This window comes from Pseudomonas sp. YuFO20 (assembly GCF_035064975.1).
Taxonomy (GTDB): Bacteria; Pseudomonadota; Gammaproteobacteria; order Pseudomonadales; family Pseudomonadaceae; genus Aquipseudomonas; species Aquipseudomonas putida_AE.
In genome coordinates this window covers 1-56,042 of the sequence record NZ_JAXDEO010000011.1, presented here as the reverse complement: position 1 = coordinate 56,042, position 56,042 = coordinate 1, and the positions used below count along the sequence as shown (strand labels likewise).

Here is a 56,042-nt window from a genome sequence, read left to right as displayed (position 1 = left end):
GTCGCAGCATAGCGCCCTTCGCCCGCGACGTGCCGTGGTTGAACCGCCCGAGCATGATAAAGTCGCCGCCCATCAGACCTTTTGCTTCGAGACGACCACCGCAATGACCGATTTCCAGGATGTCGATGCCCAACTTGAAGACTGGAACGCCTTGCGCACCAGCGCTGCGTTCGACGGTCTGCTGGTGGGTAATGGGGCCAGCCGGGCGGTGTGGGACGACTTCGGCTACGACTCGCTGTTCGAAAACGCCCGCACCGTCGAAGAAAAACCCCTCAGCCCGTCCGAGCTGAGCGTGTTCGAGGCGCTGCAGACGCGCAGTTTCGAGCAGGTGCTCAGCGCCTTGAAAACCACCAGCCGGGTCAACAAGGCCCTGGCCGTCAGCTCCGCCGCGCCGCGCAATCGTTACTACGCGATCAAGGAAGCGCTGATCAACACCGTGCACGCGGTGCACATTCCGTGGCGGTTGGTCGAGGCGTCGAGCCTGGCGACCATCAGCCAGGAACTGGGCCGCTATCGCACGGTGTTCACCACCAACTACGACTTGCTCAATTACTGGGCGATCCAGCAGCAACCCGAGGCGATCACCGATCTGTTCCAGGGGGCAGAACCGGCCTTCGACCTGAGCGTTACCGCCACCGACAAGACCCGCCTGCTGTACCTGCACGGCGGCCTGCACCTGGTGCGCAACCAGGACGGCACGGCGCGCAAACTGATGTCGACCGAGGGCACGTTGCTGGGCAACTTCGCCATCAACAACACGATCAAGACCCTCGATGACGTGCCCTTGTTCATCAACGAAGGGCCGAGCGCGGACAAGCTCAAGACCATCCGCAGCTCCGATTACCTGTCGTTCTGCTATGACCAGTTGCTCGGCCATGGCGATGGCTTGTGCATCTTTGGGCATGCACTGGGTGAGCAGGACAGCCACATCGTGCACGCCTTGCGCCTGGCGAAACCGAAGGTGGTGGCGATCTCGATCTACCCGCGCAGCAAGGCGTTCATCCAGCATCAGAAGCGGCATTACGCGAAGGTGTTCGAAGGGACCGGGGTGGAGTTGCGGTTTTTTGATTCGAAGACACATGGGCTGGGTAGCCCGAAGCTATCGGTACCAGTCGAAGTTTAGTGTTGCCCGATCTGACGCTTTCGCGAGCAAGCCCGCTCCCACAGTTGATCTGCGGCGTTCACAAATTCCCTGTGGGAGCGGGCTTGCTCGCGAAGCTCTTAAAGCTGACTCATTCCTCGCTGCTATGCACCACCACCAGCAACTGCGCCTGCACCTCGCCCACCGAGCGTATCCGGTGCGGTTTCTGTGAGTTGAAGTGCAGCGCATCGCCCCGGCTGAGCAGCACCCGCTCGTTGACGAAATCCACTTCCACCTGCCCCTCGTGGACGAATAGAAATTCTTCGCCCAGGTGTTCCTTGAAGGCTTTGTCGGTAAATTCTGTCGGCGGGTAAATGATGAACGGCAGCAGGCTGCGTTCGCTGACCTGATGGGCCAGCACAGCGTAGCCCGGATTGTCGCCGCTGGCACCCAGTGGCTGGCGCTCATGGCTGCGCACCAGGCTGTAGCTGTCGAGGCTGACCTTGTCTTCGGAAAACAGCTCCTCGACCTTCACGTTCAGTGCCTTGGCCAGTTTCAACGCGGTCGCAATCGACGGCGTGTTCAGGCCGCGTTCGACTTTCGACAGATAACTCTTGGTCATGCCGGATTTTTCCGCCAATGCCTCAAGGGTTACGCCAAGTTTTTTTCTCAATAATTTCAAACGGATAGACATGTAGAACGATTAATCCATCAAGGAGGTGACGAATTGTCCTTGCTCATGACACAAGGTGTCATATAGCATCTTTCGTGTCATCTGCATGACCCAGCCAAAGAGGACATCGATATGGCCACGACATTAGCACTGCCCAAAGATCAACTGGTCAAGCAAGCGCTGAACCAGATGCAAAACACCCTTGCGGATAATACGTGGACCGACCGGCAAAAGCTGGCCCTGACCTGCCGCATTCTGTTCGAGAATGGCCATGACTCCGGCCTCGCCGGGCAAATCACCGCCCGTGGCCCGCAGCCTGGCACCTATTACACTCAACAACTGGGCCTGGGTTTCGACGAAATCACCGCGGGTAACCTGCTGCTGGTCAACGAAGACCTGGAAGTGCTCGAAGGCCACGGCATGCCCAACCCGGCCAACCGCTTCCACAGCTGGGTGTACCGCGCCCGCCCGGATGTGAATTGCATCATCCACACCCACCCGACCCACGTCGCGGCGTTGTCGATGCTGGAAGTGCCGCTGCAGATTTCCCACATGGACCTCTGCCCGCTCTATGACGACTGCGCGTTTCTCGAAGGCTGGCCCGGCGTACCGGTGGGTAATGAAGAAGGCGAATTGATTGCCGGTGCCCTGGGCGACAAGCGGGCGATCCTGCTTTCCCACCACGGCCAGTTGTCCACCGGCACCACCATCGAGGAGGCCTGCGTGATTGCCCAACTGATCGAACGTGCCGCCAGGTTGCAGTTGCTGGCGATGAGCGCCGGAACCATCAAGCCGATCATTCCCGAGCTGGGCCGAGAAGCCCATGACTGGATCGCCCGGCCCAAGCGCCACGCCGCCGCCTTCAATTACTACGCCCGGCAGAACCTGCGTCGACACGCCGATTGCCTGAACTGAACCCCAGACCTTTTTTGTACGGAGAGACCCCATGTCCACTGCAAACATTCACGGCATCATCGGCTACACCATCACCCCTTTTACCACTGATGGCGAAGGCGTTGACCTGGACGCGCTCGGGCGCTCGATCGACTGCTTGATCGACGGCGGCGTGCATTCCATCGCGCCCCTGGGCAGCACGGGCGAAGGCGCTTACCTGAGCGACGCGGAGTGGGACCAGGTCGCCGAATTCAGTATCAAGCACGTGGCCAGGCGAGTGCCGACCATCGTCAGCGTGTCCGACCTGACCACCGCCAAAGCGGTGCGTCGCGCCCGTTTCGCCGAAGCCCATGGCGCCGACGTGGTGATGGTGCTGCCGACGTCGTACTGGAAACTCAGCGAAGCGCAGATCCTCGCGCACTACCGCGCCATAGGCGACAGCGTCGGCGTGCCGATCATGCTCTACAACAACCCGGCCACCAGCGGCACCGACATGTCGGTGGACCTGATTCTGCGCATCGTCAAAAGCGTGGAGAATGTGACCATGGTCAAGGAGAGCACCGGCGACATCCAGCGCATGCATCAACTGCAACGCCTGGGCGAAGGTCAGGTGCCCTTCTACAACGGTTGCAACCCGCTGGCGCTGGAAGCCTTCGCGGCCGGGGCAAAAGGCTGGTGCACCGCGGCGCCGAACCTGATCCCGCAGCTCAATCTCGACCTGTACGACGCCGTGCTGGCCAACGACCTGAACAAGGCACGTGAACTGTTCTATCGCCAGTTGCCATTGCTGGACTTCATTCTCAAGGGGGGGTTGCCGGCGACGATCAAGGCGGGATTGCGCGAAACCGGGCTGGAGGTGGGTGATCCGCGGTTGCCGGTGTTTCCGTTGGATGAGGCCGGTGTCAGTCAGCTGCAAGGGCTGCTGAAAGCCCTGCGCTGATCTCCAAATCACACCCTCCTGTAGGAGCCGGCTTGCTGGCGATGGTGGGTCAGCGACGCAAGTGTCGACTGACACACCATCGCCAGCAAGCCGGCTCCTAAAGGGGCGTCGCGTGGTGTTTTCAGAGTACCGGCAGGGTTTTGTCCTTGATCACCTTGCTCGGCCCATTGGCCTTCACACTGGCGATGCCTTTCTCCATGGCGGTATCGGAGGAATAGGACTCACTGCTGCCGATAATCTCGTGGTTACCCGCCTTGAGGTTGAAATAAGGATGGCCATCCTTGGTGGTTTTTTTCTCGTAGCGCTCATCGAGCGGGCTGTTGGCCTGGACTGAGGTTATGCCTTTGTCGGCCGCGGCGCGGGTGGTGTACAACTCGCTGGTCAGAATGGTTTCGGCATTCGCCGCCTTCAGCACAAACCTGAACTGACCGCTGCTGCTCTTGCTCACTTCGTACCATCCGGACATGCTCTTTCTCCTTGGCGATTGGAAGGTTGCGCGCTTCAGAGTAAAGACCAGCCTGCTGTTTCTGTCGCCTGTGTGGGCCCTATCGCCAGCAGGCTGGCTCCCACATTGGACTGATGCACACCAATCCACTGTGGGAGCCAGCCTGCTGGCGATGGGGCCCGTAAGCAAGCTGCAAACCTAATTGACTGAACGCTTCACCACCGACAACTCCGGAGCAGCTACCCGCCGCTGACTCAGATACCGCGTACAACTCACCCGCAGGAACGAAGCGAAATTGACCACTTCGCCGCGGTAGTCCATGACCTCTTCATACAGCTTGGCAATCAGCTGGTTGGTAGTCATGCCGTCGGTCTCGGCGATTTCGCTGAGGATGTCCCAGAACTGATTCTCCAGCCGCAGGGTGGTAACCACCCCGCAGATGCGCAGCGAGCGCGAGCGCGATTCGTAGAGGATCGGATCGGCTTTGACGTACAGCTCGCACATGGACGGGTCCCCCGTTACAGCGTGATTTTGGTGCCCAGCAAACCGAGGAATCCGGCCAGCCAGCTAGGGTGGGCAGGCCAGGCCGGCGCCGTCGCCAGATTGCCTTGAACATGGCCGTCCGTCACCGGGATATCGATAAACGTACCGCCCGCCAGGCGCACTTCTGGCGCACAGGCCGGGTAGGCGCTGCATTCACGCCCTTCGAGAATTCCCGCGGCGGCGAGCAATTGTGCACCGTGGCACACGGCGGCGATCGGCTTGCCGGCCTTGTCGAAGTCGCGCACCAGTTCCAGGACCTTTTCGTTGAGCCGCAAGTACTCCGGCGCACGACCGCCCGGGATCAGCACCGCGTCGTAATCCGCCGCCTGGACCTTGGCAAAATCGAAGTTCAGGGCAAACAGGTGACCGGGCTTTTCGCTGTAGGTCTGGTCGCCTTCGAAGTCATGGATGGCTGTGCGCACGGTCTGGCCGGCGGTTTTGTCCGGGCAAACGGCATGCACCGTGTGACCGACCATCAGCAGGGCCTGGAAGGGCACCATCACTTCGTAGTCTTCGACGTAATCGCCGACCAGCATCAGAATTTTTTTCGCCGCCATGGGGAGGACTCCTCTGGGAAATGCGTAGGAGTGTTCAAGGTAGTCCTTATCGGCTGGGGTGGGTAATAACCTGCTACTACGCGATTTCCTTGTGTAGGAGCTGCCGGAGGCTGCGATCTTTTGATCTTGATCTTGATCTTGATCTTGATCTTGATCTTGAAAGCAAGATCAAAAGATCGCAGCCTGCGGCAGCTCCTACGTTGGGAGCTTCGCTCCCAACTGTACGGATAACTCTGCACTTAGCTGTAACAGCGCAGACGCCACGGTTTATGGCTAGATGAAGGCACTTCCCATCACCCACGATTCTGGTTGCCATCATGACCTCGCGCGAAAACACCGGCATGGCCCTGGGCCTGCTCGGCGTTGTGATCTTCAGCCTCACCCTGCCCTTCACACGCATCGTCGTGCAGGAACTGCATCCACTGCTCAATGGCCTGGGCCGGGCCCTGTTCGCGGCGATTCCCGCGGCGTTGCTGTTGCTGTGGCGGCGTGAGAAATGGCCAACCTGGCAGCAGGTCAAGGGCCTGACGCTGGTCATTGCCGGGGTGATCCTCGGGTTCCCGGTGCTGTCGGCCTGGGCCATGCAAACCTTGCCGGCGTCCCATGGCGCCCTGGTCAATGGCTTGCAGCCACTGTGCGTGGCACTGTACGCCGCGTGGCTGTCCCACGAACGCCCATCGAAAGCCTTCTGGGCCTGCGCCGCGCTGGGCAGTGCCCTGGTGCTCGGTTATGCGCTGATCAGCGGGGCCGGCAGCATCCAGGCCGGTGACTTGTTGATGCTGGGCGCGATTGCGGTGGGCGGCCTGGGGTACGCCGAGGGTGGCCGGTTGGCCAAGGAAATGGGCGGCTGGCAAGTGATCTGCTGGGCGCTGGTACTGTCGACGCCGCTGTTGATCGGGCCGGTGCTGTACCTTGCGTTGCAACATCAGGGCGAGATTTCCGCCAAAACCTGGTGGGCCTTCGGCTACGTCTCGCTGTTTTCGCAATTCATCGGCTTCTTTGCCTGGTATGCCGGGCTGGCCATCGGTGGCATTGCCCGGGTCAGCCAGATCCAGCTGTTGCAGATTTTCTTCACCATCGGCTTTTCCGCACTGTTCTTTGGCGAACAGGTCGAGCCGATCACCTGGCTGTTCGCCGGCGGGGTGATCGTGACCGTCGTGTTGGGCCGCAAGACGGCGGTCAAGCCCGCACGCATTGCCACCGCGTAATACCTACGGGATCAGAGGTAACCGTCAGCCCGCAACAGGGTTTCCAGGCAATGCTCGGTGATGTGGTAGAACGCCTTGAGTTCCTCGATCTTCGCCAGCAGCTGGGCCGGATCACCCGACTCGGCGCGCTTGACCGCCAGGATCATCTTGTTCTTGTTGGTGTGGTCCAGCGAGATGAACTCGAACACCTTGGTCTCGTAGCCGCAGGCTTCGAGGAACAGTGCACGCAAGCTGTCGGTGACCATTTCCGCCTGCTGTCCCAGGTGCAAGCCGTATTGCAGCATCGGCTTGAGCAATGCCGGGCTCTGGATTTGCAGGCGAATCTGTTTGTGACAGCACGGCGAGCACATGATGATCGAGGCGCCGGAACGAATGCCGGTATGGATCGCATAGTCCGTGGCGATGTCGCAGGCATGCAGCGCGATCATCACATCCAGCTCGCTCGGTGCCACGCTGCGCACATCCCCGCACTTGAAGACCAGCCCTGGATGCTCAAGCTTGGCCGCGGCGGTGTTGCACAGGGTGACCATGTCTTCGCGCAGCTCGACGCCGGTTACCTGCGCTTCGGCCTTCAAGGTATTGCGCAGATAGTCATGGATCGCGAAGGTCAGGTAACCCTTGCCGGATCCGAAGTCCGCCACCCGCACCGGGCTGTCCAGCGCCAGGGGCGACGAGGTCAGCGCATGGCTGAAGACCTCGATGAACTTGTTGATCTGTTTCCACTTGCGCGACATCGCCGGGATCAGTTCATGCTGCTTGTTGGTGACGCCCAGGTCGGCGAGAAACGGCCGCTCCAGATCGAGAAAGCGGTTTTTCTCGCGGTTGTGCCCGGCGGACGGCACTTCGCGCAATTGCTGGGGTTTGCTCTTGAACAGCGAAGACTTGCCCTTTTTGCTGTATTCGAGCTGGGCTTCGTCGGTCAATGACAACAAATGCGCATTCTTGAACGACGCCGGCAACAAACCGGCGATGACTGCCACACCTTCGGTCAATGGCAGGTTCTTGGTGATGTCGCGGGTCTTGTACCGATAGACGAAGGACAGGCAAGCCTGCGCCTTGACCGTCACCGGCTTGATGATGATCCGCTGCAGGTCCGCTTCCTCGCCGGCGTACTTGGCCAGCACCAGCTTGATGAAGGCATTCTGGTCGAGGCTCGATTGCAGCAGGCCGATGAACTGGGCGTGATGGTCCGGCGCGAGGCTGGCGGGAGTAGCGGTGACGGACATGGAAAAACGGCCTCGGGCAATGCAAATCGGAGAATGGCCGATATTTTAGGGGGGATGCGGGTTTTGGGCACGGGGTTATTTTTCGCAGGCCCGCAAATGCCCCTCGGACCTGCGAGTATCCGGCGTGCCGTCAGGGCTCCACCAGCCTAAGTTTGCGATTGATCGGTGAATTGATCACATACCTGACGATCAATCCCACCGGTACGGCCCACGTCAGGCCATTGGCGGGGTCCGTAATGACAGCGACGGTTTCGGAGCTGGCGCCGATGTCCAGGCGTCGTCGATCGTTGCAGGACTTGAGCTCCCCGTAGGCGTGGCTGACCAGTCGCTCCGCCAGGTGCATCGGCACATCAATCCCTTGCAGGTGCTTCACGGCACGACAGAACAGCACCTGGTCATCAATTACCGCATCACTTTCGTGACGGGCCAGAAATGCCTGGGCGATGGCCAACAATTGCTCGTTCAAATCCTCGTTTTCAACAATGGCGGACATGTTCATGACTCCGTCGACTCAGGCGCCGTCGGTGCAAGCGGACGCGCGGCGTGCCGCAAATCGGGCCCGGCGCAAGGCAAACGCACGGCGGGGTTGGGCATGCCACTGGGTGAAAGTTCGTGGGTCATTTCGAACTCGGCCCGCACCGACCAGCCGCAGGCTTCCGACGTGCATTGCAAGTACGCCACCCGCAGGAAAATATGACGACCCTCGCTGGTGCGGATGCGCATCCGGCTCAAGCAGTGCGGGCACACCATTTTGTAAGTACTCATACCTGGATCCCGCTGTTCGTCGGGTGGTAATCAACATAATCAAACGCAATACTGCTTGATGCGATGATCGCTGCAACCCGGCATTGCAAGTAACGCCCACCCGAAAGAAGAAAGTGCAAGGAATAACGGCGTAATGGGCAGGAACCAAACATGTAGGAAATCACCCTGCTACCATTAGGAAGTTTCGACATCATATTCATCTGATTCATAGTTGAAGATTGATTCCTCACAATAAAAAAGTTACTCATTGCGCATACATTAAGCACTCAAAAAGCGTGTATCAAAAGGAAGAGGCTCAAATTGCGTAGCAAAAAATCTCAGGCTGTTTTAGCGCGACTGAAGCAAATTACCGGCACAAAAAGCGATGCCTCTTTGTCTTCGGCGTTACAAGTCAGCCCGCAGACCCTTAGTAGCTGGAAGGGTCGCGACAGTACGCCATACTCATTATGCGTAGAAATTGCACAGTCGCGCGGCATTTCACTCGACTGGTTGTTGCTGGGCGAAGGTCCAATCCTGCGTCACAGCGCTGCAGCCAATGAACTCGAACACCACCAGGAAACAGCCAATCGGGAAAATACAATTCTCGCGATGTGGCGATTGCTCGGTGAAGAAGATCGCTGCGCCATACAAAATGCCCTGGAGGAAAAACGCCGCCTGCGTGAAATGGAACTCAAACTTTCAGAGATGGCGTCTATTCTGTCGACACTTCAACAGGCGAACGAAACATGAGTACATATGTAGTTCGCAATCGGTTTACTTGATCAGGAGTTGATACCCGTCAGCGTCGCCCTTTGAGGCGCTCAATGATTTCCCCAAGGCCAGCGCCGTCGACCCACTGCATGATCTTGACGCTGATGGGAATAATGATCAGCGCGCAAAGAAATGCCGTTACCCCTGCAGTCAGGAAAGGCGCCAACGGCAGTGCGACAGGGGTAAAAAGATAGCCGACGCCCGCCGACAGCAACCACGAGCCGATCCGCTGCCAGGCTTTGAATTCAACGCGCGTCGTGATAACCAGCCACGCCCCCAGCGATGCACCGAACAGCGCTTCGCCATCTATCGCGGGCAATGTCGCGATGCCCAATCCCAGCAGTAGCCCACTGATACTGTTATAGGCCGAGTCAGTCAGATTCATGCACACCTCGCTCATCGACCTCGTCGATGACAATGGCGCCCGACTCGATGGCTTTGAGCAAGGCGGCATGCCGGGACCTGACAGCAAACTTGCGGCGAATACTGGCAAAGTGGAAGTTGATCGTGGTGGGCGAGCAATTCTGAATCCTGGCGATTTCCCAGGAAGTCTTGCCTTTGTAGCACCAGATCAAGGCTTGTGTTTCTTTAGTTGTCAGATGGATCGGCGTTTCATTTCTCCCGCCGTCAGGCGCTGCACCGGCAAAAGAGTCGAGCGGTAGATGCGTTGACATAAGTACTCCCTCTACGTCAGGACGCCCGTCACAGGGCGTTCGCTATTGGAGGGAGATGTTGAAGACCGGGCAGGAGCCAGACAACCGGCCGCAGTTGTACCGCCAAGCGTTACAAAAGTGTGCGACGGCCAGCCTAGCCGAGCACGACCAGGCGGTTTGGCAGCTCGTTGCGCACATGGGTCACTGGAACGTGCACCTTGAGCAACTCACCGCAGGCCTCGACGCAGGCGATAAAGCCCTGCAACGTCTGGCCCTGGCGTACCTGCTGGGTGAACTGCGCGACAATCGCGTCCCAATGGCTGTTGTCCAGCCGACTGGAGATACCCTCGTCCACCAGGATTTCCACATAGCGCTCGGCTTCAGAGACGAAAACCAGGATGCCGGTGCTGCCGACCGTATGGTGCAGGTTCTGTTCGAGGAACTGCCGCCGCGCCAGGTTCGAGGCACGCCAATGGCGCACCGACCGCGGAATCAGGTGCGTGGTGATTTTCGGAATTCGCAATACCAGGCACAGCACGATGAAGGTGCTCCATTGCACCATCAGCAGGCTGTGCAAGGTCAGCCAGCCCGTCAGGTAATGCACGATCCCCGGCAGCACCAGTGCCAGCAGACTGGCCCAGAGCAGCGGGATGTACACATAGTCGTCGGCGCGGGCCGCGAGCACGGTGACCAGCTCCGCGTCGGTGTCGCGCTCGACCCGGGCAATCGCCTCGGCGACCTTGCGTTGTTCGTGTTCAGTCAGTAATGCCATCTGTTGAATGCCTGCTCGCTAATGTATTTATTTCCGTGTCATCACCAGCCGCCCGACGAACCGCCGCCACCAAAACTGCCCCCTCCGCCGCTGAATCCACCGCCACCGCCACCGCCGAATCCGCCGCCACCAAAACCGCCACCGGAACCGCCGGAGCCGCCACGACCGGCAGGAAGGATACCGAGCATCTGGCAAACGAATACTGTCAGGATGAACAACAACACCAGAAACACGAACAACCCCGGATGCCGCGAGACGAAATCGTCACCCGGATCGCCGCTGGACTCATAGACCGTCGAGGGCTCGTCCAGGGGATTGCCACCCAGCACCACCAGCATCGCCGCCACCCCGTCGCTGATGCCCTTGCTGAAATTGCCCGCCTTGAACGCCGGGGTGATGACCTGGTTGATGATCACCGAGCTCTGGGCGTCGGTCAGGCGATCTTCCAGGCCGTAGCCGACTTCGATGCGCAGTTTGCGCTCATCACGGGCAACAATCAGCAGCGCGCCGTTGTTCTTGTCTTTCTGGCCAATGCCCCAGTAGCGGCCCAGTTGATAGCCGAAATCGGCGATATCGGTGCCCTGCAAGTTTGCCAGCGTGACCACCACCAACTGCTCGCCGGTGGTCTTTTCATGGGCCTGCAACTGTTGAACCAGCTGCTCGCGCACCGCTGGCTCGATCATCTGGGCGTTATCCACCACCCGCCCGGTCAGCTCCGGGAACTTCAATTGGGCCTGGACGGCCAGGGCAAACAGCCACAGCAACAACACCAGACCGATCTTCAACGCTCGCATTGGCAACCTCGCACGTCCTTGCAGGAGCTGCCGAAGGCTGCGATCTTTTGATCTTGATCTTTTCGAAACCGCTGAAAAACAAAGTCAAAAGATCGCAGCCTTCGGCAGCTCCTACAGGGTATCTACCCGCCATCAGGATTCAGAATTTGACCTCGGGTGGTTTCTCCGACCCCGGCGTGGCCTCGAAGGTCGCGCGTTCCGGCAGATTGCTGTACATCACGCTGTGCCACAGGCGACCGGGGAAGGTGCGGATCTCGGTGTTGTATTTCTGCACCGCCAGGATGAAGTCGCGTCGGGCCACGCTGATCCGATTCTCGGTGCCTTCAAGCTGCGATTGCAGGGCCAGGAAGTTCTGGTTGGCCTTGAGGTCCGGATAACGCTCGGACACCACCATCAGGCGGCTCAAGGCACCGCTGAGCTGATCCTGGGCCTGCTGGTACTGCTTGAGCTTTTCCGGGTTGTCGAGCGTGGAGGCGTCGACCTGGATCGAGGTGGCCTTGGCCCTGGCTTCGATCACGGCCGTCAGGGTGTCCTTTTCATGCGCGGCATAGCCCTTGACGGTTTCCACCAGGTTGGGAATCAGGTCGGCACGGCGCTGATACTGGTTCTGCACCTGGCCCCAGGCAGCCTTGGCCTGTTCATCGAGGGTCGGGATGTTGTTGATGCCGCAGGCCGTCAGCAACGTGGCCAACACGAGCAACGTGGCCACTTGCAGGCTCGACCGGTAGGACTGTCGTACATTCATCGCGGTGATGCTCCGTTCACATTTCATGGAAAAAACAACCGGCGACCCTCTCGGCCGGCTCTTCGGGCATAATCGGCGCGGCACTGGATTGCGTCGGGGCAAATGGGCTAAAAGATGCCCTGCAGAAAAACCGCTTCCGGTGTTCGACTGCCGTTTTCGGCCGTCGCTTTTTGAGTCAGCACCCGAACAACAATAGTCGCTCCCTAAATTTTGGCTGGCCGGCGTGTACATCGCCGCTTGGGCCCTTGAGAAAACTATTCATGAAGAAGCTGTGTTTGCTGGGCCTGTTCGTCAGCCTGGCCAGTCAAAACGTACTGGCCGCCACGACGCCCGCACCCCTGGAGAACAAGGACGCCTTCGTCAGCAACCTGATGAAGCAAATGACCCTCGATGAAAAAATCGGCCAGTTGCGCCTGATCAGCATCGGCCCGGAAATGCCGCGCGAAATGATCCGCAAGGAAATCGCGGCGGGCAACATCGGCGGTACGTTCAACTCGATCACCCGCCCGGAAAACCGTCCGATGCAGGACGCGGCCATGCGCAGCCGCCTGAAGATCCCGATGTTCTTCGCCTACGACGTGATCCACGGCCACCGCACCATTTTCCCGATCCCGCTGGCCCTGGCGTCGAGCTGGGACATGGACGCCATCGGCCTGTCCGGGCGCATTGCCGCCAAGGAAGCCGCGGCTGACAGCCTCGATATCACCTTCGCGCCAATGGTCGACATCTCCCGCGATCCGCGCTGGGGCCGTACGTCCGAAGGCTTTGGCGAAGACACCTACCTGGTGTCACGCATTGCCGGCGTAATGGTCAAGGCGTTCCAGGGTACTGGCGCCAACGCCGCCGACAGCATCATGGCCAGCGTCAAGCATTTCGCCCTGTATGGCGCGGTCGAGGGCGGTCGCGACTACAACGTGGTCGACATGAGCCCGGTCAAGATGTACCAGGACTACCTGCCGCCGTACCGCGCCGCGATTGATGCCGGCGCGGGCGGGGTGATGGTCGCGCTGAACTCGATCAACGGCGTGCCGGCCACGGCCAACACCTGGCTGATGAACGACCTGTTGCGCAAGGAATGGGGCTTCAAGGGCCTGGCGGTCAGCGACCACGGAGCGATTTTCGAGCTGATCAAGCACGGTGTCGCCCGCGATGGCCGTGAAGCGGCGAAGCTGGCGATCAAGGCCGGCATCCACATGAGCATGAACGACACCCTGTACGGCAAGGAACTGCCAGGGCTGCTCAAAGCCGGCGAGATCCAGCAGAGCGACATCGACAACGCCGTGCGTGCGGTACTGGACGCCAAGTACGACATGGGCCTGTTCAAGGACCCGTACCTGCGCATCGGCAAGGCCGAGGATGACCCGGTCGACACCTACGCCGACAGCCGCCTGCACCGTGCCGAGGCCCGCGATGTGGCGCGCCGCAGCCTGGTGTTGCTGAAAAACCAGGGCGAAACCCTGCCGCTGAAGAAAACCGCGAAAATCGCCCTGGTTGGCCCGCTGGCCAAAGCGCCAATCGACATGATGGGCAGCTGGGCCGCCGCCGGTCGCCCGGCGCAATCGGTGACCCTGTTCGATGGCATGACCAACGCTCTGGGCGCACAGTCGACGCTGATCTACGCCCGTGGCGCCAACATCACCAGCGACCCGAAGATCCTCGGTTACCTGAACTTCCTCAACTTCGACGCCCCGGAAGTGGTGGATGACCCGCGTCCGGCGAACGTGCTGATCGACGAAGCGGTGAAAGCTGCCAAGGATGCCGACGTGGTGGTGGCCGCCGTGGGCGAGTCCCGCGGCATGTCCCACGAATCGTCCAGCCGTACCGACCTGAACATCCCGGAAAACCAGCGCGAGCTGATCCGTGCCCTTAAAGCCACCGGCAAACCGTTGGTACTGGTGCTGATGAACGGCCGTCCGTTGTCGATTCTCGAGGAGAAGGAACAGGCCGACGCGATCCTGGAAACCTGGTTCAGCGGCACCGAAGGTGGCAACGCCATTGCCGACGTGCTGTTCGGCGACTACAACCCGTCGGGCAAACTGCCGATCACCATCCCGCGCTCGGTGGGCCAGATTCCGACCTACTACAACCACCTGACCATCGGCCGGCCGTTCACCCCGGGCAAACCGGGCAACTACACCTCGCAGTACTTCGATGACACCACAGGCCCGCTGTACCCGTTTGGTTATGGCCTGAGCTACACCGATTTCAGCCTGGGCGACATGGCGCTGTCGTCGACCACACTGAACAAGACCGGCAAGCTCGACGCCAGCATCACGGTGAAAAACACCGGCAAGCGCGACGGCGAGACCGTGGTGCAGTTGTACATCCAGGACGAGACCGGCTCGATGATCCGCCCGATCAAGGAGCTGAAGAACTTCCAGAAAATCATGCTCAAGGCCGGCGAACAGAAAGTCGTGCACTTCACCATCACCGAAGACGACCTGAAGTTCTACAACACACAGCTCAAGTACGTGGCGGAGCCGGGCAAGTTCAATGTGCAGATCGGCCTGGATTCCCAGGATGTGACGCAGCAGAGCTTTGAACTGCTGTAACTCCGCGATCCTCTGTAGGAGCTGGCTTGCCAGCGAAGAGGCCATAACATTCAACATCTTGGTTGGATGTTATACCGCCTTCGCTGGCAAGCCAGCTCCTACAGGGGTCTTTGGTGTAGCGACTAGCCCCGTCGATCCAGCAGATTGACCACCAACCGATCCACCCACCCCCACACTCGCTGCTTGACCCGCTTCCACAGCGGGCGGCGCTGCCATGCCTCCAGGCTGACTTCCTGGCTCAGAGAGAAGTCCTTTTCGAAACTCGCCACCACGTCACGGGTCAATCCAGCGTCCAATGCTTCAAGGTTGGCCTCCAGATTGAATCGCAAATTCCAGTGGTCGAAATTGCACGAACCAATGCTCACCCAGTCATCGATCAGGACCATTTTCAGGTGCAGGAAACACGGCTGGTATTCGAAAATCTTCACCTCTGACTTGAGCAGTCGCGGGTAGTAGCGATGCCCGGCGTAACGCACCGACGGGTGATCGGTGCGCGGGCCGGTCAACAGCAGCCGCACATCGACGCCGCGGGAGGCTGCGCGGCGCAGTGAGCGACGGACTTTCCAGGTCGGCAGGAAATACGGCGTGGCCAGCCAGATGCGTTTCTGGCCGCTGTTCAATGCACGAATCAGCGATTGCAGGATGTCCCGGTGCTGGCGGGCGTCGGCATAGGCGACGCGGCCCATGCCCTCACCCGTGGACGGCACGCGAGGCAGGCGCGGCAGGCCGAAATGCGAAGCCGGGCGCCAGGCGCGGCGATGGCGGTTGGCGATCCATTGGCGGTCGAACAGCAATTGCCAGTCGAGCACCAGCGGGCCGGTGATTTCCACCATTACTTCGTGCCACTCGCTGACGTCTTCGTTTGGTGTCCAGAATTCATCGGTCACGCCGGTGCCACCGACAACGGCCAGGCTCTGGTCCACCAGCAGCAACTTGCGGTGATCGCGGTAGAAATTGCCGACCCAGCGTCGCCAACTCAGGCGATTGTAGAAGCGCAACTCGACGCCGGCGGCCGTGAGTCGCTGGCGCAGGGTCAGGGTAAAGGCGAGGCTGCCGTAATCATCGAACAGGCAACGCACCCGCACACCGCGCTCGGCGGCCTGGACCAGCGCCTGGACCATGGCCTCGGCGCAGGCGCCCGCCTCCACCAGATACAGTTCCAGCTCGACCTGTTCTTCGGCGCGGGCGATCGCCACCAGCATGCGCGGGAAGAATTGCGGGCCGTCGACCAGCAACTGGAAACTATTGCCTTCACGCCAGGGAAAGATCGGGCCGGCCATGTCAACGCGCCGTGAAGATCAGCACCGCACCCACCGGCACCGACAGGCTGATGGCCGACAGGCCGGCGACCTTGCGCAACGCGTCCAAGCCAGGCGCCAAGTCGAAATCTTCGGCATTGACCACCACCGGCTCCAGAGTCACCACCTGGAAACGCCGGTCATCGAGACGGGTGGCCAGCAGTTCGGCGTTGTAGGTGTGTTGCTTGCCGTGCAGGTCGACGGTCAGCGGCAGGCGCAATTCCAGTTGTGCGCCTGGCGCGAGGTCGTTGATCGGGCGCAGGTCGATTTGCGTGGTGATCAGGGCTTCGGGAAATTTCTCGATCTCGAACAGCTCCTTGCGCATGCGTTCATCGCGCAAGGGAATGCCGCTGTTGACCGATTCCAGCTCGACCTCCACTTCGGCTTTTCCGCCGGGATCGACTTTGCCGTGCAACACCAGGAGGCGCTGCACTTCGGACACATTGGCGTTTTTGGTGCTGACGAACGACAGCCGCGAGGATTCGCCGTCCAGGTACCAATTGGCCTGGGCCGACAACGAAGCGCCGGCCAACAACAGGCAGGCGAGGGTTTTGCAGACAGACCGCTGGAACATAAACACTCGGGGGCAGATAAACCTGTGCTGAACCTTAACTGGCCCCGCCGCTATTGCAAACCCACGATCAAAAGATCGCAGCCTGCGGCAGCTTCCTACAGGATCGCATTCGCACCCGGATCCTGTAGGAGCTGCCGCAGGCTGCGATCTTTTTGGGCCTTACGCCATCGCCTGCTGCACATTGCCAATGGTCGCGGCGAGGCTGTTCAGGTGCAGGCTCAGCACCCGTTCCACCGGCGCCTGATCCATCGGCCAGTGCAACGCCATGCTGCCGACCAGCCGGCCATCGGTGTGAATCGGCAAGGCCACCGCCCGGATCAGGAAGGGCAGCCGCACCCGGTATTCCCAGTAGCCTTCGGTGCGCTGGCCGAAACCTTGATGCAACGCCTGTTCGGTGGCGCTGAACAGCGATTCGTCGCAGAGGCGCTCACGCTCGGCCAGGCGTTCCACTTCATGGCTTTGCAGCTCACCCAGGCAGGCCCGGCCCATGGCCGAATGGAACAGACTGGCGTGCTGGCCGACGATCTGGCAATTGTTCGGATAACGCTTGCGCAACACCTGCGGGATCGCACTTTCCATCACCTCCACCCGTTCGCCATCGAAGCACGACAGGTCCGCCACCAGCCCGGTGCGTTCGCTCAACTCCAGCAGCAGCGGCGCGGCGTTTTCCACCAGGCGCCGCTTGAAGCGCTGCCGGCTGTCACCGAACAGGCGCTTGGCGCACAGGCGGTAACGCCGGTCGCTCAAGCCGCGATAGATCCAGCCTTGCTCCTGCAAGGTCAGCAACATGCGCGACACCGTGGCCTTGGGCAGACAGGTGAGGTAGTGCAACTCCTCCAGGCCCAACGCCTGATGCTCACCCAGCAACTCGACGATCGCCAGGGCGCGCTCGACCGAACGTACGCTGCCGGTTTCAGCCTTGCTGTCCATGTGTTCGATCTCCTTGGGCGCTAATGGATGATCGATTCTTGCAGCAAGATGTGGGCCTGCCCACAAGTTTTACGCACTTTGCAGACAGCCGGGCGGCCGGCGCTTGACCCACTGGGTCAGTTGCTCGTGGGCATAAGCCAGTTGCAGCACCGCACGATCGGCCTGGGCCGGGCCAATGATTTGCAGGCCCATCGGCAGCCCGGCCGGATTGAAACCCACCGGCACGTTCATGCTCGGCAAACCGGCCAGGGTCGGTCCGATCACCACTTCCATCCAGCGGTGATAAGTGTCCATGCTTTGCCCGCCAACGACACGCGGCCAAGGGGTTTGTGCATCAAAAGGGAACACTTGGGCAGTGGGCAGCAGCAGGAAATCGTAACGTTCGAACAAATCGTTCAAGGCGCGATACCACTCGCTGCGACTGACCGAGGCCTGATAGACATCCGCCGCCGTCAGGCGCAGGCCACCCTCGATTTCCCATTGGGCTTCGGGTTTGAGCTGCTCGCGTGTGTGCGGATCGGCATACAGGCTACCGAGGCCGCCTTGCACCAGCCAGTGACGGTGCACCAGCCAGGTCTGCCACAGGCGCTCCATGGAAAAATCCGGCTGGCAGGCCTCGACCTTGCAACCCAGGGCCGTAAAGTCCTGCAGCGCCGACTCGCACAGGCTCATCACGCCAGGGTCCATCGGCAGGTAGCCGTTGTAGTCGCCCAGCCAGCCCACGCGTACCTCGCGAAAATCCTGGGCCAGCGACTGATGGAAAATCTCCGGATCCTGAGTCAGCGACAACGGCGCGCGCGAGTCGTACCCGGCCTGGGTGCCAAGTAACCGCGCAACATCGGTGACGGTGCGGCCCATCGGCCCTTCGGTGGCCAGTTGCTGGACAAACACCTCGGGTTGCGGGCCATGGGGCACGCGGCCCTGGGACGGGCGAAAGCCGAACACGTTGTTGAACGCCGCCGGGTTGCGCAGCGAGCCCATCATGTCACTGCCGTCGGCCACCGGCAGCATGCGTAACGCCAGCGCCACCGCCGCCCCGCCGCTGCTACCGCCGGCGACCAGTGCCGGATCGTAGGCATTGGTGGTGGTGCCGAACACGCTGTTGTAGGTCTGCGAGCCGAGGCCGAATTCCGGCACGTTGCTCTTGCCGATGATGATCGCGCCGCAGTCACGCACCCGCGCCACGCTGATGGCGTCGTGCTGCGGCACTTGCTCGGCGAACAGCGGCGAGCCCATGGTCGTGCGCAAGCCGGCGGTGGCCGCCAGGTCCTTGACCGCTTGCGGCATGCCGTGCATCCAGCCCCGGGACTGGCCCTGGTCCAGTTGCCGGTCGCAGGCGTCGGCCTCTGCCAGTAGCTCCTCGGCGGGTCGCAGCGACACCAGCGCATTGACCTGCGGATTGAAGCGCTCGATCTGCGCCAGATACGCCTGCATCACTTCACGGCAGGACACCTGCCGCCCGTGAATCGCCCGGGACAATGCATCGGCGTCCATTTCAACAATCGGATTCATGCTCAAGGTTTCACCCCAAGGTTAAGTGCTACGGATTTCTTTGCCCGTGGTGCTTCCTGCATGCAGTAAGTGCCCAATAGCGTCAGCACGCAAGCGAACAACACGTAGAAGGATGGCGCCACCGGCGTGGCCAGGACCTTGCTCAGCCAGGTCACGATCAGCGGGGCAAAACCGCCGAACACCATGACCGCGACGTTATAGGCCACCGACACCCCGGTGGAGCGCACTTCAATCGGAAACTGTTCGGCAAGTGCCGTCGGTGCCGGGCCGAAAAACCCGCCGATCGCCGTGCACAGCAACAGTTGCATCACCAGCAAGCGCTCCACCGAGGGCGCCGCCGCGACCCACACGTACAGCGGATAGACCATCAGGAAAAACGCCAGGGTGAAGGCCATCAGCACCGGGCGACGGCCGAGGCGATCCGACAAGGCGCCGGACAGCGGGATCACCACGGTCATCACCGCCACCGCGAGCATCTGCACCAGCAGCACCTGGTCCAGCGGCAGGCCGAGGTTCTTGTGGGCGAAAGTCGGCATGTTCACCAGCACCACGTAGAACGACACCGTCGCACCACAGGCCAGGCCCATCGACACCAGAATGGCGCGGCGATGTTCGCGGATCACTTGCAGCAAACCCGGGCTTTCGCCCTTGGCCTGCTTGCGCACTTCGAGGAATTCTTCCGGTTCCTCCATGTGCTTGCGAATCCACAGGCCGACCGGGCCGATCAACAGGCCGATCATGAAGGGAATCCGCCATCCCCAGCTGTCCAGGGCCTCGGGAGTCAACAGATGGGTGAACAGCGCCACCATGCCCGCCCCGGAAAACACCGCCAGGCATTGCCCGACCAATTGCCACGAGCCGTACAGACCCTTACGGTGCGCCGGCGCGCTTTCCACCAGGAACGCCGTGGCGCTGGCGTATTCACCACCGGTGGCGAAGCCCTGGAGCATCCGCGCGACCACGATCAACAGCGGCGCACCCATGCCGATGGCGGCGTAGTTCGGCGCGAAGGCGATCAGTGCGATCGAAACGGTCATCAGGCGGATGATCATCTGCATCGCCGCCTTACGGCCTTTGCGGTCCGAATACATGCCCAGCAGGATGCCGCCCACCGGGCGCATGAAGAAACCGACGCCGAAGGTCGCCAGGGCCATCAGCAGTGAGGCGTACTCGTCCTCGGAAGGGAAAAATTGCCGGGCGATGATGCTCGCCAGAAAGCCGTAGACAATGAAGTCATACCATTCCAGCGCATTGCCGACAACGGCCGCGACCACTTGCCGGGTGCGCGAAACACCGGTGCTCGAAGTGTGCATGGGGAACTCTCCAGAAACCTGTTGGGTGATGCCGGGCGCGACATGACGCGCCCGGTCCAGCGGCAGTAGAAAGTGAAAGGCTCAGGCCGGCTTGAGCCAGCTCTCGGCCAGCGCGCCCCAATACGCCGCGCCGGTCAGCAGGATGTCGTCGTTGAAGTCGTAGGCGGGGTTGTGCACCATCGGCCGCGACACACCGTTGCCGATGAACAGGTAGGCGCCGGGGCAGCGTTGCAGCATCCAGGCGAAGTCTTCGCTGCCCATCAGCTTGGGCGTGTTGCCGTCCACCGCGTCGGCACCGATCAGCTCGACGCCGACTTGCCGGGCGAACTCGGTTTCGACGGCGTGGTTGACCAGCACCGGGTAAGCCGGACGGTGTTCGATGGTCGAACTGCAACCAAAACTTTGGGCCTGGGATTCGATGATCGCGCGCACCCGCTCGAGGGTCTGCTCACGCACCTGGGCATTCAATGCACGCAGGCTCAGGCGCAGGATCGCCTGCTGAGGGATGACGTTGGCGGCCTCCCCGGCCTGCAATGCACCGACCGTCACCACCGCTGCCTGCTGCGCATCGATGTTGCGCGCGACTACGGTTTGCAGGGCCAACACCACGCTGGCAGCCGCCACCAGCGGATCGACCGCCAAGTGCGGCATCGAGCCGTGACCGCCGACACCTTCAATCGTGACGTTGAGCAAATCCTGGGAAGCCATCATCGACCCTTCGCGAAAGCCCAGGTGCCCCGCCGGCAGGCCCGGCATGTTGTGCATGCCGAACAGTGCGTCGCAGGGAAAACGTTCGAGCAAGCCATCGGCGAGCATCGCTTCGGCGCCGCCCTGGCCTTCTTCGGCCGGCTGGAAAATCAGGGTCAGGGTGCCGTCGAACTGGCGAGTCGCCGCCAGGTAACGGGCCGCGCCCAACAACATTGTGGTGTGGCCATCGTGCCCGCAGGCGTGCATGCAGCCCTGATGCCGGCTGCTGTAAGCGGCGCCGGTATTCTCGATGATCGGCAGCGCGTCCATGTCCGCGCGCAAGCCGAGTTTGCGCGGGCTGTTGCCGTTGCGCAGCACACCGACCACACCGGTCTTGCCGATGCCCGTGTGCACCTCGTAGCCCCATTCCGAAAGGGATCTGGCCACCAGCGCCGAGGTGCGGTTTTCCTCGAAGCCGAGTTCCGGGTGGGCGTGGATGTCCTGGCGGGTGGCGTGCAGGTCGCTGGCGACGTCGTTGAGCCAGGCAAGAATGTGTTGATGTCGGGTCATGACGATTTCCTCGGGCCGGGTGTATTCCCGTTCTTTTTGTTCGTTATGATTTCGCGACGTTTAAAAAGGCAGGTCGCGCTCACCGCCAGATAACCGCGAGTCGCGCGCGAGGACAATCGAATGTGGTTCCACCAGATGGAACCTGCAGGTCAGGGGTTCAGGCGACAGCCCTGGTGCTCGCCGATCCACACGGCCATATTGCTGCGCCCCATCCCGCTGACCGTGATGCGCTTGCTGGCCGCGTCATCGGTAAAGCCGCTGAATGGCAGCCATTGTTTGACGTAGCCACGGCAATACCCGGCGTCGTTGTTCATCACGTAGCGGCACGAACAGTATTCCTTGGCGGTGTAGGCGCTGATGATGTCCGGGAAGGCCCATAGCGCCACCCGCTCCGGCCAGACCCAGCCAAGCAAGGCGAGCAGCAGGATCAACAACAATGAACTGATCGGTCGGCGCCTCATGAAACCGCTCATGGTTTCACCGTCCCGGCAAACGCCTTCAGCGCGAGCTTGAGCAATTCGTTGTGCTGGTAGAGGCCATCGCGGTCATCGCCATAACGCACGATCACCAGGTTTTCCCCGGGAATCACATACAGCGCCTGCCCCCAATGGCCTAGGGCGGCGAAGGTGTCGGCGGGCGCATCGGGCCAGGGTCGGGCAACCCCGGCCGCGGCACGATTGAGCCACCAGTGGCCGCCGGGTACTGCATCATCCTGGTTCGCGCGATAGTGAGCGAAGGGTTCGCGATTGAATGCCACCCAGTCTTTGGGCAGCAGTTGTTTATCGCCCCAGCGACCGTCCCGCGCCATCAACAGTCCGATGCGGGCCAGGTCCCGAGCGGTGAGGTAGGCATAGGACGAGGCGACGAAAGTGCCCGTAGCGTCGGTTTCCCAGATCGCTCGGCGAATGCCCAGCGGTTCGAACAGCGCGGTCCACGGATAGTCCGCGTAGCGCTGCGCACCGACGATGGCTTTCAGCGCGGCGGACAGCAGATTGGTGTCGCCACTGGAATAACGAAACGCCTGCCCCGGTGCGGCGTAGCTGCCGTGATCTGCGGTGAAGGCGGCCATATCGCGGTGACCTCGGGTGTAGAGCATGGCCACCACTGAGGAGTTGAGCGGTGCGTATTCGTAATCTTCCTGCCAGTCGAGACCCGAGGCCCAGTTCAGCAGGTCGGCCAGGGTCAGGTCCGGGTGTTTTTGCAGTGGCGGATAGAATTTGGCCACCTTGTCCTGCAGCTTGAACCGGCCTTCGCCATACGCCACGCCGAGGACGGTGGCCATCAGGCTTTTGCTGATGGACCAGGTGAGATGCGGTGTCTGGGCAGTGGTCGGGCCGGCGTAGCGCTCGTAGATCACCTGGCCGTCGCGGATGACGAGCAAGGCGTCGGTGCGGATGCCTTGATGGGTGGAGTCGTTGCGGGGTGGGAAGGCGTAGTTTTCCAGGGCCTGGAGTGCTGGGCCGGTGACAGTCGGGCCGGGCGACCATTGTTCGGCGGGCCAGTTTTCAGCGCGGGCCGTGAGGCTGAGCAGCAGCATGAAAAACAGGGACAGGCCTTTGGGCATGGCGGGGGCTCGTGGGGATGAACTGCTGAGCCTAGTAGAGGTTGATGACAGTTCCGGGATTGGTGTTGTTAATGCGGCCGCCTTCGCGAGCAAGCCCGCTCCCACAGGGGAACGCATTTCAAAATGTGGGAGCGGGCTTGCTCGCGAAGGGGCCGGTCAATTCACTGAAAATTCACGAGTGCCTTAGCCAATCGCTTGCCCCGCGCTTCAGCCGCCAGTTCCATCACCCCCTGATCCCGCTGCCACATGGCCGCCCACTCCGGCGGCCCCTCGGCCAGCGCTTCATTGATCTCACCCTTGAGCCCCTCGAACTGCGCAAACAACCCACCGAGCAATACATGCCCCGCCGGACTGACGGGGGGATGTCGACTGACCTCCGCACACCCCGCAAGCAGCGCCAGCAAGCGCAATTGCAAGGCCTGCGGCCAGTCACAGTCCTGACCGACGCCGTACAGCCAGGCGGTCATGGCACTCAATACATAGATGTCTTCCAGGGTTCGGAACGGCTTGACGTAGGCATCCCAGCCATCCCCCGCCAGCAGTTCGCACAGTGCGTTATCGAGAATCAGGCGGCCATGGCTGATGTCCGGCATCAACGGGATCGGCGGCAGTTTCTCCACCCGCACGCCCGGCTCATCGGGGTAGGCCACCGCCAGGCTCAGGCGCGGCGTTTCGCCGGGCTGTTCGCTGCGCGCGGCAATCAGCAGCCAGTCGGCGGCATCGCCTGCGGTGACGAAATCCTTGCGCCCGCTCAAGCGCAAATCGTGCAGGCGGGTCTGCATGTCAGCCACCCGCAGGCTGCGTTGCTCGGTGGCGCACAACGCGCCAAGGCTCGGCGGCGCGCTTGGCCAGAGCATGCGCAACGCCGCCTGATAACCCACCAGGAACGCCAGCCCCGGCGTCGCCATCATGCGTGCGCCGACCACGGCCAGTTCAAACGGAGTGACGTGGCCCAGCTGCTGCAACAACGTGGCGAACCCTTCGCCCAGATCCGGGTTGGCGGGCAGGCGAGCGTGGCGGTTCAACAGGGTTTGCCAGGGCATAAGAGGCTCCTTGTGGGCTGTCATACAAGCATCACCAAAGCTTAATGGCGATGACACCGGGGCTACATAGCCTGACTTTGCACAACACGGCTGGATAAAGAAAGTCGATTCGCTGTAACCCAAAGACGGGTGAGCAGCCCGCACGGAGATTCGTCATGACTCAGATCGCCCGCATCAGCGACACCGGCAACGAACGCCGCCTGCAAGCCGAACGCCTGGTGGGCGAAGAGGCTTTGCAGCAAGCCCAGGCCCTGCGCTTCAACGTGTTCAGCGGCGAATTCAACGCCAAGCTCAAAGGCGCGGAACTGGGTCTGGACATGGACGACTACGATGTTCACTGCACCCACATCGGCGTGCGCGACCTGAACACCGGGCGCCTGGTGGCGACCACCCGCCTGCTCGACCACACCGCCGCCAGCAGCCTGGGCAAGTTCTACAGCGAAGAAGAATTCAGCCTGCACGGCCTGGTCCATCTGCAAGGCCCGATCCTGGAAATCGGCCGCACCTGCGTCGACCCGGCCTACCGCAACGGTGGCACCATCGCCGTGCTCTGGGGTGAGCTGGCCGAAGTACTGAACCAGGGCGGCTACAGCTACCTGATGGGGTGCGCGAGCATTCCAATGCAGGACGGCGGGATCCAGGCCCATGCGATCATGCAGCGCCTGCGCGAACGCTACCTGTGCACCGAACACCTGCGCGCCGAACCGAAAAAGCCGTTGCCGACCCTGGATATTCCCTCCAACGTGATCGCCGAAATGCCGCCGCTGCTCAAGGCCTACATGCGCCTGGGCGCGAAGATCTGCGGCGAGCCGTGCTGGGACGAAGATTTCCAGGTGGCCGATGTGTTCATCCTGCTCAAGCGCGACGAACTCTGCCCGCGTTACGCCAAACACTTCAAGGCGGCCGTGTAATGAGTCGCTTGCGCGTGTACGCGCGAATCGCACGGGTGTTGCTGGTGGTCGGGCTCGGCTTGAGCATGGCCAGCGTGTTCGGCGTGTTCGAGCGACTGGGGCTGGCCCACTCGATGGAACGCCGCCAGCGCTGGTCGCGGTTTTTCATGGCGCGCCTGGGCAACGCCCTGCCCTTCGATGTGACGGTTCACGGCAAGCTGCCGCAAGTGCCGATGCTGTGGGTCAGCAATCACGTGTCCTGGACCGATATACCGCTGCTGGGCATGCTCACGCCGCTGTCATTCCTGTCCAAGGCCGAAGTGCGCACCTGGCCCGTCGCCGGCTGGCTGGCAGCCAAGGCCGGCAGCCTGTTCATCCGTCGTGGTTCGGGCGACAGCCAGTTGATCCGCAAACAGATGACCCGCCACCTGGCGCAAGCCCACCCGCTGCTGATGTTCCCCGAGGGCACCACCACGGACGGTCGCTCGCTGCGCACCTTCCACGGTCGCTTGCTGTCAGCCGCCATCGACTCCGAAGTGGCGCTGCAACCGGTGGCGATTCGTTATGTGCGCAACGGCGAGCCCGACACCCTGGCGCCGTTCATTGGCGACGATGATCTGTTGTCGCACTTGATGCGCCTGTTTGCCAATGACCGGGGCGGTGTGGAAATTCACCTGCTCAAGCCGATTGCCTGCGAAGGTCGCGAGCGTGCGGCATTGGCGTTCGAAGCCCAGCAGGCGGTGCAGAAGGCGTTGTTTGGGGTCATACCAGAGAAACAGCAAGCCCCAATACGCCCCGCTATCGCGGCCTGACCCATTTCCCCTGTGGGAGCGGGCTTGCTCGCGAATGCGGATTCTCCTTCACCATTGATGTTGACTGACATACCGCATTCGCGAGCAAGCCCGCTCCCAACCTAGATCTGCGTTGCCTGGGCGAAATCCTGAAGGTGCGGATAGAACAACCGGAAATCCTCGCTCAACGGCTCATACAGCACCCGCAGTTCCTGCATCGCAGCCGCCAGCTCTTCCGGCCGGGTCAGGCGCCGCGAAATCCCCCGCAACACCTGCTCCAACACTTCAAATTCCTGATACGAGCCCAACCAGTCGTTGGCCACCATGTGCGGTGCGATTTTCGCCAGGCGTTCCGGTAGTTGCGCTTGTGTGGACAGCACCCGGTACACGTCCGAAGTGAACAACTCCAGCGGCCGGTCGGCATACAGCGCCCAGTCCCGGGCCAGGCAATGGTCGAAAAACACGTCGAGCACGATGCCGGCATAGCGCCGACGCGTCAGGGAAAACCGCGACAACGCGGTATCCACCAGCGGATGGCGATCGGTGAAAACGTCGATGCTGCGATGCAGCTGGATGGCCGCTTCGATCTCCGGGTCGAACTGCCCTTGCAGCCGCCCTTTGACGAAATCGCCATACAGGCTGCCGAGCAATTGACCAGGACGCTGGCCACCGAGGTGAAGATGTGCGAGATAGTTCATGGGCGCAGCTTAGCATTGCGCCTGTGTCTCTACACCCAACATATCGTTATAACCCGATATACCGATTTATTCGGTCGTCAGACCGAAATCATATTGGTATATCGCGAAATAACGATTTAAAGTTCGCTTCATCGCGATATAGCGTTTTACACATCACGAGCCCCCAACCATGAACCTTGAACTCGACGAAATAATAAAAGCCCTGGCGCACCCGGTACGGCGAGAAATCCTGCACTGGCTCAAAAATCCGGACGTCGAATTTCCAGACCAGTCCCACAGCAACGAGCACGGCGTTTGCGCCGGGCAGATCGATCAACGTTGCGGTTTGTCGCAGTCCACGGTGTCCGCGCACCTGGCCACCCTGCAACGCGCCGGCCTGATCAGCAGCCGCAAAGTCGGCCAGTGGCATTTCTTTAAACGCAATGAGGAAACCATTCAGGAGTTCCTCAAAGTCTTCAGCAAAGAGCTCTGACCCTTTACGTCAGCCAGCCGAAAAGGATTTAACCCATGCCCCTCTCGCTACTCATATTGGCCTTGAGCGCCTTCGCCATCGGCACCACCGAGTTCGTCATCATGGGCTTGCTGCCCGACGTGGCTGCCGACCTCGGTGTGTCGATCCCCGGCGCCGGCTGGCTGGTGACCGGGTACGCCCTGGGCGTGGCCATCGGTGCGCCGTTCATGGCACTGGCCACCGCCCGGCTGCCGCGCAAGGCCGCCCTGGTCGCGTTGATGGGCATCTTCATTATCGGCAACCTGCTCTGCGCAGTGGCCAGTGACTACAACGTGCTGATGTTTGCCCGCGTGGTCACCGCGCTGTGCCACGGTGCGTTCTTCGGTATCGGCTCGGTCGTGGCGGCGGGACTGGTGCCGGCCAACAAGCGCGCATCGGCCGTGGCCTTGATGTTCACCGGCCTGACCCTGGCCAACGTACTGGGCGTGCCGCTGGGCACCGCGCTCGGTCAGCAGGCCGGCTGGCGTTCGACCTTCTGGGCAGTGACCGTGATCGGCGTGATCGCGATGATCGGCCTGATCCGCTTCCTGCCGGCCAAGCGCGATGAAGAGAAACTCGACATGCGCGCCGAATTGCGCGCTCTCAAAGGCGCCGGCATCTGGCTGTCGCTGAGCATGACTGCACTGTTCGCCGCGTCGGTGTTCACCCTGTTTACCTACGTCGCGCCGCTGTTGGGCGAAGTCACCGGCGTCTCGCCCCGTGGCGTGACCTGGACCCTGATGCTGATCGGCCTGGGCCTGACGGTGGGCAACATCATCGGCGGCAAGCTGGCGGACAAAGGCCTGGCCGCGACGCTGATCGGCGTCTTCGTCGCCATGGCCGTGGTCTCCACCGTGCTGACCTGGACCAGCGTCGCGCTGATCCCCACCGAAATCACCCTGTTCCTCTGGGCCACCGCGTGTTTTGCCGCCGTGCCCGCCCTGCAAGTCAACGTGGTGACCTACGGCAAGGCTGCGCCGAACCTGGTCTCGACCCTGAACATCGGCGCCTTCAACGTCGGCAACGCACTCGGCGCCTGGGTCGGCGGCAGCGTCATCGCTCACGGGTTCGGCCTGACCAGCGTGCCCCTCGCGGCAGCCGTACTGGCGGTGCTCGCCCTGCTGGTCACCCTGATCACTTTCCGTCAGAGCGGTAATCCCGAACTGGCCCCCGCTACCAACTGATACCTCACGAGGGATGCAATAAATGACTACTATTTTCGATCCGATCAAACTGGGCGACCTCGAGTTGGCCAACCGCATCATCATGGCCCCGCTGACCCGTTGCCGCGCCGATGAAGGCCGCGTACCGAATGCCCTGATGGCCGAGTACTACGTACAACGCGCCTCCGCCGGCCTGATCCTCAGCGAGGCCACTTCGGTCACGCCGATGGGCGTCGGCTACCCGGACACCCCGGGTATCTGGTCCAACGACCAGGTGCGTGGCTGGGCCAACGTGACCAAGGCGATCCACGGCGCGGGCGGCAAGATCTTCCTGCAACTGTGGCACGTGGGTCGTGTATCGCACCCATCGTACCTGGGCGGTGAAGCACCGGTCGCTCCGAGCGCCATCCAGCCCAAGGGTCATGTCAGCCTGGTTCGTCCACTGGCCGACTACCCGACCCCGCGCGCCCTGGAAACCGAGGAAATCGCCGACATCGTCGACGCCTACCGCACCGGTGCCGAGAACGCCAAGGCCGCCGGTTTCGACGGCGTGGAAATCCACGGCGCCAACGGTTACCTGCTCGACCAGTTCCTGCAAAGCAGCACCAACCAGCGTACCGACAACTATGGTGGTTCCGTGGAAAACCGTGCTCGCCTGTTGCTGGAAGTGACCGACGCCGCGATCGAAGTCTGGGGCGCCGGCCGTGTCGGTGTGCACCTGGCACCGCGCGCCGACTCCCATGACATGGGCGATGACAACCTGGCAGAGACCTTCACCTACGTGGCTCGCGAACTGGGCAAGCGTGGCATCGCGTTCATCTGCTCGCGCGAGAAAGAAGGCGCCGACAGCCTCGGCCCGCAGATCAAGGAAGCCTTTGGCGGCCCGTACATCATCAACGAACGCTTCACCAAGGACAGTGCCAACCAATGGCTGGCCAGCGGCAAAGCCGATGCCGTCGCCTTCGGCGTACCGTTCATTGCCAACCCGGACCTGCCGGCGCGCTTGAAAGCGGATGCCCCGCTGAATGACGCGCGTCCGGAGCTGTTCTATGCCAAGGGCCCGGTCGGCTACATCGACTACCCAACACTGTAAGCGTTACCGTTAACACGCAATAGCCTCGGCTTGAAAAAGCCGAGGTTTTTTTGTTTAGGCATTTTGATTATCGCCACCGGCAATAAACCATTACACCAATAAAAAACACCTTAATCGCACCCCTGTTATTATCTATAAATACCAACCACCGAAAACAGGTAATATCATGGACGATAAAGAAAACAATCAAGAACACAGCAACGAAGACATTAAAGATGTAACCTTTGAACAGAACTTCCTTAAAGACATGACCCGCGCCATGCTGCCCGCCTATTTACAGCATCTGGTCAGTTTTGCCGAAGATAGAGCAGACATAGATAACGCCATAGACAAACAGAAAACCGTGGACGAATTCGACGAATTCATCCGCAAAGGTAAGCGGGACGAGGAACAGGCCTGGCGCTCCATCAGTAACGATGAGTCTCCCAACAGCGTGATTGTCTACATCTTCAATGCCACCGCAAAAACGTTCAGCCTCACCACAACAAGCTCGTGTAACGGCGCTCCCCCCAGAGAGGCTTGTGCCCTCGAACCCTGGGACTACGCGTCAATCATACTGCGCAGCGAGCCACCTACTAAAAAAAACCCTAACATCAAAGTCAATCATGACCTCTCTTTTGAAAGTGGCAAATTTGCATTCCAATTCAATACATCGCTGAGTTTGAAAGGTGATGGTCCTTTTGTCCTCAAGGTTACATTCACTCCCCACATTCAACATACTGTGCGATCTATTGGTAAGGAACAATTGAAGTGCACCTCCAGCATCACCAGAAGCCTGTCAAAGGAACCTTACAGCTACAGCGTCGTGATCAGGCTGGGTTAACAGCTTTAGGCATTTGATTTTCGCCACCAGCAACAATCCATTACACCAATAAAATACACCTTAATCGCACCCCTGTTATTATCTATAAATACCAACCACCGAAAATAGGTAATATCATGAACGATAAAGAAAACAATCAAGAAAACAGCAACGAAGACATTAAAGATGTAACCTTTGAACAGAACTTCCTTAAAGACATGACCCGCGCCATGCTGCCCGCCTATTTGCAGCACCTGGTCAGCTTTGCCGAAGATAGAGCAGACATAGATAACGCCATAGACAAACAGAAAACCGTGGACGAATTCGACGAATTCATCCGCGAAGGTAAGCGGGACGAGGAACAGGCCTGGCGCTCCATCAGTAACGTTCAGTCTCCCAACAGCGTTATCTTCTACATCTTCAATGCCACCGCAAAAACGTTCAGCCTCACCACATCAAGCTGGAATAACGGCATTCACCCCAACGAGAAATATGACCTTGAACCCTGGGACTACTTGTCATTCATACTGCGCAGTGAGCCACCTAGAATAGGTACCAGAAAATTTCGTGAAATCAAAGTCAATCATGACTTCTCTTATGAAAGTGGCAAACTTGCATTCCAATTCACGACATCGCTGAGTGTGAGCCTTTCCACTACTGGACTCACTCCCCACCTTAAACATACTGTTCGATCTATTGGTAAGGAAAAATTGAAGTGCACCTCCAGCATCACCAGAAGAATACCAAAGAGCCCTTATAGCTACATCGTCGTGATCAGGGTGGGTTAACAGCACCTGAACAGAACACGCAAGCGCTTGATAGCAGGCGCTTGCCCTGTACTTCGTTGACGCAGTTCCCGCTTTCCATCGATCAGCCTGCGAATCAAGCTCCCTCCCGGCGACAACACAAATTTCCTACAAAATACGTAGTTCATTGACTGTGAACCGGTCGAGCATCCGTATATAAAAGCACCCCATACCGCAAGTCGCGTGAAGAAAGGTTCATCTGGCGCTGCATCGATTGACACGGCTGCAGTCAATTACGCATCTTGCTTCATTTGCGCAAGCTGGGGCTGAAGCGCAACAGGTCCAGCCCGGTATCGACCCAACGCTCAGCCTCGCTGTGCAATTGAAAGCTGTCGGGGGCCAGCAGCCACTGGTACAGGATGCCATCGATGTAGGCATGCAGGCTGATGGCCGCGCGAGCCGTGTCGAGGTTTTCCGGCAGTTGCCCGCGATTCACGGCGTTACTCAGGGCAAGGCCGATCCGTACATTGCAGTCCAGGCTGGCCGCCACACGCTGCTGGCGCAAGTCGCACATTTCATCGGTGAACTCGCACTTATGAAACAGAATTTCGTTGATGCGTCGGGTTTTCGGGTCCAGCGCAATTTGATGAAACAAATGAATCAACAGCTTGCGCATGCAGCCCAAGGGGTCGGGTTCGTCCGGGCTTTCGCTGGCCTTGGCCATTTCATCCAGAGGCTCATGCAGGGTGTCGAGCATGGCCTGTACCAGGTCCGCCTTGTTGCTGAAATGCCAGTAGATCGCCCCGCGGGTAACGCCGGCCAGGGTCGCGATGTCCGCCAGGGTCGTTCGCGCCACACCCCGCTCGAAAAAGGCTTTCTCGGCCGCTTCGAGTATCTGGCTGCGGGTTTCTTGGGCTTCCTCTTTGGTACGACGGACCATGGCAGTACAACCTCAATCAGGATGCTTCAGCGATGTCTGGATATCAGCTGAATAAAAGCGGGGCGAGAGCTCTTGGGTATCGTCCCCGGGCTTACGATTTGAACCTTTCCAGGACGTTTGTAACGACCTGGGTACACGGCCAGGGCCTTTACAAACAGCCGTGAATGTAAGTATATTCCTTAGCATGCTACTTATCCACCCGGACCCCACTTTTTAACCTTCCATCTTTTCTTGTGCGTTTTTTTTCGCGCCTGACCCGAGGATTTTCATGCAATTCAAGCCAGCTGTTACCGCTCTGGTCGCCGCCGTCGCCCTGGCATCGCTGCTCAGCGGATGCAAAAAGGAAGAAGCTCCACCGGCCGCACCACCGCCTCAGGTCGGCGTCGTTACCCTGCAAGCGCAAACGTTTACGCTCACCTCGGAACTGCCGGGGCGCACCAGCGCGTTCCGCATTGCCGAGGTTCGTCCACAGGTCAACGGCATCATTCTCAAGCGCCTGTTCAAGGAAGGCAGTGACGTCAAGGCCGGCCAGCAGCTCTATCAGATCGATCCATCGGTCTATGAGGCGACCCTGAAAAGCGCCGAAGCCAACCTGCGTTCGACCAAGTCGATTTCCGATCGCTACCAGCAACTGGTCAACGAACAGGCCGTAAGCCGCCAGGAATACGACACAGCCGTGGCCAACCGCCTGCAATCGGAAGCTTCGTTGCAATCGGCGCAGATCAACGTGCGCTACACCAAGGTCTACGCGCCGCTGACCGGCCGCATCGGTCGTTCCACGGTGACCGAGGGCGCGCTGGTCAGCAACGCGCAGACCGAAGCGATGGCCGTGATCCAGCAACTTGACCCGATCTACGTCGATGTGACGCAATCCTCGGTCGAACTGCTGCAACTTCGGCGCGAACTGGAAAGCGGTCGCCTGCAGAAGGCCGGTGACAACGCCGCCAAGGTCAAGCTGACCCTCGAGGACGGCAGCGAATACAAACTGGACGGTAAACTGGAGTTCTCCGAAGTCTCGGTCGACCAGACCACCGGTTCCGTGACCCTGCGTGCCGTGTTCCCGAACCCTGATCACACCCTGCTGCCGGGCATGTTCGTGCACGCACAGTTGCAGGCTGGTGTGAACAGCGCGGCGATCCTGGCCCCGCAACAAGGCGTGACCCGCGACCTCAAGGGCAGTCCGACCGCACTGGTCGTCGGCCCTGACAACAAGGTTGAACTGCGTCAGCTCAAGGCCAGCCGCACCGTCGGTAACCAATGGTTGATCGAAGACGGCCTGAAAGCCGGCGATCGCCTGATCACCGAAGGCCTGCAATTCGTCAAGCCAGGCATCGAAGTCAAGGCCACTGACGCCACTAACGTAGGCGCCAAGAACCCGGCCCCCGCCAAGCCAGCTGAGCAGGCTGCCAGCGGCAAAGGGGAGTAACTCATGTCCAGATTTTTCATCGACCGTCCGATTTTCGCCTGGGTAATAGCCCTGGTGATCATGCTGGTCGGGGCACTGTCGATCCTCAAGCTGCCGATCAACCAGTACCCGAGCATTGCACCGCCGGCCATCGCCATTTCCGTGACCTACCCGGGCGCTTCCGCGCAAACCGTGCAGGACACCGTGGTCCAGGTGATCGAGCAACAGCTCAACGGTATCGACAACCTGCGTTATGTGTCTTCGGAAAGTAACTCCGACGGCACCATGACCATTACCGCGACCTTCGAGCAAGGCACCAACTCCGATACCGCGCAGGTCCAGGTCCAGAACAAGCTGAACCTGGCCACCCCGCTGTTGCCGCAGGAAGTGCAGCAACAAGGTATCCGCGTGACCAAGGCAGTGAAGAACTTCCTGCTGGTGATCGGCGTGGTGTCGCGTGACGGCAGCATGACCAAGGACGACCTGTCCAACTACATCGTGTCGAACATGCAGGACCCGATCTCGCGGACCGCCGGCGTCGGCGACTTCCAGGTGTTCGGTTCGCAGTACGCCATGCGTATCTGGCTCGACCCGGCCAAGTTGAACAACTTCAATCTGACCCCGGTCGACGTCAAGACCGCCATCGCCGCGCAGAACGTCCAGGTGTCCTCCGGCCAGCTCGGCGGCCTGCCCGCCCTGCCCGGCACCCAGTTGAACGCGACGATCATCGGCAAGACGCGCCTGCAGACCGCCGAGCAATTCAACAAGATCCTGCTCAAGGTCAACAAGGACGGTTCCCAGGTTCGCCTGAAAGATGTCGCCGAAGTCGGCCTGGGTGGCGAGAACTACAGCATCAACGCCCAGTTCAACGGCGCCCCGGCGTCCGGTCTGGCCGTGAAGCTGGCCACCGGTGCCAACGCCCTGGATACCGCCAAGGCCCTGCGCACGACCATCGACAGCCTCAAGCCGTTCTTCCCTGAAGGGATGGAAGTGGTGTTCCCGTACGACACCACGCCGGTGGTGACCGAATCGATCAAGGGCGTGGTACACACCCTGGTCGAAGCGGTTGCGCTGGTGTTCCTGGTGATGTTCCTGTTCCTGCAGAACTTCCGTGCCACCATCATCACCACGATGACGGTTCCGGTGGTATTGCTCGGGACATTCGGCATCCTCGCGGCGGCCGGTTTCAGTATCAACACCCTGACCATGTTCGGCATGGTACTGGCCATCGGCTTGCTGGTGGACGACGCCATCGTCGTGGTGGAAAACGTCGAACGGGTGATGAGCGAAGAAGGCCTGTCGCCCAAGGAAGCGACCAAGAAATCCATGGGCCAGATCCAGGGTGCCCTGGTCGGTATCGCCCTGGTGCTCTCGGCGGTATTGCTGCCGATGGCGTTCTTCAGCGGTTCCACCGGTGTGATCTACAAGCAGTTCTCGATTACCATCGTCTCGGCCATGGCCCTGTCGGTACTGGTTGCCCTGATCTTCACCCCGGCGCTCTGCGCCACCATGCTCAAGCCGATTTCGAAAGGCGAGCATCACACCCCGAAACGCGGCTTCTTCGGCTGGTTCAACCGCAACTTCGACCGTGGTGTCAGTAGCTACGAGCGTGGCGTGGGCAACATGCTCACGCACAAGGCGCCGTACCTGCTGGCCTACCTGATCATTGTCGTCGGCATGATCTGGCTGTTCACCCGCATTCCGACGGCGTTCCTACCGGAAGAGGACCAGGGCGTACTGTTCGCCCAGGTACAGACCCCAGCCGGTTCGACCGCCCAGCGCACCCAGGTGGTCGTGGACGAAATGCGTGAATTCCTGCTGCGTCCGGGCAAGGATGGCGGCGAAGGCGATGCGGTGAACTCGGTGTTTACCGTGACCGGCTTCAACTTCGCCGGCCGTGGCCAGAGCTCGGGCATGGCGTTCATCATGCTGCGCCCATGGGAAGATCGAAACGCTGACAACAGCGTGTTCAAGGTCGCGGCCCGTGCCCAACAGCACTTCTTCACCTTCCGTGACGCCATGGTGTTTGCCTTCGCCCCGCCTGCGGTACTGGAATTGGGTAACGCCACCGGTTTCGACGTGTTCCTGCAGGACCGCGCCGGTATCGGTCACGACAAGCTGATGGAAGCGCGTAACCAGTTCCTCGGCATGGCGGCGCAAAGCAAGATCCTCACCCAGGTGCGTCCTAACGGCCTGAACGACGAACCGCAATTCCAACTGGAAATCGACGACGAGAAGGCCAGTGCCCTGGGCATTACCATCGCCGACATCAACAACACCCTGTCGATCGCCCTGGGCAGTAGCTACGTCAACGACTTCATCGACCGTGGTCGGGTGAAGAAGGTTTACGTGCAAGGCCAGCCGGGTTCACGCATGAGCCCCGAAGACCTGAACAAGTGGTACGTGCGCAACAGCGTCGGCACCATGGTTCCGTTCTCGGCGTTCGCCAAGGGCGAGTGGATCTACGGCTCGCCGAAACTGGCCCGCTACAACGGCGTAGAAGCGATGGAAATCCTCGGCGCCCCGGCTCCGGGTTATTCCACCGGTGAAGCCATGGCCGAAGTCGAGGCCCTTGCCGCCAAACTGCCGAAGGGTGTCGGTATTTCCTGGACCGGCCTGTCCTACGAGGAACGGCTGTCCGGCTCGCAAGCGCCGGCGCTGTACGCCCTTTCGCTGCTGATGGTGTTCCTGTGCCTGGCGGCGCTGTATGAGAGCTGGTCGATTCCGATCGCGGTGATGCTGGTCGTTCCGCTGGGGATTATCGGTGCGCTGATGGCCACCAGCCTGCGTGGTTTGTCCAACGACGTGTACTTCCAGGTGGGCCTGTTGACGACCATCGGTCTGGCGGCGAAAAACGCCATCCTGATCGTCGAATTCGCCAAGGAACTGCACGAACAAGGGCGCAGCCTGCGTGAGGCGGCCATCGAAGCCTGCCGCATGCGTCTGCGACCGATCATCATGACCTCCCTCGCCTTCGTGCTCGGTGTGGTACCCCTGGCGATCTCCACGGGCGCAGGTTCCGGTAGCCAGCATGCCATCGGCACCGGCGTGATTGGCGGTATGATCACGGCAACCGTTCTGGCGATCTTCTGGGTCCCACTGTTCTTCGTCACCGTGTCGGCCATGGGTCAGCGTAAAAACGTCGACCAGGAAGACGCTACTGAAACTCCTAAAGAGGCTGGCCAATGAGCAAGTCGCTACTCTCCCTGGCAGTCGCCGCCTTCGTGCTAAGTGGCTGCTCGCTGATACCTGACTATCAGCGGCCGGACGCTCCGGTGGCAGGTCAATACCCGCAGGGCCCGGCATACTCGCCGGCCCAGGCACCGGCGCAGGCCGCTGCCGAGCAGGGCTGGAGGCAGTTTTTCCATGACCCGGCGCTGCAGCAACTGATTCAGGTATCCCTGGAAAACAACCGCGACCTGCGTGTCGCGGCCCTGAACATCGATGCCTTTGCGGCTCAATACCGCATCTCGCGCGCCGATCTGTTCCCGGCCGTTTCGGCCAACGGTAGCGGCAGCCGTCAGCGCCTGCCGGCTGACGCTTCGCAGACCGGTGAAGCGGGCATCAGCAGTTCCTACTCGGCCACGGTCGGCATCAGTGCCTACGAGCTCGACATGTTCGGGCGGATTCGCAGCCTGAACGAAGAAGCGCTGCAGCAGTACTTCGCCACCGAAGAAGGCCGCCGCAGCACCCAGATCAGCCTGGTGGCCAGTGTGGCCAACGCCTACCTGACCTGGCAGGCCGACAAGGAACTGCTCAAGCTGACCCAGGACACCCTCGCCGCGTTCGAGGAGAGCTACAAGCTCACCGCCCGCAGCAACGAAGTGGGGGTCGCTTCGGCCCTGGACCTGGCGCAGTCGCGCACCTCGGTGGAAAACGCCCGGGCGCAACTGGCCAAGTACACCCGCCAGGTCGCCCAGGATGAAAACAGCCTGGTATTGCTGCTCGGCACCGGCATCCCGGCCAACCTGCAGGCGGCCAAACCGCTGGCGGACGATCTGTTGGCCGAAGTACCGCCCGGCCTGCCGTCGGACTTGCTGCAGCGTCGTCCGGACATCCTGCAAGCCGAGTACAACCTCAAGGCCGCCAACGCCAACATTGGCGCGGCGCGGGCGGCGTTCTTCCCGAGCATCAGCCTGACGGCCAACGCCGGCACCCTGAGCCCGGACCTGTCCGGCCTGTTCAAGGGTGGCTCGGGCACCTGGCTGTTCCAGCCGCAGATCAACCTGCCGATCTTCAACGCCGGCAGCCTGCGCGCCAGCCTGGATTACTCGAAAATCCAGAAAGACATTGGCGTGGCGAACTACGAGAAGTCTATCCAGACGGCCTTCCAGGAAGTCGCCGATGGCCTGGCCGCGCGCCAGACCTACGTCCAGCAGTTGCAGGCACAGCAGGACTTCGTCAATGCCAACCAGGACTACTACCGCCTGGCCGAGCGTCGTTACCGCATCGGTGTCGACAGCAACCTGACCTTCCTCGATGCCCAGCGTCAGCTGTTCAGTGCCCAACAGGCACTGATCACCGACCGCCTGGCGCAGCTGGTCAGCCAGGTCAACCTGTACAAGGCCCTGGGTGGTGGCTGGAACGAACAGACGGCGAAGAACGAGCCGTTGAAGGAAGAAGCGCCGAAGTTGAAGTTGTTCTGATGGTGCTGTGAAAAAACATGAAGCCCACCTTTTGGTGGGCTTTTTGTTGGTTGCAGGAAAGTATGCGTTGTCTGATCCGGCCCCTTCGCGAGCAAGCCCGCTCCCACATTCGATCGTATTCTTCCTGGAGGAACCCGGTTGAATGTGGGAGCGGGCTTGCTCGCGAAGGGGCCAGTATCGACAACACAAACCCCGGCCAATCTTACGTTCGATAATCGCCCAAAACCTGCTTTCACAAATTGAACCATCTAGTACATTCACATCACCATTCGATCCACAAAACCAATAACAACAGGTTCGATACGATGCCCCCGCGCCCTACCCTCTCCGGCTGATCCGCCCCGCTTGTCCCGATCTCGCATGCACGTCTGCAACCCCAGGTTGCGGCATCACCCTGTTTCATCCCCAAGAATTAGAGAGACCCGAGCCCATGCCTTCTCCCGCGCATTACTTCGTTCCCAGCCTGATCGCCGTCGCCCTGGCGAGCGCAGCCCTGCCCGCCCAGGCCGAAGAGTCGGGGTTTGTCGAAGGAGCCAAGGTCAACCTGAACCTGCGCAACTTCTACATCAACCGCAACTTCACCAACCCGACCAAGACCCAGGGCAAGGCCGAAGAGTGGACACAAAGCTTCATTCTTGACGCCAAGTCTGGGTATACCCAGGGCATCGTCGGCTTCGGCATGGATGTGCTGGGCCTGTATTCGGTGAAACTCGATGGCGGCAAAGGCACCGGTGGCACACAGTTGCTGCCGCTGGACAGTGACGGCCGCCCGGCCGACAACTTCGGGCGCACCAACGTGGCGTTCAAGGCCAAGCTGTCGCAGACCGAAGCGAAGGTGGGCGAATGGATCCCGGTGCTGCCGATCCTGCGTTCGGATGACGGCCGCTCGCTGCCGCAGACCTTCCGTGGCGGTCAGATCACCTCGAAGGAATTCGACGGCCTGACGCTATACGGCGGCCAGTTCCGCCAGAACAGCCCGCGCGACGACAGCAGCATGAGCGACATGTCGATGACCGGCAAAGCCGCATTCACCTCCGACCGCTTCAACTTCCAGGGCGGCGAGTACCTGTTCAACGAGAAACGCACCCAGATCGCTGTGTGGAACGCCGAACTCAAGGACATCTACAGCCAGCAATTCATCAACCTGACCCACAGCCAACCGCTCGGCGCCTGGACCCTGGGTGCCAATCTCGGCTTCTTCTACGGCAAGGATGACGGCAGCGCCCGGGCCGGCGAGTTGGACAACAAGACGATGTACGGGCTGCTATCGGCCAAGTACGGTGGCAACACCTTTTACGTCGGCCTGCAGAAACTCACCGGCGACAGCCCGTGGATGCGCGTCAACGGCACCAGCGGCGGAACCCTGGCCAACGACAGCTACAACTCCAGCTACGACAACGCCCGGGAAAAATCCTGGCAGGTGCGCCACGACTACAACTTCGTCGCCCTTGGCGTGCCGGGGTTGACCCTGATGAACCGCTACATCAGCGGCGACAACGTGCACACGGGGACGATCACCGATGGCAAGGAATGGGGGCGTGAAAGTGAACTGGGCTACACCGTGCAAAGCGGTGCGCTGAAAGACCTGAACGTGAAATGGCGCAACTCGACCATGCGTCGCGACTACAGCAACAATGAGTTCGATGAAAACCGTGTGATCGTCAGCTATCCGATCAGCCTGTTGTAAACACAAAACAAATGTGGGAGCGGGCTTGCTCGCGAAAGCGGACGGTCAGCCAGCAATGATGTCGACTGAAACACCGCATTCGCGAGCAAGCCCGCTCCCACACTAGATCTTCGGTATGTTCAAAATCTACGGTGCATTCACACCCGCGATTCGGTCCCCAACTCATCCCACACCGACTCGGCCAGGTGGAACGTCGCGTTGGCGGCGGGAATGCCGCAGTAGATCGCGCTCTGCATGATCACTTCCTTGATCTCGCCACGGCTCACGCCGTTGTTGGCGGCGGCGCGCAGGTGCAGTTTGAGTTCACCCTCGCGGTTCATGCCGATCAGCATGGCGATGGTGATCAGGCTGCGGGTGTGGCGCGGCAGGCCCGGACGGGTCCAGATGTCACCCCAGGCGTGGCGGGTGATCATTTCCTGGAACTCCGAGTTGAACTCGGTCAGGGTGGTCAGGCTGCGGTCGACATGGGCGTCGCCCAGTACCGCGCGACGGACATTCATGCCCTCGTCGTAACGTTGCTTCTCGTCCACAACAATCCCCTTCAATGAGCCAACAAGAACGCCAGTACCCGCTCGCTGAACGCAGCGCCGGCCTGGACGTTGGACAAGTGCGCGGCGTAGAACTCGGCGTACTCGGCGCCCTGCACGTGCTCCTGGATGAAGTGTCCACCAGAGGGCGGCGTCACTGCATCTTCAGTCCCGGCAACCACCAACAGCGGTGCCTTGATCGAAGACAATTGATCGCGGAAGTCGGCATCACGCACCGCTGCGCAGTTGGCCGCGTAACCTTCAGGCGAAGTGGCCGCCAGCATTTCGGTGATCTGCCTGGCCGCGGCCGGATTGGCCGCTGAGAAATCCGGGGTGAACCAGCGCGCAATCGACGCATCGCGCAGAGCGACCATCGCGGCCTGGCCATCGCGCAGCACGGTTTCGATGCGTGGGTTCCACACCGACGGATCACCGATTTTCGCCGCGGTGTTGCACACCACCAGTTTGTTCAGGCGCTCGCCGGCATTGATGCCCAGCCACTGGCCGATCAGCCCGCCCATGGACAGTCCACAGAAATGCGCGCGCTCGATGTGCAGCGCATCCAGCAGCGCCAGTACGTCGCGGCCCAGTTGCTCGATGCTGTACGGTCCCGGCGTCACCAAGGACTTGCCATGGCCGCGGGTATCGAAACGCAGCACGCGAAAATGCTCGCTGAACGCCGCATTTTGCGCGTCCCACATGTGCAGGTCAGTACCCAGCGAGTTGGACAGCACCAGCACCGGCGCATCGACCGGTCCGTCGAGTTGCGGCCCTTGAATTTGGTAGTGCAGTTCGCCATCGGCGAGTTGTACGAAAGCCACAGCAGTCTCCTTCACGCAGTCAATGCAGAATGTTCAGCCACCGCTCGCTCGACCCAGGTACGGGCCTGACCGAGGTAGTGGGCGGGGTCCAGCAGATGATCGAGTTCAGCCGCCGACAGCTCGGCGGTCACTTGCGGTTCGTCGCCGAGTACCGCGCGCAGATGACGTTGCTCGGCCACGGCACGTTTGCAGCATTGCTCCAACAGGTGATGCGCAGTGTCGCGGCCAACCCGTTGCGCAAGGACGATGCTCACCGCTTCGGCGAGTACCAGGCCCTGGGTCAGGTCGAGGTTGCGCGCCATGCGGGCGGCGTCCACTTCCAGCCCGCCGGTCACCAGCAGCGCCTGCTTGAGGCTGCCGGACACCAGGCAGCAAATCTCCGGCAGGGTTTCCCACTCGGCGTGCCACAGCCCCAGGCTGCGCTCGTGCTCCTGGGGCATCGCGCTGAACAAGGTCGACAGCAGGCCTGGTACGCGCGTCGCCGCGCCAATCAGCACGGCCGCGCCGACGGGATTGCGTTTGTGCGGCATGGTCGAGGAGCCGCCCTTGCCCGGCGCCGAAGGCTCGAACACCTCGGCGGCTTCGGTCTGCATCAACAGACTGATGTCGCGACCGAGTTTACCCAGGCTGCCGGCGATCAGTCCGAGTACCGAGCCAAACTCCACCAGGCGATCGCGCTGGGTGTGCCAGGGCTGGTCGGGCAGCGTCAGTTGCAGCTCTTCGGCCAACGCCTGGGCAATCGGCATCGCCTGATCACCCAAGGCCGCGAGGGTCCCGGAAGCGCCGCCGAATTGCAGCACCAGCAGACGGGGCTTGAGTTCCAGCAGACGCTGACGACTGCGGGTCACCGCCCCCAGCCAACCGGCGATTTTCATGCCCAGGGTCACCGGCGTCGCGTGCTGCAACCAGGTGCGCCCGGCTAGTGGCGTGGCCACATGACGTTGGGCCTGGGTAGCGAGAGTCTGGCCCAGTTGCGCCAGATCGCTGTCGATCAATTCCAGCGCCCGGCGCAATTGCAGCACCAGGCCGCTGTCCATCACATCCTGACTGGTGGCGCCCAGATGCACGTAGCGCTCGGCCTCGGCATCGCTCGCCGCGATCTGTTTGCCCAGCGCCTTGACCAACGGAATCGCAGAATTACCCGCCGTGGCAATCGCCTCGCCCAAGGCCGCAAAATCGTAATGCCCGGCCTGGCAGGCCGCTTCGATCGGCGCTACCGCCGTGTGCGGAATCAGTCCAACCCGCGCTTCGGCACGGGCCAGCGCCGCTTCGAAATCGAGCATGGCCTGGACCCGGCCCTGATCGCAGAACACTTCACGCATGTCGCGGGCAGTGAAATAGGCATCGAACAATTGATTGCCCGGTCGCTCGTTCATAAACAATCCCTGCAGGCGCGGGCCGCTCGGGCCCGCGGGTATGGATCAAAGGTCGTGATGCAGATACTTGGCTTGCTTGGGCAGGCGCAGGCTGAACAGGAACGCGATCGCCATCATCACCGTCACGTACCAGTAGAAGGAGTTTTCCATCCCGACCGCTTTAAGGCTCAAGGCAACATACTCCGCCGAACCACCGAAGATCGCATTCGCCACCGCGTACGCCAGGCCGACGCCCAGTGCGCGCACTTCGGGCGGGAACATTTCGGCTTTTACCAGGCCGCTGATCGAGGTGTAGAAACTGACGATCGCCAGTGCCACGGTAATCAGCACAAAGGCCAGGAACGGACTGGTGACGCTTTTCAGGCTCAGCAGGATCGGCACGGTGCACAAAGTACCCAAGGCGCCGAACCACAGCATCGAGTTACGTCGGCCGATCTTGTCGGCGAGCATGCCGAAGAACGGCTGCATGCACATATAAAGGAACAGTGCGCCGGTCATGATGTAACTGGCGGTCTTGGCGTGCATGCCGGCGGTGTTCACCAGGTATTTCTGCATGTACGTGGTGAAGGTGTAGAAAATCAGCGAGCCACCGGCGGTGTAGCCGAGCACCGTGATGAACGCGGCTTTATGGTCGCGGAACAGCGCGCGGATGCTGCCGGCGTCCTTGTTTTCGCGCATTTCCTTGCTGGTGGTTTCTTTCAGCGAACGGCGCAGATAAAGCGAAACCAGCGCCGCCATCGCACCGACCACGAACGGAATCCGCCAGCCGTAGGCGCGCAATTCGTCCTCACTGAGGAACTGCTGCAGGACCACCACCAGCGACACCGCCAGCAACTGCCCGCCGATCAGCGTGACGTACTGGAACGAGGCGAAAAAACCGCGCTGGCCCTTGAGGGCGACTTCGCTCATGTAGGTGGCGGTGGTGCCATATTCGCCACCCACCGACAGGCCCTGGAGCAAGCGCGCGAACAACAGCATGATCGGCGCCCAGACACCGATGTCCTTGTAGGTCGGCAGGCAGGCGATGAGCAGCGAGCCGAAGCACATCATCAGAATCGATATCAGCATCGAATTCTTGCGCCCGTGCTTGTCCGCGACCCGGCCGAAGATCCAGCCGCCAATCGGGCGCATCAGGAACCCGGCGGCAAATACGCCCGCGGTGTTGACCAACTGCACGGTGGGGTTGTCGGAGGGGAAAAAGGCAGGCGCGAAGTAGATCGCACAGAAGGCATAGACATAGAAGTCGAACCATTCGACGAGGTTGCCGGACGAAGCGCCGACAATGGCGAAGATCCGCTTGTTGCGTTCTTCGCCGGTGTACAGAGGTTCTGTAGCGGTGATCGATGTCATTGTTTTTTACTCAATGGGGACTGTGAGAGTCTAGACATACTTTGCAACAGTCCCGTTCCACAAATGCATCAACCCCCTGTAGGAGCTGGCTTGCCAGCGATGGACGCAAGAGCGACACGGTAAACCAATGGATACGCGTCATCGTTAACGACCATCGCTGGCAAGCCAGCTCCTACAGGGGATGCGGTGTTCACTTAATAATCGAAGAACACCGTCTCGGCGTCGGTGCCCTGCAGAACAACGTTCCACTGGTACACACCCGACGCATCCTGCTTCGCCAGCAAGGTGCCGCGACGTTCTGCCGGCACGCATTCGAGCAACGGATCGGCGACGTTAGCCGGCTCGCCATCGAAGTAGATCCGCGTCAGCAAGTGCTTCACCAGGCCACGGGCAAACACCAGCACCACCAGATGCGGTGCCTGGGTCGTGCCCTTGAGGCCTTCGACCGTACCCGGCTTGATGGTGGTGAACCGGAAACGCCCTTCGGCATCCACCGGCACCCGGCCAAAGCCCTCGAAGTTCGGGTCCAGGGGTTTGTCCTGGTCGTCTTCGGGGTGGTCGTATTTGCCGGCGGCGTTGGCCTGCCAGACTTCCAGCATCGCGTCGTTGACGACATCGCCGTTGCCATCGACCACCTGCCCGGTGATCGCCACGCGCTCGCCCAGGGTTTGCTCGACAGTCAGGTCTTCGCGGTTCAGCCAGGTCAGTCCGATGTGGTAGTACGGCCCGACGGTGTGGGACGTGGTCGCATTCAGCGTCATCTTATTTCTCCATCGGCGTGGCGTCGCGGCCGCGCAAGACGATGTCCCAGCGATAACCGAGGGCATAGGAAGGGATGGTTTTTTCCAGATCGAACGAGGCGATCAAACGCTCTTTGGCGCGGGTATCGGGCACGCAGTTGTAGATCGGGTCGTACGCCAGCAGCGGGTCGCCCGGGAAATACATCTGGGTGACCAGGCGCGTCAGGATGCTCGGCCCGAACAGCGAGAAATGGATGTGCGCCGGGCGCCAGGCGTTGTGGTGGTTACCCCACGGATACGCGCCGGGCTTGATGGTCTGGAACTGGTACCAGCCATCGGCGTCGGTCACGGTGCGGCCGGTGCCGGTGAAGTTGGGGTCCAACGGCGCGTCGTGCAGGTCACGGGCATGGTTGTAGCGACCGGCGGCGTTGGCCTGCCAGATCTCCACCAGGATCCCCGGCACCGGCAGGCCGTTCTCATCCAGCACACGGCCGTGAATGATGATGCGTTCGCCCTGTGGTTCGCCTTCATGCTGGGCGGTCAGGTCGTTATCCTTCTCATTGACGCGCTCGGCACCAATGGTCGGACCGGTGATTTCCGACAACGAATGCGGCAAAAACACCAATGGCTTGGACGGCGAGCGCAGGTTGGTGGATTGGTAGGTCGGATGCAGGTACTCAGGCTGAGTGCCTTCCTGCGGGCGACGATAACCAGGCTTGTCAGTCATGAAGCTTTCCTCGATTTCTTGTTAGTGGCAGAGCGCGTCAGACGCGCTCGATCGCCAGGGCCAGACCCTGGCCGACACCGACGCACATGGTCGCCAGGCCTTTCTTGCCACCGGTTTTTTCCAGCTGATGCAATGCGGTCAGTACCAGGCGCGCACCGCTCATGCCCAGCGGATGGCCCAAGGCAATGGCGCCACCGTTCGGGTTGACCTGGGCCGCGTCGTCGGCGATTCCCAGTTCACGCAGTACCGCCAGGCCCTGGCTGGCGAAGGCTTCGTTGAGTTCGATCACGTCGAAATCGCTGACGGCCACGCCGAGGCGTTCGATCAGTTTACGCACGGCGGGCACCGGGCCGATGCCCATCACCCGTGGCGCAACACCGGCGCTGGCCATGCCCAGCACTTTGGCGCGGGCGGTCAGGCCGTGTTTTTTCACCGCTTCGGCCGAAGCCAGGATCAAGGCGGCGGCACCGTCGTTGACGCCCGAAGCGTTGCCAGCGGTGACGGTTTTGTCCGGGCCGTTGACCGGCTTGAGTTTGGTCAGGGCTTCGAGGGTGGTGTCGGCGCGCGGATGTTCGTCCTGGGTGACCACGGTTTCACCCTTCTTGTGGGCAATGCGCACTTCGACGATTTCTTCGGCGAAGAAGCCCGCGGCTTGCGCGGCGGCGGTGCGTTGCTGGCTGCGCAAGGCGAACGCGTCCTGATCGGCGCGGGACACCTGGTAATCGTCGGCGACGTTGTCGGCGGTTTGCGGCATCGCATCCACACCGTACTGGGCTTTCATCAACGGGTTGATGAAGCGCCAGCCGATGGTGGTGTCTTCCAGCTTCATGTTGCGCGAGAACGCTGCATCAGCCTTGCCCATCACGAATGGCGCGCGGGACATCGACTCGACGCCACCGGCAATCGCCAGCTCCATTTCGCCACTGGCGATGGCGCGGAACGCGGTGCCGATGGCGTCCATGCCCGAAGCGCACAGGCGATTGAGGGTCACACCCGGAATGGTTTCCGGCAGCCCCGCCAGCAGCAGCGCCATGCGCGCCACGTTGCGGTTGTCTTCACCGGCCTGGTTGGCGCAGCCGAGGAACACTTCGTCCACCGCCGTCCAGTCCACCGAAGGGTTGCGCTCCATCAGCGCCTTGATCGGCACCGCGGCCAGGTCGTCGGCGCGAACTGCCGACAGGCCGCCGCCGAAACGGCCGATGGGGGTGCGAATCGCGTCGCAGATATAAACTTCACGCATCATGCTTCTCCGGGCTTCGAGATCACGCAGAGCGAGCTCCCGTTTGTTATTTCGACGTAGTAAAAAAGGCGCCGATGCGCAGCGCCGCAATGGTTAAAGATTAAGCCCATGGCACAGGCCAAACAATTCGATAATCGACTGAGTGTTCGTTTATCGAACACATTGTTGTCTGGCTATCGTTTTGTCGCCTGCAAAAGATCGCAGCCTGCGGCAGCTCCTACAAAGGCATGATCAGGTGGCATCGGCATGACTGACCAACCCCTTGATCAGCACCGCCGCCGTTGCCAATGCCGCCGGAATCACCAATGCCGTCAGCACCTGCTCGAAATTCCAGCCCAGCCCCAGCAGCGTCGCGCCCATCCATGCACCTAGGATCGCGCCGAAGCGGCCAATCCCGAGCATCCACGAAACCCCGGTGGCTCGCCCTTGAGTCGGATAAAACCGCGCGGCCAGCGACGGCATCGCCGATTGCGCGCCGTTGACACACATACCGGCCACCAGCACCAGGGTCGCCAGGATTGTGATGTTGCCCAGGCTCTGCCCTACCGCGTAGGCAAATACCCCGGCCAGCAGGTAGAAAATGCCGATGACCTTGTGCGGATTGAAGCGGTCCATCGCCCAGCCTACGCCCACCGCGCTCAACACCCCGCCGAACTGGAACAGCGCGCCGATGAACGCGGCCTGCTCCATGCTCGCGCCACTGTCACGCATCAGGGTCGGCAGCCAACTGGTCAGCAGGTAGACGATCACCAGGCCCATGAAGTAGGTCAGCCACAACAGCAAGGTGCCGACGCTGTAGGTGCCGGAGAAGATCACCGCAAACACGTTGCGCGCCTTCACGGTTTTCTGCTCCGGCACGCTGAAGCTCGAGGCCTGGCCCACCACCGTCGGGTCGATGGGTGCCAGGGTCTTGCGTACCTTGTCGGTGCCGCGATTACGCACCACGAGGAAACGCGCCGACTCCGGCAGCCAGACCAGCAATACGACAGCGAGGATCAACGGCAGGATCCCGCCGATCAGCAGCAGACTGTGCCAGCCGAAGGCCGGAATCAGCTTCGCCGAAATGAATCCACCCCCGGCCATGCCCAGGTTGAAGCCGCAGAACATGCTGGTCACCAGCAGGGACTTCTTGCGCTCCGGGGTGTATTCCGACAGCAGCGTGGTTGCGTTCGGCATGCCCGCGCCCAAGCCGAGACCGGTCAGGAAACGCAACACCAGCAACTGGTCGACGTTGGTACTGTAGGCCGAAGCCAGGCTGAAGGCACCGAACAGCAGCACCGCCCCGACCAGAACGACCTTGCGCCCAAAGCGGTCAGCCAGCGGACCGGAACCCAGTGCGCCGAAGACCATGCCGATCAGCGCCGCACTCATCACCGGGCCGAGGCTGGCCCGGTCGATGCCCCAATCCTGGGACAGCGCGGGCGCGATGAAGCCCATGGCCGCGGTATCAAGGCCATCGAGGAAGACAATCAGGAAACACAGGATCACCACGCGCCACTGATAGCGCGAAATGGGTTGGGCATTGATGAAGGACTGCACGTCGAGGCAGTTACCTACAGCAGACTGGGGCTGGTTCATTATTTTTTTCCACGCAAAACGCAGTCGAACAGGTGCCAGCCTTTAACAGGGCTGTCACGGTAAAGGGGGTGTCAGGATCAGGCGATCGGGTTCCGGCACAAAAACCGGGGAGAACGGCGACAGTCGGGGAATGTGCGCATGGGGTGCCTCTTCTCATTATTATGGGGTCGTCGTCCGGTGCCGGATCGAGATCGACAGCGCCGGATGACGCTGCCGCGACATTAATGAGCCAAGGGAAAGAGCGTCAATTCGCCAGACGCGAGTCTGTGCGATTATCGAACAGCTTAGGTAAACAGCTGGGTGCTGAGGTCGCGGCTGGCACTCAACAAGCCGGGCAGGAAACGTTGTTCAAGCTCGCTGCGGCTGACCCGCCCGGCGTGGGTACTGACGTTGAGCGCCGCGACCACCTGGCCGGAAGCGTCGTACACCGGCACCGCGATCGAACGCAGCCCCTGCTCCAGTTCCTGGTCGACGATGCACCACCCTTGTTGTCGCACCTCCTGCAGGCATTCGAGCAATGCCTCGGAGGTATGGAGGGTTCGACTGGTCTTGGCTTGCAGGTCGGCGTGGTCGAGATACTCGTGCAATGACGTGTCATCGAGGGCGGCGAGCAGGATCCTGCCCATCGACGTGCAATAGGCCGGCAAGCGCCCACCCACCGACAGGTCGACCGATATCAGGCGCTGGGTGGTGGCCGAGCGGGCGATGTACAAGATGTCATCGCCTTCAAGCGTGGCCATGTTGCAGGCCTCGTGGAGTTGCTCGCTCATGCGGTCCAGGTACGGCTGTGCCGAAACCGCCAGCGGCGTCGAGGACACATAGGCGTGGCCCAGGGTCAGCACTTTGGGCAGCAGCGAATAGGTGCGGCCATCGGTGGTGGCGTAACCGAGCTTGATCAACGTATGCAGGCAACGGCGCACGGCGGCGCGGGGAATTTCCGTCCGGTGGCTGATCTGGGCAATGGTCAGATGCCGCTTGCGCTCCTGGAACGCCTGCACCACGGCCAGTCCACGCGCCAGCGAGGTCATGAAGTCCGGGTCGCCGGTCAGGGCCTGGATCCGCTTGGCGGGGGAAGCAACGATCGGCGGTGCCACCGAAGCGAAGGAGTTGCGCAGTTGATCGTTCATACTAGGTCCTTTTCCCAGACGGATCGTCGATCCATTACAGGCGACTGGCTGTAGGGTACACAAGCCCGGCCCGACAAGATTGGGCGATTATCGAACCATCGATCGATAATCGCAATCCATGTTTTTTTGCGCGGCGCATCTGCCGACTTCAAGGCGCAATGTAATGGTCTTAAGTTGTGCGACTTAATGGCGCCAAAAAGGCATCGCCGTACAATGGCATCATCCAGTGCCCAAGTTGCCACTAACGGGTTATGGGTAGAAAACAATCACACATCAAGATCCACTTTTAACTCTATCGTGATAGTGTTCTGTCAATCGCTCGCTATAATGTAATTCAGTAGCCAATCGGTTTTTTATTAGCCGATCCCGCTACCGGTGGCGCGATGTTCCATCGCCGCTCTCCTCAGCAAGCCCATGACGCCGACTGCATCCGCATCGCGCCAACGCGCTCGCTGAAACAGGAACTGATGCTACGTCAGCTATATATCTCTGGTGCCGTGGCCGCCTGCAACATGGAAGTAATGAGCACACTGTCGCAAAAATGATGCCTGTAAGGGCTTTTTGCTTTTGACGAGTGCGGTCAATACATCGAGTGCAGCGCGTTTCACCAGAATTCACCTCAACTCAATCAGGTAGCACCGTGACAAAAGACGAACTGCGCGCGGAACTTGAGCGCCAGGAACAACGTTACAAGGAAGTTTACGGCGGGGAAGTCACCACCTACGCCGCCCAGCCCGAACCGGAACGCAAGCCATGGCGCAAACGCGCCACCGTTCAGGATCAGGTTTTCAAGCAGGAACTGGAAAAAATGGAAAAGGAACTGAAAGCCGAGGAGCCGTGACGTCCTGGGCTTTTAATACCTGCCGGGGTCTGCATTGCATCCGTTAAAAGCGGGATGTACTGATGTTGCCTTTTTGCGCCCGCCACGAGCGGGCAGCGGCCGCCTTGCCGACCTGATAAGGCTGAAGGCTCGTATCTGACACTATTTTCAGAAATTTCATACAAGCGCGCGCAAGGTCCCTCCAGGCGTGGCGAACCCCTGTGCCTGCGGGCTTTCCAAAGAAATTCAAGTACTTGCAAGACCCGCAAAAGCGCAGGAAATTCAGGCCCCAAAGCAAAATAATTCGTTGAAGAATGTTACCGATGAGCAGCAAGTGCATCGATTTCCAGTCTTTTCTGGCATAATCGCGCCCCCTTATGACCGGGTCAGAAAACCTTCATGATCGATTTATTCAGCGGACTGGATGCTTGGGTGCTTGTGAGCCTCCTGCTCGCCCTGACTTTTGTCCTCGCCTTCGAGTTCATCAACGGATTTCATGACACCGCTAACGCGGTAGCCACTGTTATCTACACCAAAGCCATGCCGCCTCATCTGGCGGTGTTCTTTTCCGGTGTGTTCAACTTCCTCGGCGTTTTGCTGGGCGGCGTTGGCGTGGCGTATGCCATTGTCCACCTGCTGCCGGTGGAGCTGCTGATCAATGTGAACACCGGTCACGGACTGGCCATGGTGTTCTCGTTGCTCGCCGCCGCCATCGCCTGGAACCTGGGCACCTGGTACTTCGGTATCCCTGCCTCCAGCTCCCATACGCTGATCGGTTCGATCCTCGGCGTAGGCCTGGCCAACGCCCTGATCAACGATATTGCGTTGGCCGATGGCGTGAACTGGCAAAAGGCGATTGATATCGGTATGTCGCTGGTGTTCTCGCCAATGGCAGGCTTCCTGATCGCTGCGCTGATTCTGATCGGTCTGAAATGGTGGCGCCCGCTGTCGAAGATGCACAAGACGCCGGAGCAGCGTCGCAAGATCGACGACAAGAAACACCCGCCATTCTGGAACCGCCTGGTGCTGGTGATCTCGGCCATGGCCGTGAGCTTCGTGCACGGTTCCAACGATGGTCAGAAAGGTATTGGCCTGATCATGCTGGTGCTGATCGGCATCGTGCCGGCGCAGTTCGTACTTGATCTGAACAGCACCACCTACCAGATCGAACGTACCCGCGACGCCACCTTGCACCTGAACCAGTTCTACCAGCGCAACGCCGAAACCCTCGGCGAATTCCTGGCCCTGGGCAAAAGCGTCGAAGGCGATCTGCCGGAGAAATTCCGCTGCAACCCGCAACAGACCGAACCGACCATCAATGCCCTGCTTGGCACCCTCAAGGGTGTAGCCGACTATCACTCGCTGCCGCCGGAAAGCCGCATCGAAGTGCGTCGCTACCTGCTCTGCCTGGACGACACGGCGAAGAAAGTCAGCAAACTGCCAACCCTGGCCCCGCGGGAAAAGGCTGACCTGGACAAGCTGCGCAAAGACCTGACCACGACCACTGAATACGCTCCGTTCTGGGTGATCCTGGCGGTCGCCCTGGCCCTGGGCCTGGGTACCATGGTCGGCTGGAAACGCGTGGTACTGACCATCGGCGAGAAGATCGGCAAGCAAGGCATGACCTATTCCCAGGGCATGTCGGCGCAGATCACCACCGCGAGCCTGATCGGCATGGCCAACATCTTCAGCCTGCCGGTGTCCACCACCCACGTCCTGTCCTCGGGCGTTGCCGGTACCATGGTCGCCAACAAAAGCGGCCTGCAAGGCGGCACCGTCAAGACCATCCTGCTGGCCTGGGTCCTGACCCTGCCCGCCACCGTGGCGCTGTCGGCCGGCTTGTTCTGGCTGGCGTCGAAGGCACTCGGCAGCTGACAGGCAGCCGAACGAAAAAAGGCGCGCTCCGTGAGGACCGCGCCTTTTTTATTACCGAATTTTAGCAACACCGCACATCACTGTAGGAGCGAGCTTGCTCGCGAAGGTGTGTCAGCTACGAAGGTGTCGACTGACACTCCATCGCGAGCAAGCTCGCTCCTACAGGGGATTGGTGCATGCCAGTAGATTGTTCAGGGCAAAAAAAAAGGGCAACCGAAGTTGCCCAAAATGCCTTGCGTGCTCATTGCATCCAGAAAGACCTACGGCTCTTTGCGCTTGTGCGAGTCTTTCCAGATAAAAAATCCGAACCCTGCAAAAAATACAACCATGAGGCTGACGGTCAGCACTCCGGCGATCACCACGTTATCGAAAAACATGACGCGTCTCCTGCAGTTGCCCTGTTGCGATGGGGCCAAGGTAACCAATCGGGCAGGAGAAAATATTGACCGGGATCAATGTTGCCCGGGACCGGGCCTGGAAGGCGGGGGGAAAACTGACCTGCATCAATCGATGCAGGAAGACTCAACGCTTTTTCGGTTTGTTCTTCGGCTTTTTCTTCGCCTTGCCCAATGGCATGGCCTGCTCGAACGCCTGGCGCACTTCGTTCAGGCGCTTGTCGTTAAGGTCATGGACACGCTTGGCGCGTTCGGCATTCAGGTCGATCAGCTTGTCGTCTTGGCTCATGGTGTCAGTGCATCGCTTGGCAGGAATGTGCCAATAATGCGGTCTGGCGACGGCGCTGACCAGTCACGGGCTCAAATCTCGATATCGACCCACAGGCCCTGACGAGGCTGGTCTTCCATCAACGGAGCCACCGGCACGGTGTTGTCGGCATTGAGTTCGTCACCCGGGATCGCCAGGTGCGCTTCGGGGTCCTCGTCGGCTTCACGGCGGCGGCGTTGCTGCTCCTGCTTGCGCCGCTGTTCTTCGCGCAGCAGCAGCGCGGCCTCTTCCGGATCGCGCTTTTGCAGGTCGATGGTGCTGTCGCTGGCGCTTTCCTGCACCGGCACGACGGGCGCGATGTCCGGGCGCGGGCGAACCGGGTCGTGCTGGGAAGTGATCGGCACGGCACTCAAGGGGAGCATCGGTGTCAGCATATTATCAGTCTCCTTTCAGCAGGCTGTCGGCCGCTGTGACGGCGACTTGAGCCATCGGTCGCAAACTGTGAGTCGATTGGCACGGTGGGAACGTTCGCAGGCTACGATTTCTTCAGCCTGGCAAGATCAAAAGATCGCAGCCCAAGGCAGTTCCCACACAGGTAATCCTTTGGTCTGGAGACCTGATTCCGTTAAGATAGCCCGCTTTTTCAAGGTGGGAGTCAGGCAGCATGGCGCAGCAGTATCAACCGGGGCAACGCTGGATCAGTGACAGCGAAGCGGAGCTGGGTTTGGGCACCGTTCTGGCACAGGACGGCCGCTTGCTGACCGTGCTCTACCCGGCCACTGGCGACACTCGCCAGTACGCGCTACGGAATGCGCCCCTCACCCGTGTGCGGTTTTCGCCGGGTGACACCATCACTCACTTCGAAGGCTGGAAACTGACCGTACGCGAAGTCGACGACGTCGATGGCCTGCTGGTCTATCACGGCCTCGACGCGCAGAACGAAGTGGTCACCCTGCCGGAAACCCAACTGTCGAACTTCATCCAGTTCCGTCTCGCCAGCGACCGTCTGTTCGCCGGGCAGATCGACCCCCTGGCCTGGTTCGCCCTGCGTTATCACACCCTCGAACACACCAGCCGCCAACTGCAGTCGTCGCTGTGGGGCCTGGGTGGTGTGCGTGCGCAACCGATCGCGCACCAGCTGCACATCGCCCGCGAAGTGGCCGACCGCATCGCGCCTCGGGTTCTGCTGGCCGACGAAGTGGGCCTGGGTAAAACCATCGAAGCCGGTCTGGTGATCCATCGCCAACTGCTTTCGGGCCGCGCCAATCGCGTGCTGATCCTGGTGCCGGAAAACCTCCAGCACCAGTGGCTGGTAGAAATGCGCCGACGCTTCAACCTGCAGGTCGCGCTGTTCGACGAAGAACGCTTCATCGAAAGCGATGCCTCCAACCCGTTCGAAGACACCCAGCTCGCGCTGGTGGCCCTGGAATGGCTGGTGGATGACGAGAAAGCCCAGGACGCGCTGTTCGCGGCCGGCTGGGACCTGCTGGTGGTCGACGAAGCCCACCACCTGGTGTGGCACGAAGACCAGGTCAGCCCGGAATACTCGCTGGTCGAACAACTCGCTGAAACGATCCCCGGCGTCCTGCTGTTGACCGCAACCCCGGAACAGCTGGGCCAGGACAGTCACTTCGCGCGTCTGCGCCTGCTCGACCCGAACCGCTTCCATGACCTGGCTGCCTTCCGCGCCGAGAGCGAAAACTATCGCCCGGTGGCCGAGGCCGTTCAGGAGCTGCTGGAAAAAGGTCGCCTGTCGCCGCAAGCTCATGAAACCATTCACGGCTTCCTCGGCAACGAAGGCGAAGCCTTGCTGACCGCCGTCAACGATGGCGACACCGAAGCCAGCGCCCGCCTGGTGCGCGAACTGCTGGACCGCCACGGCACCGGCCGCGTGCTGTTCCGTAATACCCGGGCCGCGGTCCAGGGGTTCCCGGAGCGCAAACTGCATCCTTACCCGCTACCGTGCCCGGACGAATACCTCGAACTGCCGCTGGGCGATCACGCCGAGCTGTACCCGGAAGTCAGCTTCCAGGCCCAGCCGGACGCCAACGAAGAAGAGCGCTGGTGGAAGTTCGACCCGCGCGTCGAGTGGCTGATCGACCAGTTGAAAATGCTCAAGCGCACCAAGGTGCTGGTGATCTGCGCCCACGCCGAAACCGCCATGGACCTGGAAGACGCCCTGCGCGTGCGTTCCGGCATTCCGGCCACGGTGTTCCACGAGGGCATGAACATCCTCGAGCGTGACCGCGCCGCCGCCTACTTCGCCGACGAAGAGTTTGGCGCGCAAGTGCTGATCTGTTCGGAAATCGGCAGTGAAGGCCGCAACTTCCAGTTCTCCCACCACCTGGTGCTGTTCGACCTGCCGTCCCACCCGGACCTGCTGGAACAACGTATCGGTCGTCTGGACCGGATCGGCCAGAAGCACACCATCGAACTGCACGTGCCGTACCTGGAAACCAGCCCGCAAGAGCGCCTGTTCCAGTGGTACCACGAAGCCCTTAATGCTTTCCTCAACACCTGCCCGACCGGCAACGCCCTGCAACATCAGTTCGGCCCGCGCCTGCTGCCGTTGCTCGAAGAAGCCGACGATGGCGAATGGCAAGCGCTGATCGACGAAGCCCGCACCGAGCGCGAGCGCCTGGAAGCCGAGCTGCACACCGGCCGCGACCGCTTGCTGGAGCTCAATTCCGGCGGTGCCGGCGAAGGTGAAGCGCTGGTCGAGGCCATCCTCGAGCAGGACGACCAGTTCGCCCTGCCGATCTACATGGAAACCCTGTTCGATGCATTCGGTATCGACAGCGAAGACCATTCGGAAAACGCCCTGATCCTCAAGCCGAGCGAAAAAATGCTCGACGCCAGCTTCCCGCTGGGCGACGACGAAGGCGTGACCATCACCTACGACCGCAACCAGGCGCTGTCTCGCGAAGACATGCAGTTCATCACCTGGGAACATCCGATGGTCCAGGGCGGCATGGACCTGGTGTTGTCCGGCTCCATGGGCAACACCGCCGTGGCACTGATCAAGAACAAGGCGCTGAAACCCGGCACCGTGTTGCTGGAACTGCTCTACGTCAGCGAAGTGGTTGCCCCGCGTTCGCTGCAACTGGGCCGCTACCTGCCGCCGGCCGCCCTGCGCTGCCTGCTCGACACCAATGGCAATGACCTGTCGGCCCGGGTGTCGTTCGAGACCTTGAACGATCAACTCGAAAGCGTACCGCGCGCCAGCGCCAACAAGTTCATCCAGGCCCAGCGCGATCAGCTGACGCCACGGATCAACGCCGGCGAAGACAAGATCTACCCACGTCACGCCGAACGCGTGGCAGAGGCGCAACGTCGCCTGGCCGCCGACACCGACGAGGAACTGGCACGCCTGACCGCGTTGCAAGCGGTCAACCCGACCGTACGTGACAGCGAACTGGTTGCGCTGCGCAAGCAACGCGAACAAGGCCTGGCCATGCTCGACAAGGCTGCGCTGCGACTGGAAGCGATCCGGGTGTTGGTGGCGGGTTAAGTCCCCTGCTTCACCGCTTGAACAAAAAGGCCCGCAGCGATGCGGGCCTTTTTTGTTTGCTTGAGTTTTGTAGTGCTACTTATTACCTCTTCGCGAGCAAGCCCGCTCCCACATCTGGAATGCAATCCCCCCTGTGGGAGATTCTATGTTTGGGGGGAAGCCCCCAAGACTGGATTTGGCTGATACTCGCTCTGGTTCTTCATCAGGGCGAACGCCACTCGTGCCAGCTTTCGAGCCAGGATGACCA

General features: G+C 60.9%; 56 protein-coding genes and 1 pseudogene. 21 read left to right on the top strand and 36 right to left on the bottom strand.

What is annotated here, in order from left to right; all coding sequences use genetic code 11:
- The first annotated feature begins 103 nt into the window (after window positions 1-103).
- Window positions 104-1,123 (top strand): DUF4917 family protein, encoded by a 1,020-nt coding sequence (locus SOP85_RS08345; RefSeq protein ID WP_323626658.1) that lies wholly within the window; start codon window positions 104-106, stop codon window positions 1,121-1,123.
- Between the two features lie 109 nt (window positions 1,124-1,232).
- Here SOP85_RS08345 and SOP85_RS08340 read toward each other — a convergent pair whose 3' ends face one another.
- Window positions 1,233-1,775, bottom strand: coding sequence for a helix-turn-helix domain-containing protein (locus SOP85_RS08340; RefSeq protein WP_274073479.1), 543 nt, complete (start codon window positions 1,773-1,775; stop codon window positions 1,233-1,235).
- Between the two features lie 111 nt (window positions 1,776-1,886).
- Here SOP85_RS08340 and SOP85_RS08335 point away from each other — a divergent pair, with 111 nt between their 5' ends.
- Together SOP85_RS08335 and SOP85_RS08330 are read left to right on the top strand one after the other, a co-directional pair.
- Window positions 1,887-2,669 carry an aldolase gene (locus SOP85_RS08335; protein ID WP_274073478.1) on the top strand — a complete coding sequence of 261 codons (783 nt, stop codon included), beginning with the start codon at window positions 1,887-1,889 and terminating at the stop codon, window positions 2,667-2,669.
- A 31-nt stretch (window positions 2,670-2,700) separates the two neighbouring features.
- Window positions 2,701-3,588, top strand: a complete 888-nt coding sequence (locus SOP85_RS08330; protein WP_323626657.1) for a dihydrodipicolinate synthase family protein — start codon at window positions 2,701-2,703, stop codon at window positions 3,586-3,588.
- Window positions 3,589-3,709: 121 nt separating this feature from the next.
- Here the strand turns inward: SOP85_RS08330 and SOP85_RS08325 are convergent, their stop codons facing one another.
- The 3 genes from SOP85_RS08325 to SOP85_RS08315 form a co-directional block, all read right to left on the bottom strand.
- On the bottom strand, window positions 3,710-4,054 hold the full coding sequence (locus tag SOP85_RS08325) for a YegP family protein (protein ID WP_323626656.1): 345 nt from the start codon (window positions 4,052-4,054) through the stop codon (window positions 3,710-3,712).
- Between the two features lie 177 nt (window positions 4,055-4,231).
- On the bottom strand, window positions 4,232-4,537 hold the full coding sequence (locus SOP85_RS08320) for a ribbon-helix-helix domain-containing protein (protein ID WP_274073475.1): 306 nt from the start codon (window positions 4,535-4,537) through the stop codon (window positions 4,232-4,234).
- 14 nt (window positions 4,538-4,551) lie between these two features.
- Entirely contained in the window at window positions 4,552-5,133 is a 582-nt protein-coding gene (locus SOP85_RS08315) for a DJ-1/PfpI family protein (protein WP_323626655.1), read from the bottom strand.
- Window positions 5,134-5,450: 317 nt separating this feature from the next.
- Between SOP85_RS08315 and SOP85_RS08310 the strand changes: the two genes are divergently transcribed.
- Window positions 5,451-6,341 (top strand): DMT family transporter, encoded by an 891-nt coding sequence (locus SOP85_RS08310; protein WP_274073473.1) that lies wholly within the window; start codon window positions 5,451-5,453, stop codon window positions 6,339-6,341.
- 11 nt (window positions 6,342-6,352) lie between these two features.
- On the opposite strand, the gene SOP85_RS08305 is transcribed toward SOP85_RS08310, so the two are convergent.
- From SOP85_RS08305 to SOP85_RS08295, 3 genes are all read right to left on the bottom strand, one after another.
- Window positions 6,353-7,567, bottom strand: a complete 1,215-nt coding sequence (locus SOP85_RS08305; protein ID WP_323606665.1) for a class I SAM-dependent methyltransferase — start codon at window positions 7,565-7,567, stop codon at window positions 6,353-6,355.
- 130 nt (window positions 7,568-7,697) lie between these two features.
- Window positions 7,698-8,060 (bottom strand): hypothetical protein, encoded by a 363-nt coding sequence (locus SOP85_RS08300; protein ID WP_274073471.1) that lies wholly within the window; start codon window positions 8,058-8,060, stop codon window positions 7,698-7,700.
- Window positions 8,061-8,062: 2 nt separating this feature from the next.
- Window positions 8,063-8,332, bottom strand: coding sequence for an ogr/Delta-like zinc finger family protein (locus tag SOP85_RS08295; RefSeq protein WP_274073470.1), 270 nt, complete (start codon window positions 8,330-8,332; stop codon window positions 8,063-8,065).
- Between the two features lie 300 nt (window positions 8,333-8,632).
- Here SOP85_RS08295 and SOP85_RS08290 point away from each other — a divergent pair, with 300 nt between their 5' ends.
- Window positions 8,633-9,061 carry a helix-turn-helix domain-containing protein gene (locus tag SOP85_RS08290; RefSeq protein ID WP_274073469.1) on the top strand — a complete coding sequence of 143 codons (429 nt, stop codon included), beginning with the start codon at window positions 8,633-8,635 and terminating at the stop codon, window positions 9,059-9,061.
- A 49-nt stretch (window positions 9,062-9,110) separates the two neighbouring features.
- Here the strand turns inward: SOP85_RS08290 and SOP85_RS08285 are convergent, their stop codons facing one another.
- The 5 genes from SOP85_RS08285 to SOP85_RS08265 form a co-directional block, all read right to left on the bottom strand.
- Window positions 9,111-9,467, bottom strand: a complete 357-nt coding sequence (locus SOP85_RS08285) for a putative holin (RefSeq protein WP_274073468.1) — start codon at window positions 9,465-9,467, stop codon at window positions 9,111-9,113.
- On the bottom strand, window positions 9,454-9,756 hold the full coding sequence (locus SOP85_RS08280; protein ID WP_274073467.1) for a helix-turn-helix domain-containing protein: 303 nt from the start codon (window positions 9,754-9,756) through the stop codon (window positions 9,454-9,456). The genes SOP85_RS08285 and SOP85_RS08280 overlap by 14 nt, the downstream gene beginning before the upstream one ends.
- A 133-nt stretch (window positions 9,757-9,889) precedes the next feature.
- A complete protein-coding gene (locus SOP85_RS08275) occupies window positions 9,890-10,507 on the bottom strand; it encodes a TPM domain-containing protein (RefSeq protein WP_323626654.1) in 618 nt (205 codons plus the stop codon).
- A gap of 41 nt (window positions 10,508-10,548) precedes the next feature.
- The gene (locus SOP85_RS08270) at window positions 10,549-11,301 is read right to left on the bottom strand and encodes a TPM domain-containing protein (protein WP_274073465.1); all 753 of its coding nucleotides are present in this window, start codon (window positions 11,299-11,301) and stop codon (window positions 10,549-10,551) included.
- Between the two features lie 139 nt (window positions 11,302-11,440).
- Window positions 11,441-12,046 carry a LemA family protein gene (locus tag SOP85_RS08265; RefSeq protein ID WP_274073464.1) on the bottom strand — a complete coding sequence of 202 codons (606 nt, stop codon included), beginning with the start codon at window positions 12,044-12,046 and terminating at the stop codon, window positions 11,441-11,443.
- 260 nt (window positions 12,047-12,306) lie between these two features.
- On the opposite strand from SOP85_RS08265, the gene bglX reads away from it, so the two are divergent.
- Window positions 12,307-14,598, top strand: coding sequence for a beta-glucosidase BglX (bglX, locus tag SOP85_RS08260; protein ID WP_323606661.1), 2,292 nt, complete (start codon window positions 12,307-12,309; stop codon window positions 14,596-14,598).
- A 122-nt stretch (window positions 14,599-14,720) separates the two neighbouring features.
- Here bglX and SOP85_RS08255 read toward each other — a convergent pair whose 3' ends face one another.
- From SOP85_RS08255 to SOP85_RS08215, 9 genes are all read right to left on the bottom strand, one after another.
- The gene (locus tag SOP85_RS08255; protein WP_323626653.1) at window positions 14,721-15,878 is read right to left on the bottom strand and encodes a phospholipase D-like domain-containing protein; all 1,158 of its coding nucleotides are present in this window, start codon (window positions 15,876-15,878) and stop codon (window positions 14,721-14,723) included.
- 1 nt (window position 15,879) lies between these two features.
- A complete protein-coding gene (locus tag SOP85_RS08250) occupies window positions 15,880-16,470 on the bottom strand; it encodes a YceI family protein (protein ID WP_323626652.1) in 591 nt (196 codons plus the stop codon).
- A gap of 159 nt (window positions 16,471-16,629) precedes the next feature.
- Window positions 16,630-17,400 carry an IclR family transcriptional regulator gene (locus SOP85_RS08245; protein ID WP_323626651.1) on the bottom strand — a complete coding sequence of 257 codons (771 nt, stop codon included), beginning with the start codon at window positions 17,398-17,400 and terminating at the stop codon, window positions 16,630-16,632.
- Between the two features lie 69 nt (window positions 17,401-17,469).
- Window positions 17,470-18,912 (bottom strand): amidase, encoded by a 1,443-nt coding sequence (locus SOP85_RS08240; protein WP_323626650.1) that lies wholly within the window; start codon window positions 18,910-18,912, stop codon window positions 17,470-17,472.
- 2 nt (window positions 18,913-18,914) lie between these two features.
- Window positions 18,915-20,225 (bottom strand): citrate-proton symporter, encoded by a 1,311-nt coding sequence (locus SOP85_RS08235; RefSeq protein ID WP_323626649.1) that lies wholly within the window; start codon window positions 20,223-20,225, stop codon window positions 18,915-18,917.
- 81 nt (window positions 20,226-20,306) lie between these two features.
- On the bottom strand, window positions 20,307-21,482 hold the full coding sequence (locus SOP85_RS08230) for a M20 aminoacylase family protein (protein ID WP_323626648.1): 1,176 nt from the start codon (window positions 21,480-21,482) through the stop codon (window positions 20,307-20,309).
- 149 nt (window positions 21,483-21,631) lie between these two features.
- Window positions 21,632-21,955, bottom strand: coding sequence for an amidase (locus SOP85_RS08225; protein ID WP_323626647.1), 324 nt, complete (start codon window positions 21,953-21,955; stop codon window positions 21,632-21,634).
- Complete coding sequence (locus SOP85_RS08220) at window positions 21,952-23,046, bottom strand: serine hydrolase domain-containing protein (protein ID WP_323626646.1); 1,095 nt, start codon at window positions 23,044-23,046, stop codon at window positions 21,952-21,954. Before SOP85_RS08220 ends, SOP85_RS08225 begins: the two co-directional genes overlap by 4 nt.
- A gap of 161 nt (window positions 23,047-23,207) precedes the next feature.
- On the bottom strand, window positions 23,208-24,089 hold the full coding sequence (locus SOP85_RS08215) for an acyl-CoA dehydrogenase family protein (RefSeq protein WP_274073454.1): 882 nt from the start codon (window positions 24,087-24,089) through the stop codon (window positions 23,208-23,210).
- Between the two features lie 155 nt (window positions 24,090-24,244).
- Here SOP85_RS08215 and olsB point away from each other — a divergent pair, with 155 nt between their 5' ends.
- A complete protein-coding gene (olsB, locus tag SOP85_RS08210) occupies window positions 24,245-25,000 on the top strand; it encodes an L-ornithine N(alpha)-acyltransferase (protein WP_274073453.1) in 756 nt (251 codons plus the stop codon).
- A complete protein-coding gene (locus tag SOP85_RS08205) occupies window positions 25,000-25,791 on the top strand; it encodes a lysophospholipid acyltransferase family protein (protein ID WP_323626645.1) in 792 nt (263 codons plus the stop codon). Before olsB ends, SOP85_RS08205 begins: the two co-directional genes overlap by 1 nt.
- A 101-nt stretch (window positions 25,792-25,892) precedes the next feature.
- Here the strand turns inward: SOP85_RS08205 and SOP85_RS08200 are convergent, their stop codons facing one another.
- On the bottom strand, window positions 25,893-26,468 hold the full coding sequence (locus SOP85_RS08200; protein ID WP_274073451.1) for an acyl carrier protein phosphodiesterase: 576 nt from the start codon (window positions 26,466-26,468) through the stop codon (window positions 25,893-25,895).
- 169 nt (window positions 26,469-26,637) lie between these two features.
- Between SOP85_RS08200 and SOP85_RS08195 the strand changes: the two genes are divergently transcribed.
- The 5 genes from SOP85_RS08195 (at window position 26,638) to SOP85_RS08175 (ending at window position 30,804) form a co-directional block, all read left to right on the top strand.
- Window positions 26,638-26,940, top strand: a complete 303-nt coding sequence (locus SOP85_RS08195) for an ArsR/SmtB family transcription factor (protein WP_046816689.1) — start codon at window positions 26,638-26,640, stop codon at window positions 26,938-26,940.
- A gap of 35 nt (window positions 26,941-26,975) precedes the next feature.
- Window positions 26,976-28,142: an MFS transporter gene (locus tag SOP85_RS08190; protein WP_323626644.1), complete on the top strand. Its 1,167-nt coding sequence runs from the start codon at window positions 26,976-26,978 to the stop codon at window positions 28,140-28,142.
- Between the two features lie 22 nt (window positions 28,143-28,164).
- Window positions 28,165-29,214 (top strand): alkene reductase, encoded by a 1,050-nt coding sequence (locus SOP85_RS08185; RefSeq protein WP_323606655.1) that lies wholly within the window; start codon window positions 28,165-28,167, stop codon window positions 29,212-29,214.
- A gap of 166 nt (window positions 29,215-29,380) precedes the next feature.
- Window positions 29,381-30,037: a hypothetical protein gene (locus tag SOP85_RS08180; RefSeq protein ID WP_323626642.1), complete on the top strand. Its 657-nt coding sequence runs from the start codon at window positions 29,381-29,383 to the stop codon at window positions 30,035-30,037.
- Between the two features lie 116 nt (window positions 30,038-30,153).
- On the top strand, window positions 30,154-30,804 hold the full coding sequence (locus SOP85_RS08175) for a hypothetical protein (protein ID WP_323626641.1): 651 nt from the start codon (window positions 30,154-30,156) through the stop codon (window positions 30,802-30,804).
- Window positions 30,805-31,069: 265 nt separating this feature from the next.
- Here SOP85_RS08175 and emhR read toward each other — a convergent pair whose 3' ends face one another.
- Window positions 31,070-31,702 (bottom strand): efflux system transcriptional repressor EmhR, encoded by a 633-nt coding sequence (emhR, locus tag SOP85_RS08170; protein WP_274073446.1) that lies wholly within the window; start codon window positions 31,700-31,702, stop codon window positions 31,070-31,072.
- Between the two features lie 268 nt (window positions 31,703-31,970).
- Here emhR and emhA point away from each other — a divergent pair, with 268 nt between their 5' ends.
- From emhA to SOP85_RS08150, 4 genes are all read left to right on the top strand, one after another.
- Window positions 31,971-33,128, top strand: a complete 1,158-nt coding sequence (emhA, locus tag SOP85_RS08165) for an efflux RND transporter periplasmic adaptor subunit EmhA (RefSeq protein ID WP_274073445.1) — start codon at window positions 31,971-31,973, stop codon at window positions 33,126-33,128.
- Between the two features lie 3 nt (window positions 33,129-33,131).
- Entirely contained in the window at window positions 33,132-36,296 is a 3,165-nt protein-coding gene (emhB, locus tag SOP85_RS08160; protein ID WP_274073444.1) for an efflux RND transporter permease subunit EmhB, read from the top strand.
- A complete protein-coding gene (gene emhC, locus SOP85_RS08155) occupies window positions 36,293-37,753 on the top strand; it encodes an efflux RND transporter outer membrane subunit EmhC (protein ID WP_274073443.1) in 1,461 nt (486 codons plus the stop codon). The genes emhB and emhC overlap by 4 nt, the downstream gene beginning before the upstream one ends.
- Window positions 37,754-38,183: 430 nt before the next feature.
- Window positions 38,184-39,440, top strand: coding sequence for an OprD family porin (locus tag SOP85_RS08150; protein ID WP_323626639.1), 1,257 nt, complete (start codon window positions 38,184-38,186; stop codon window positions 39,438-39,440).
- 137 nt (window positions 39,441-39,577) lie between these two features.
- On the opposite strand, the gene pcaC is transcribed toward SOP85_RS08150, so the two are convergent.
- From pcaC to pcaR, 9 genes are all read right to left on the bottom strand, one after another.
- Window positions 39,578-39,970 carry a 4-carboxymuconolactone decarboxylase gene (gene pcaC / locus SOP85_RS08145; RefSeq protein WP_323626637.1) on the bottom strand — a complete coding sequence of 131 codons (393 nt, stop codon included), beginning with the start codon at window positions 39,968-39,970 and terminating at the stop codon, window positions 39,578-39,580.
- An 11-nt stretch (window positions 39,971-39,981) separates the two neighbouring features.
- The gene (gene pcaD, locus SOP85_RS08140; RefSeq protein WP_323626636.1) at window positions 39,982-40,788 is read right to left on the bottom strand and encodes a 3-oxoadipate enol-lactonase; all 807 of its coding nucleotides are present in this window, start codon (window positions 40,786-40,788) and stop codon (window positions 39,982-39,984) included.
- Window positions 40,789-40,799: 11 nt separating this feature from the next.
- Complete coding sequence (locus tag SOP85_RS08135; protein WP_323626635.1) at window positions 40,800-42,164, bottom strand: 3-carboxy-cis,cis-muconate cycloisomerase; 1,365 nt, start codon at window positions 42,162-42,164, stop codon at window positions 40,800-40,802.
- Between the two features lie 45 nt (window positions 42,165-42,209).
- Complete coding sequence (locus SOP85_RS08130; protein WP_274073438.1) at window positions 42,210-43,514, bottom strand: MFS family transporter; 1,305 nt, start codon at window positions 43,512-43,514, stop codon at window positions 42,210-42,212.
- A gap of 194 nt (window positions 43,515-43,708) precedes the next feature.
- Entirely contained in the window at window positions 43,709-44,275 is a 567-nt protein-coding gene (gene pcaG / locus SOP85_RS08125; RefSeq protein WP_323608799.1) for a protocatechuate 3,4-dioxygenase subunit alpha, read from the bottom strand.
- Between the two features lies 1 nt (window position 44,276).
- Complete coding sequence (pcaH, locus tag SOP85_RS08120; RefSeq protein ID WP_274073436.1) at window positions 44,277-44,981, bottom strand: protocatechuate 3,4-dioxygenase subunit beta; 705 nt, start codon at window positions 44,979-44,981, stop codon at window positions 44,277-44,279.
- Between the two features lie 37 nt (window positions 44,982-45,018).
- Window positions 45,019-46,224, bottom strand: a complete 1,206-nt coding sequence (gene pcaF / locus SOP85_RS08115) for a 3-oxoadipyl-CoA thiolase (protein ID WP_323626634.1) — start codon at window positions 46,222-46,224, stop codon at window positions 45,019-45,021.
- 228 nt (window positions 46,225-46,452) lie between these two features.
- Window positions 46,453-47,799, bottom strand: a complete 1,347-nt coding sequence (locus SOP85_RS08110) for an MFS transporter (RefSeq protein ID WP_274073434.1) — start codon at window positions 47,797-47,799, stop codon at window positions 46,453-46,455.
- A 284-nt stretch (window positions 47,800-48,083) separates the two neighbouring features.
- On the bottom strand, window positions 48,084-48,926 hold the full coding sequence (pcaR, locus tag SOP85_RS08105) for a pca regulon transcriptional regulator PcaR (protein ID WP_323626633.1): 843 nt from the start codon (window positions 48,924-48,926) through the stop codon (window positions 48,084-48,086).
- A 383-nt stretch (window positions 48,927-49,309) separates the two neighbouring features.
- On the opposite strand from pcaR, the gene SOP85_RS08100 reads away from it, so the two are divergent.
- From SOP85_RS08100 to SOP85_RS08090, 3 genes are all read left to right on the top strand, one after another.
- A complete protein-coding gene (locus SOP85_RS08100) occupies window positions 49,310-49,471 on the top strand; it encodes a hypothetical protein (RefSeq protein WP_323626632.1) in 162 nt (53 codons plus the stop codon).
- 95 nt (window positions 49,472-49,566) lie between these two features.
- Window positions 49,567-49,767: a hypothetical protein gene (locus SOP85_RS08095; RefSeq protein WP_008056863.1), complete on the top strand. Its 201-nt coding sequence runs from the start codon at window positions 49,567-49,569 to the stop codon at window positions 49,765-49,767.
- A gap of 378 nt (window positions 49,768-50,145) precedes the next feature.
- Entirely contained in the window at window positions 50,146-51,621 is a 1,476-nt protein-coding gene (locus SOP85_RS08090; protein ID WP_274073432.1) for an inorganic phosphate transporter, read from the top strand.
- A gap of 260 nt (window positions 51,622-51,881) precedes the next feature.
- Here the strand turns inward: SOP85_RS08090 and ccoM are convergent, their stop codons facing one another.
- From ccoM to SOP85_RS08075, 3 genes are all read right to left on the bottom strand, one after another.
- Window positions 51,882-51,998, bottom strand: coding sequence for a cytochrome c oxidase subunit CcoM (gene ccoM / locus SOP85_RS08085; RefSeq protein ID WP_323608795.1), 117 nt, complete (start codon window positions 51,996-51,998; stop codon window positions 51,882-51,884).
- 145 nt (window positions 51,999-52,143) lie between these two features.
- Complete coding sequence (locus SOP85_RS08080; protein WP_008016476.1) at window positions 52,144-52,305, bottom strand: hypothetical protein; 162 nt, start codon at window positions 52,303-52,305, stop codon at window positions 52,144-52,146.
- A gap of 71 nt (window positions 52,306-52,376) precedes the next feature.
- On the bottom strand, window positions 52,377-52,718 hold the full coding sequence (locus SOP85_RS08075) for an aspartate-semialdehyde dehydrogenase (protein ID WP_323626631.1): 342 nt from the start codon (window positions 52,716-52,718) through the stop codon (window positions 52,377-52,379).
- A gap of 230 nt (window positions 52,719-52,948) precedes the next feature.
- Between SOP85_RS08075 and rapA the strand changes: the two genes are divergently transcribed.
- The gene (gene rapA, locus SOP85_RS08070; RefSeq protein ID WP_274073430.1) at window positions 52,949-55,795 is read left to right on the top strand and encodes an RNA polymerase-associated protein RapA; all 2,847 of its coding nucleotides are present in this window, start codon (window positions 52,949-52,951) and stop codon (window positions 55,793-55,795) included.
- Between the two features lie 143 nt (window positions 55,796-55,938).
- On the opposite strand, the pseudogene SOP85_RS08065 reads toward rapA, so the two are convergent.
- Window positions 55,939-56,042 (bottom strand): annotated as a pseudogene (locus SOP85_RS08065) (IS110 family transposase); the annotation flags it as partial.

Bases quoted from the DNA above. Each gene is read 5' to 3' on its own strand.
- pcaG (WP_323608799.1), bottom strand. From the start codon at position 44,275: ATGACGCTGAATGCGACCACGTCCCACACCGTCGGGCCGTACTACCAC.
- SOP85_RS08135 (WP_323626635.1), bottom strand. From the start codon at position 42,164: ATGAACGAGCGACCGGGCAATCAATTGTTCGATGCCTATTTCACTGCC.
- SOP85_RS08265 (WP_274073464.1), bottom strand. From the start codon at position 12,046: ATGAATGTACGACAGTCCTACCGGTCGAGCCTGCAAGTGGCCACGTTG.
- emhC (WP_274073443.1), top strand. From the start codon at position 36,293: ATGAGCAAGTCGCTACTCTCCCTGGCAGTCGCCGCCTTCGTGCTAAGT.
- SOP85_RS08075 (WP_323626631.1), bottom strand. From the start codon at position 52,718: ATGCTGACACCGATGCTCCCCTTGAGTGCCGTGCCGATCACTTCCCAG.
- pcaH (WP_274073436.1), bottom strand. From the start codon at position 44,981: ATGACTGACAAGCCTGGTTATCGTCGCCCGCAGGAAGGCACTCAGCCT.
- SOP85_RS08300 (WP_274073471.1), bottom strand. From the start codon at position 8,060: ATGTCCGCCATTGTTGAAAACGAGGATTTGAACGAGCAATTGTTGGCC.
- SOP85_RS08255 (WP_323626653.1), bottom strand. From the start codon at position 15,878: ATGGCCGGCCCGATCTTTCCCTGGCGTGAAGGCAATAGTTTCCAGTTG.
- SOP85_RS08220 (WP_323626646.1), bottom strand. From the start codon at position 23,046: ATGCCCAAAGGCCTGTCCCTGTTTTTCATGCTGCTGCTCAGCCTCACG.
- SOP85_RS08130 (WP_274073438.1), bottom strand. From the start codon at position 43,514: ATGACATCGATCACCGCTACAGAACCTCTGTACACCGGCGAAGAACGC.
- SOP85_RS08100 (WP_323626632.1), top strand. From the start codon at position 49,310: ATGTTCCATCGCCGCTCTCCTCAGCAAGCCCATGACGCCGACTGCATC.
- SOP85_RS08110 (WP_274073434.1), bottom strand. From the start codon at position 47,799: ATGAACCAGCCCCAGTCTGCTGTAGGTAACTGCCTCGACGTGCAGTCC.
- SOP85_RS08340 (WP_274073479.1), bottom strand. From the start codon at position 1,775: ATGTCTATCCGTTTGAAATTATTGAGAAAAAAACTTGGCGTAACCCTT.
- SOP85_RS08275 (WP_323626654.1), bottom strand. From the start codon at position 10,507: ATGGCATTACTGACTGAACACGAACAACGCAAGGTCGCCGAGGCGATT.
- SOP85_RS08270 (WP_274073465.1), bottom strand. From the start codon at position 11,301: ATGCGAGCGTTGAAGATCGGTCTGGTGTTGTTGCTGTGGCTGTTTGCC.
- SOP85_RS08195 (WP_046816689.1), top strand. From the start codon at position 26,638: ATGAACCTTGAACTCGACGAAATAATAAAAGCCCTGGCGCACCCGGTA.
- SOP85_RS08305 (WP_323606665.1), bottom strand. From the start codon at position 7,567: ATGTCCGTCACCGCTACTCCCGCCAGCCTCGCGCCGGACCATCACGCC.
- ccoM (WP_323608795.1), bottom strand. From the start codon at position 51,998: ATGTTTTTCGATAACGTGGTGATCGCCGGAGTGCTGACCGTCAGCCTC.
- SOP85_RS08215 (WP_274073454.1), bottom strand. From the start codon at position 24,089: ATGCCCTGGCAAACCCTGTTGAACCGCCACGCTCGCCTGCCCGCCAAC.
- SOP85_RS08225 (WP_323626647.1), bottom strand. From the start codon at position 21,955: ATGAGCGGTTTCATGAGGCGCCGACCGATCAGTTCATTGTTGTTGATC.
- SOP85_RS08250 (WP_323626652.1), bottom strand. From the start codon at position 16,470: ATGTTCCAGCGGTCTGTCTGCAAAACCCTCGCCTGCCTGTTGTTGGCC.
- SOP85_RS08310 (WP_274073473.1), top strand. From the start codon at position 5,451: ATGACCTCGCGCGAAAACACCGGCATGGCCCTGGGCCTGCTCGGCGTT.
- SOP85_RS08150 (WP_323626639.1), top strand. From the start codon at position 38,184: ATGCCTTCTCCCGCGCATTACTTCGTTCCCAGCCTGATCGCCGTCGCC.
- SOP85_RS08235 (WP_323626649.1), bottom strand. From the start codon at position 20,225: ATGCACACTTCGAGCACCGGTGTTTCGCGCACCCGGCAAGTGGTCGCG.
- SOP85_RS08320 (WP_274073475.1), bottom strand. From the start codon at position 4,537: ATGTGCGAGCTGTACGTCAAAGCCGATCCGATCCTCTACGAATCGCGC.
- SOP85_RS08245 (WP_323626651.1), bottom strand. From the start codon at position 17,400: ATGGACAGCAAGGCTGAAACCGGCAGCGTACGTTCGGTCGAGCGCGCC.
- SOP85_RS08315 (WP_323626655.1), bottom strand. From the start codon at position 5,133: ATGGCGGCGAAAAAAATTCTGATGCTGGTCGGCGATTACGTCGAAGAC.
- emhB (WP_274073444.1), top strand. From the start codon at position 33,132: ATGTCCAGATTTTTCATCGACCGTCCGATTTTCGCCTGGGTAATAGCC.
- SOP85_RS08230 (WP_323626648.1), bottom strand. From the start codon at position 21,482: ATGACCCGACATCAACACATTCTTGCCTGGCTCAACGACGTCGCCAGC.
- emhA (WP_274073445.1), top strand. From the start codon at position 31,971: ATGCAATTCAAGCCAGCTGTTACCGCTCTGGTCGCCGCCGTCGCCCTG.
- SOP85_RS08190 (WP_323626644.1), top strand. From the start codon at position 26,976: ATGCCCCTCTCGCTACTCATATTGGCCTTGAGCGCCTTCGCCATCGGC.
- SOP85_RS08325 (WP_323626656.1), bottom strand. From the start codon at position 4,054: ATGTCCGGATGGTACGAAGTGAGCAAGAGCAGCAGCGGTCAGTTCAGG.
- SOP85_RS08180 (WP_323626642.1), top strand. From the start codon at position 29,381: ATGGACGATAAAGAAAACAATCAAGAACACAGCAACGAAGACATTAAA.
- SOP85_RS08090 (WP_274073432.1), top strand. From the start codon at position 50,146: ATGATCGATTTATTCAGCGGACTGGATGCTTGGGTGCTTGTGAGCCTC.
- bglX (WP_323606661.1), top strand. From the start codon at position 12,307: ATGAAGAAGCTGTGTTTGCTGGGCCTGTTCGTCAGCCTGGCCAGTCAA.
- rapA (WP_274073430.1), top strand. From the start codon at position 52,949: ATGGCGCAGCAGTATCAACCGGGGCAACGCTGGATCAGTGACAGCGAA.
- emhR (WP_274073446.1), bottom strand. From the start codon at position 31,702: ATGGTCCGTCGTACCAAAGAGGAAGCCCAAGAAACCCGCAGCCAGATA.
- SOP85_RS08295 (WP_274073470.1), bottom strand. From the start codon at position 8,332: ATGAGTACTTACAAAATGGTGTGCCCGCACTGCTTGAGCCGGATGCGC.
- SOP85_RS08200 (WP_274073451.1), bottom strand. From the start codon at position 26,468: ATGAACTATCTCGCACATCTTCACCTCGGTGGCCAGCGTCCTGGTCAA.
- SOP85_RS08175 (WP_323626641.1), top strand. From the start codon at position 30,154: ATGAACGATAAAGAAAACAATCAAGAAAACAGCAACGAAGACATTAAA.
- SOP85_RS08280 (WP_274073467.1), bottom strand. From the start codon at position 9,756: ATGTCAACGCATCTACCGCTCGACTCTTTTGCCGGTGCAGCGCCTGAC.
- SOP85_RS08080 (WP_008016476.1), bottom strand. From the start codon at position 52,305: ATGAGCCAAGACGACAAGCTGATCGACCTGAATGCCGAACGCGCCAAG.
- SOP85_RS08205 (WP_323626645.1), top strand. From the start codon at position 25,000: ATGAGTCGCTTGCGCGTGTACGCGCGAATCGCACGGGTGTTGCTGGTG.
- SOP85_RS08285 (WP_274073468.1), bottom strand. From the start codon at position 9,467: ATGAATCTGACTGACTCGGCCTATAACAGTATCAGTGGGCTACTGCTG.
- SOP85_RS08330 (WP_323626657.1), top strand. From the start codon at position 2,701: ATGTCCACTGCAAACATTCACGGCATCATCGGCTACACCATCACCCCT.
- pcaF (WP_323626634.1), bottom strand. From the start codon at position 46,224: ATGATGCGTGAAGTTTATATCTGCGACGCGATTCGCACCCCCATCGGC.
- SOP85_RS08345 (WP_323626658.1), top strand. From the start codon at position 104: ATGACCGATTTCCAGGATGTCGATGCCCAACTTGAAGACTGGAACGCC.
- olsB (WP_274073453.1), top strand. From the start codon at position 24,245: ATGACTCAGATCGCCCGCATCAGCGACACCGGCAACGAACGCCGCCTG.
- SOP85_RS08185 (WP_323606655.1), top strand. From the start codon at position 28,165: ATGACTACTATTTTCGATCCGATCAAACTGGGCGACCTCGAGTTGGCC.
- SOP85_RS08240 (WP_323626650.1), bottom strand. From the start codon at position 18,912: ATGAATCCGATTGTTGAAATGGACGCCGATGCATTGTCCCGGGCGATT.
- SOP85_RS08335 (WP_274073478.1), top strand. From the start codon at position 1,887: ATGGCCACGACATTAGCACTGCCCAAAGATCAACTGGTCAAGCAAGCG.
- pcaR (WP_323626633.1), bottom strand. From the start codon at position 48,926: ATGAACGATCAACTGCGCAACTCCTTCGCTTCGGTGGCACCGCCGATC.